The organism is Enterobacter sp. BRE11 (assembly GCF_031844285.1).
Taxonomy (GTDB): Bacteria; Pseudomonadota; Gammaproteobacteria; order Enterobacterales; family Enterobacteriaceae; genus Pantoea.
The window spans coordinates 228034-285266 of the sequence record NZ_JAUZUX010000003.1 but is presented as its reverse complement, the minus strand read 5'-3'; the positions used below and the strand labels follow the sequence as shown (position 1 = coordinate 285266).

The 57233-nt window shown below is 51.4% G+C and carries 53 protein-coding genes, 1 tRNA gene and 1 pseudogene (2 of these 55 only partly in view); 31 read left to right on the top strand and 24 right to left on the bottom strand.

Features of this window, described 5'->3' with window-relative positions:
* Positions 1-442 carry the 3' portion of a GMC family oxidoreductase gene (locus Q9R34_RS05130; protein ID WP_485892629.1) on the top strand. Its footprint begins 1328 nt before the window's first position, so 442 of the gene's 1770 nt are visible here — the last part of the coding sequence; its start codon lies beyond the left edge, outside the window; the stop codon is at positions 440-442.
* A 4-nt stretch (positions 443-446) separates the two neighbouring features.
* Positions 447-1703, top strand: a complete 1257-nt coding sequence (locus Q9R34_RS05125) for a c-type cytochrome (protein ID WP_485892628.1) — start codon at positions 447-449, stop codon at positions 1701-1703.
* Between the two features lie 256 nt (positions 1704-1959).
* Here Q9R34_RS05125 and Q9R34_RS05120 read toward each other — a convergent pair whose 3' ends face one another.
* The 3 genes from Q9R34_RS05120 to Q9R34_RS05110 all read right to left on the bottom strand — a co-directional run bounded on the left by Q9R34_RS05120 (position 1960) and on the right by Q9R34_RS05110 (position 3870).
* Positions 1960-2637: a MarC family NAAT transporter gene (locus Q9R34_RS05120; RefSeq protein ID WP_485892626.1), complete on the bottom strand. Its 678-nt coding sequence runs from the start codon at positions 2635-2637 to the stop codon at positions 1960-1962.
* 23 nt (positions 2638-2660) lie between these two features.
* Positions 2661-3296 (bottom strand): hypothetical protein, encoded by a 636-nt coding sequence (locus tag Q9R34_RS05115; RefSeq protein ID WP_033749355.1) that lies wholly within the window; start codon positions 3294-3296, stop codon positions 2661-2663.
* 94 nt (positions 3297-3390) lie between these two features.
* On the bottom strand, positions 3391-3870 hold the full coding sequence (locus Q9R34_RS05110; protein WP_485892625.1) for a carboxymuconolactone decarboxylase family protein: 480 nt from the start codon (positions 3868-3870) through the stop codon (positions 3391-3393).
* 108 nt (positions 3871-3978) lie between these two features.
* Here Q9R34_RS05110 and pdxR (Q9R34_RS05105) point away from each other — a divergent pair, with 108 nt between their 5' ends.
* The 3 genes from pdxR (Q9R34_RS05105) (at position 3979) to Q9R34_RS05095 (ending at position 6343) form a co-directional block, all read left to right on the top strand.
* Positions 3979-5370: a MocR-like pyridoxine biosynthesis transcription factor PdxR gene (gene pdxR, locus Q9R34_RS05105; RefSeq protein ID WP_485892640.1), complete on the top strand. Its 1392-nt coding sequence runs from the start codon at positions 3979-3981 to the stop codon at positions 5368-5370.
* Positions 5371-5775: 405 nt separating this feature from the next.
* Positions 5776-6126, top strand: coding sequence for a hypothetical protein (locus tag Q9R34_RS05100; RefSeq protein ID WP_485892624.1), 351 nt, complete (start codon positions 5776-5778; stop codon positions 6124-6126).
* Positions 6104-6343, top strand: a complete 240-nt coding sequence (locus Q9R34_RS05095) for a hypothetical protein (RefSeq protein ID WP_485892623.1) — start codon at positions 6104-6106, stop codon at positions 6341-6343. The genes Q9R34_RS05100 and Q9R34_RS05095 overlap by 23 nt, the downstream gene beginning before the upstream one ends.
* A 257-nt stretch (positions 6344-6600) precedes the next feature.
* Here the strand turns inward: Q9R34_RS05095 and Q9R34_RS05090 are convergent, their stop codons facing one another.
* The 3 genes from Q9R34_RS05090 to Q9R34_RS05080 form a co-directional block, all read right to left on the bottom strand.
* A complete protein-coding gene (locus Q9R34_RS05090) occupies positions 6601-7122 on the bottom strand; it encodes a YjjA family protein (RefSeq protein ID WP_485892622.1) in 522 nt (173 codons plus the stop codon).
* Positions 7123-7305: 183 nt separating this feature from the next.
* The gene (locus Q9R34_RS05085; RefSeq protein ID WP_485892621.1) at positions 7306-7785 is read right to left on the bottom strand and encodes an Hcp family type VI secretion system effector; all 480 of its coding nucleotides are present in this window, start codon (positions 7783-7785) and stop codon (positions 7306-7308) included.
* 250 nt (positions 7786-8035) lie between these two features.
* Positions 8036-8737 (bottom strand): hypothetical protein, encoded by a 702-nt coding sequence (locus Q9R34_RS05080; protein ID WP_485892620.1) that lies wholly within the window; start codon positions 8735-8737, stop codon positions 8036-8038.
* A 624-nt stretch (positions 8738-9361) separates the two neighbouring features.
* Between Q9R34_RS05080 and Q9R34_RS05075 the strand changes: the two genes are divergently transcribed.
* The 9 genes from Q9R34_RS05075 to pglZ all read left to right on the top strand — a co-directional run bounded on the left by Q9R34_RS05075 (position 9362) and on the right by pglZ (position 26800).
* Positions 9362-9446 (top strand) — tRNA-Leu (locus Q9R34_RS05075).
* Between the two features lie 198 nt (positions 9447-9644).
* On the top strand, positions 9645-10904 hold the full coding sequence (locus tag Q9R34_RS05070) for a tyrosine-type recombinase/integrase (RefSeq protein WP_164474336.1): 1260 nt from the start codon (positions 9645-9647) through the stop codon (positions 10902-10904).
* 125 nt (positions 10905-11029) lie between these two features.
* Positions 11030-11791 (top strand): hypothetical protein, encoded by a 762-nt coding sequence (locus Q9R34_RS05065; RefSeq protein ID WP_164474335.1) that lies wholly within the window; start codon positions 11030-11032, stop codon positions 11789-11791.
* Positions 11792-11795: 4 nt separating this feature from the next.
* Positions 11796-12338 carry a BREX protein BrxB domain-containing protein gene (locus Q9R34_RS05060; RefSeq protein ID WP_045345931.1) on the top strand — a complete coding sequence of 181 codons (543 nt, stop codon included), beginning with the start codon at positions 11796-11798 and terminating at the stop codon, positions 12336-12338.
* A 14-nt stretch (positions 12339-12352) separates the two neighbouring features.
* Complete coding sequence (gene brxC / locus Q9R34_RS05055) at positions 12353-15826, top strand: BREX system P-loop protein BrxC (RefSeq protein WP_164474334.1); 3474 nt, start codon at positions 12353-12355, stop codon at positions 15824-15826.
* Between the two features lie 95 nt (positions 15827-15921).
* Positions 15922-19365, top strand: coding sequence for an Eco57I restriction-modification methylase domain-containing protein (locus Q9R34_RS05050; protein ID WP_164474333.1), 3444 nt, complete (start codon positions 15922-15924; stop codon positions 19363-19365).
* A gap of 131 nt (positions 19366-19496) precedes the next feature.
* Positions 19497-22964 carry an Eco57I restriction-modification methylase domain-containing protein gene (locus Q9R34_RS05045; protein WP_485892618.1) on the top strand — a complete coding sequence of 1156 codons (3468 nt, stop codon included), beginning with the start codon at positions 19497-19499 and terminating at the stop codon, positions 22962-22964.
* Positions 22961-24760 (top strand): DUF262 domain-containing protein, encoded by a 1800-nt coding sequence (locus Q9R34_RS05040; protein WP_164474331.1) that lies wholly within the window; start codon positions 22961-22963, stop codon positions 24758-24760. Before Q9R34_RS05045 ends, Q9R34_RS05040 begins: the two co-directional genes overlap by 4 nt.
* Before the next feature lie 3 nt (positions 24761-24763).
* Entirely contained in the window at positions 24764-26800 is a 2037-nt protein-coding gene (gene pglZ / locus Q9R34_RS05035) for a BREX-1 system phosphatase PglZ type B (protein ID WP_485892617.1), read from the top strand.
* A 67-nt stretch (positions 26801-26867) separates the two neighbouring features.
* On the opposite strand, the gene Q9R34_RS05030 is transcribed toward pglZ, so the two are convergent.
* The 7 genes and pseudogenes from Q9R34_RS05030 to Q9R34_RS05000 form a co-directional block, all read right to left on the bottom strand.
* Positions 26868-28682 carry a DEAD/DEAH box helicase family protein gene (locus tag Q9R34_RS05030; protein ID WP_485892616.1) on the bottom strand — a complete coding sequence of 605 codons (1815 nt, stop codon included), beginning with the start codon at positions 28680-28682 and terminating at the stop codon, positions 26868-26870.
* Positions 28683-28763: 81 nt separating this feature from the next.
* On the bottom strand, positions 28764-30761 hold the full coding sequence (locus Q9R34_RS05025; RefSeq protein WP_164474328.1) for a DEAD/DEAH box helicase family protein: 1998 nt from the start codon (positions 30759-30761) through the stop codon (positions 28764-28766).
* 603 nt (positions 30762-31364) lie between these two features.
* Positions 31365-31628 (bottom strand): hypothetical protein, encoded by a 264-nt coding sequence (locus Q9R34_RS05020; protein ID WP_242696941.1) that lies wholly within the window; start codon positions 31626-31628, stop codon positions 31365-31367.
* A 368-nt stretch (positions 31629-31996) separates the two neighbouring features.
* Positions 31997-32059 (bottom strand): annotated as a pseudogene (locus Q9R34_RS05015) (putative zinc ribbon protein); the annotation flags it as partial.
* A 113-nt stretch (positions 32060-32172) separates the two neighbouring features.
* Positions 32173-32295 (bottom strand): zinc-ribbon domain-containing protein, encoded by a 123-nt coding sequence (locus Q9R34_RS05010; RefSeq protein ID WP_242696939.1) that lies wholly within the window; start codon positions 32293-32295, stop codon positions 32173-32175.
* A gap of 717 nt (positions 32296-33012) precedes the next feature.
* Complete coding sequence (locus tag Q9R34_RS05005; RefSeq protein ID WP_164474327.1) at positions 33013-33222, bottom strand: helix-turn-helix transcriptional regulator; 210 nt, start codon at positions 33220-33222, stop codon at positions 33013-33015.
* 107 nt (positions 33223-33329) lie between these two features.
* On the bottom strand, positions 33330-33908 hold the full coding sequence (locus Q9R34_RS05000; protein WP_485892614.1) for a YagK/YfjJ domain-containing protein: 579 nt from the start codon (positions 33906-33908) through the stop codon (positions 33330-33332).
* A gap of 420 nt (positions 33909-34328) precedes the next feature.
* On the opposite strand from Q9R34_RS05000, the gene Q9R34_RS04995 reads away from it, so the two are divergent.
* Positions 34329-35246 carry a hypothetical protein gene (locus Q9R34_RS04995; protein WP_485892613.1) on the top strand — a complete coding sequence of 306 codons (918 nt, stop codon included), beginning with the start codon at positions 34329-34331 and terminating at the stop codon, positions 35244-35246.
* Between the two features lie 430 nt (positions 35247-35676).
* Here Q9R34_RS04995 and Q9R34_RS04990 read toward each other — a convergent pair whose 3' ends face one another.
* Positions 35677-36204, bottom strand: a complete 528-nt coding sequence (locus Q9R34_RS04990; RefSeq protein ID WP_232675458.1) for a hypothetical protein — start codon at positions 36202-36204, stop codon at positions 35677-35679.
* Positions 36205-36424: 220 nt separating this feature from the next.
* Here Q9R34_RS04990 and Q9R34_RS04985 point away from each other — a divergent pair, with 220 nt between their 5' ends.
* From Q9R34_RS04985 to Q9R34_RS04940, 10 genes are all read left to right on the top strand, one after another.
* Positions 36425-37300, top strand: a complete 876-nt coding sequence (locus tag Q9R34_RS04985) for a GTPase family protein (protein WP_164474326.1) — start codon at positions 36425-36427, stop codon at positions 37298-37300.
* A 243-nt stretch (positions 37301-37543) separates the two neighbouring features.
* Entirely contained in the window at positions 37544-38260 is a 717-nt protein-coding gene (locus Q9R34_RS04980) for a helix-turn-helix transcriptional regulator (RefSeq protein WP_032689717.1), read from the top strand.
* Positions 38261-38262: 2 nt separating this feature from the next.
* On the top strand, positions 38263-38748 hold the full coding sequence (locus Q9R34_RS04975) for a hypothetical protein (RefSeq protein WP_485892612.1): 486 nt from the start codon (positions 38263-38265) through the stop codon (positions 38746-38748).
* A 71-nt stretch (positions 38749-38819) separates the two neighbouring features.
* Complete coding sequence (locus Q9R34_RS04970) at positions 38820-39293, top strand: hypothetical protein (protein ID WP_164474324.1); 474 nt, start codon at positions 38820-38822, stop codon at positions 39291-39293.
* A 120-nt stretch (positions 39294-39413) separates the two neighbouring features.
* Positions 39414-40235: a DUF932 domain-containing protein gene (locus tag Q9R34_RS04965; protein WP_485892610.1), complete on the top strand. Its 822-nt coding sequence runs from the start codon at positions 39414-39416 to the stop codon at positions 40233-40235.
* A gap of 30 nt (positions 40236-40265) precedes the next feature.
* Positions 40266-40706, top strand: coding sequence for an antirestriction protein (locus Q9R34_RS04960; protein WP_485892609.1), 441 nt, complete (start codon positions 40266-40268; stop codon positions 40704-40706).
* Positions 40707-40718: 12 nt separating this feature from the next.
* A complete protein-coding gene (radC, locus tag Q9R34_RS04955; protein WP_164474321.1) occupies positions 40719-41261 on the top strand; it encodes a RadC family protein in 543 nt (180 codons plus the stop codon).
* Between the two features lie 10 nt (positions 41262-41271).
* The gene (locus Q9R34_RS04950; RefSeq protein WP_164474320.1) at positions 41272-41613 is read left to right on the top strand and encodes a type IV toxin-antitoxin system YeeU family antitoxin; all 342 of its coding nucleotides are present in this window, start codon (positions 41272-41274) and stop codon (positions 41611-41613) included.
* 20 nt (positions 41614-41633) lie between these two features.
* Positions 41634-41975 (top strand): TA system toxin CbtA family protein, encoded by a 342-nt coding sequence (locus tag Q9R34_RS04945; protein ID WP_485892608.1) that lies wholly within the window; start codon positions 41634-41636, stop codon positions 41973-41975.
* Positions 41976-42233: 258 nt separating this feature from the next.
* The gene (locus Q9R34_RS04940) at positions 42234-43241 is read left to right on the top strand and encodes a restriction endonuclease (protein WP_000528271.1); all 1008 of its coding nucleotides are present in this window, start codon (positions 42234-42236) and stop codon (positions 43239-43241) included.
* 429 nt (positions 43242-43670) lie between these two features.
* Here the strand turns inward: Q9R34_RS04940 and Q9R34_RS04935 are convergent, their stop codons facing one another.
* Positions 43671-44105, bottom strand: a complete 435-nt coding sequence (locus Q9R34_RS04935) for a Shiga toxin A subunit (protein ID WP_485892607.1) — start codon at positions 44103-44105, stop codon at positions 43671-43673.
* A gap of 558 nt (positions 44106-44663) precedes the next feature.
* Here Q9R34_RS04935 and symE point away from each other — a divergent pair.
* A complete protein-coding gene (gene symE, locus Q9R34_RS04930) occupies positions 44664-44996 on the top strand; it encodes an endoribonuclease SymE (protein WP_485892605.1) in 333 nt (110 codons plus the stop codon).
* A gap of 42 nt (positions 44997-45038) precedes the next feature.
* Here symE and Q9R34_RS04925 read toward each other — a convergent pair whose 3' ends face one another.
* Both Q9R34_RS04925 and Q9R34_RS04920 read right to left on the bottom strand, forming a co-directional pair.
* Positions 45039-45632, bottom strand: a complete 594-nt coding sequence (locus tag Q9R34_RS04925; protein ID WP_485892604.1) for a class I SAM-dependent methyltransferase — start codon at positions 45630-45632, stop codon at positions 45039-45041.
* Entirely contained in the window at positions 45629-46642 is a 1014-nt protein-coding gene (locus Q9R34_RS04920) for an HNH endonuclease (RefSeq protein ID WP_485892603.1), read from the bottom strand. The genes Q9R34_RS04925 and Q9R34_RS04920 overlap by 4 nt, the downstream gene beginning before the upstream one ends.
* Positions 46643-46882: 240 nt before the next feature.
* Here Q9R34_RS04920 and Q9R34_RS04915 point away from each other — a divergent pair, with 240 nt between their 5' ends.
* Positions 46883-47899, top strand: coding sequence for an isopenicillin N synthase family dioxygenase (locus Q9R34_RS04915; RefSeq protein ID WP_485892601.1), 1017 nt, complete (start codon positions 46883-46885; stop codon positions 47897-47899).
* Between the two features lie 107 nt (positions 47900-48006).
* Here the strand turns inward: Q9R34_RS04915 and Q9R34_RS04910 are convergent, their stop codons facing one another.
* Positions 48007-48216, bottom strand: coding sequence for a hypothetical protein (locus Q9R34_RS04910; protein ID WP_485892600.1), 210 nt, complete (start codon positions 48214-48216; stop codon positions 48007-48009).
* A gap of 180 nt (positions 48217-48396) precedes the next feature.
* Between Q9R34_RS04910 and Q9R34_RS04905 the strand changes: the two genes are divergently transcribed.
* Both Q9R34_RS04905 and Q9R34_RS04900 read left to right on the top strand, forming a co-directional pair.
* Positions 48397-49134 carry a CDP-diacylglycerol diphosphatase gene (locus tag Q9R34_RS04905; RefSeq protein WP_485892598.1) on the top strand — a complete coding sequence of 246 codons (738 nt, stop codon included), beginning with the start codon at positions 48397-48399 and terminating at the stop codon, positions 49132-49134.
* A gap of 180 nt (positions 49135-49314) precedes the next feature.
* Positions 49315-49824, top strand: a complete 510-nt coding sequence (locus Q9R34_RS04900) for an RcnB family protein (RefSeq protein WP_485892597.1) — start codon at positions 49315-49317, stop codon at positions 49822-49824.
* 96 nt (positions 49825-49920) lie between these two features.
* On the opposite strand, the gene Q9R34_RS04895 is transcribed toward Q9R34_RS04900, so the two are convergent.
* The 4 genes from Q9R34_RS04895 to Q9R34_RS04880 all read right to left on the bottom strand — a co-directional run bounded on the left by Q9R34_RS04895 (position 49921) and on the right by Q9R34_RS04880 (position 53538).
* Entirely contained in the window at positions 49921-51033 is a 1113-nt protein-coding gene (locus Q9R34_RS04895) for an NAD(P)/FAD-dependent oxidoreductase (protein WP_485892596.1), read from the bottom strand.
* Between the two features lie 37 nt (positions 51034-51070).
* A complete protein-coding gene (locus tag Q9R34_RS04890) occupies positions 51071-51832 on the bottom strand; it encodes an amino acid ABC transporter ATP-binding protein (protein ID WP_485892595.1) in 762 nt (253 codons plus the stop codon).
* Between the two features lie 8 nt (positions 51833-51840).
* Complete coding sequence (locus Q9R34_RS04885; protein ID WP_434124381.1) at positions 51841-52653, bottom strand: amino acid ABC transporter permease; 813 nt, start codon at positions 52651-52653, stop codon at positions 51841-51843.
* Between the two features lie 72 nt (positions 52654-52725).
* Positions 52726-53538: an ABC transporter substrate-binding protein gene (locus tag Q9R34_RS04880; RefSeq protein ID WP_485892594.1), complete on the bottom strand. Its 813-nt coding sequence runs from the start codon at positions 53536-53538 to the stop codon at positions 52726-52728.
* A 195-nt stretch (positions 53539-53733) separates the two neighbouring features.
* Between Q9R34_RS04880 and Q9R34_RS04875 the strand changes: the two genes are divergently transcribed.
* Positions 53734-54834 (top strand): LacI family DNA-binding transcriptional regulator, encoded by a 1101-nt coding sequence (locus tag Q9R34_RS04875; protein ID WP_434124385.1) that lies wholly within the window; start codon positions 53734-53736, stop codon positions 54832-54834.
* On the opposite strand, the gene pdxR (Q9R34_RS04870) is transcribed toward Q9R34_RS04875, so the two are convergent.
* Complete coding sequence (gene pdxR, locus Q9R34_RS04870; protein ID WP_434124387.1) at positions 54798-56267, bottom strand: MocR-like pyridoxine biosynthesis transcription factor PdxR; 1470 nt, start codon at positions 56265-56267, stop codon at positions 54798-54800. The genes Q9R34_RS04875 and pdxR (Q9R34_RS04870) overlap by 37 nt on opposite strands.
* A gap of 87 nt (positions 56268-56354) precedes the next feature.
* Here pdxR (Q9R34_RS04870) and Q9R34_RS04865 point away from each other — a divergent pair, with 87 nt between their 5' ends.
* Positions 56355-57068, top strand: coding sequence for a GNAT family N-acetyltransferase (locus tag Q9R34_RS04865; RefSeq protein WP_485892593.1), 714 nt, complete (start codon positions 56355-56357; stop codon positions 57066-57068).
* A gap of 1 nt (position 57069) precedes the next feature.
* Here the strand turns inward: Q9R34_RS04865 and opgB are convergent, their stop codons facing one another.
* Positions 57070-57233, bottom strand: the 3' portion of a protein-coding gene (gene opgB, locus Q9R34_RS04860; RefSeq protein WP_434124390.1) for a phosphatidylglycerol--membrane-oligosaccharide glycerophosphotransferase. 2128 nt of this gene lie beyond the right edge of the window; only the last 164 of its 2292 coding nucleotides appear in the window; its start codon lies beyond the right edge, outside the window — the gene reads right to left on this strand; its stop codon occupies positions 57070-57072.

Genomic DNA, 57233 nt, shown 5'->3' with positions numbered 1-57233 from the left:
CCGCGATGTCTATCTGGACCTCGATCCGAACTACACCGACCACCGCGGCCAGCCGCTGCTGCGCATGACCTTTAACTGGAAACAGAACGAGCTCAAGCTGCAGCAGTACCTGAAGGGCATCGTCGGCAATATCGGCAAAGAGCTGAACCCGGACAGCATGAGCATGAGCTTCCTGCCGATGGACGCCAACTTCGACCTGACCAAGTACGTCTCCACCCACAACGTGGGCGGCGCGGTGATGGGCGACAACCCGAAGACCTCGGCGCTGAACAAGTATCTGCAGAGCTGGGACGTGCATAACGTGTTTGTACCGGGCGGCAACGCTTTCCCGCAGAACTTCCAGGCGAACCCGACCGATACCATCGGCGCGATTACCCTGATGGCGGCGCAGGCGATCAAGGAACAGTATCTGAAGAACCCCGGTCCACTGGTACAGGCATAAGCATATGAAACTGAAATCATTGTTACTCGCCAACGCCGTGCTGCTGGGATGCATGGCGAGTCAGGCGCATGCGGAAGATGAGGCCCAGCTGATCAAGAAGGGTGAATACCTGTCGCGCCTCGGCGACTGTATGGCCTGTCACTCCGTTGCGGGCAAGCCAGACTACGCTGGCGGACTGGCGATTGAGTCGAACCTTGGCACCATCTATTCGACCAACATCACGCCGGACAAAGAGCACGGTATCGGCAACTACAGCGAGCAGCAGTTCTCCGACGCGGTGCGCAAAGGCGTGCTGCCGGACGGCTCGCGCCTCTATCCGGCGATGCCGTACCCGGACTACGCCAAAATCAGCGATGAAGATATGCACGCGCTCTATGTCTACTTCATGAAGGGCGTACAGCCGAGCGCCGAGCAGCCGCCGGAGACCAGCCTGAGCTTTCCGTTCAGCCAGCGCTGGGGCATGCGCTTCTGGAACTGGGCGTTCACCAGCGACAAGCCGTTCCAGCCGATCGGCGGTGCCTCTGAAGAGATTAACCGCGGCGCCTATATCGTCGAGAGCCTCGGCCACTGCGGCAGCTGCCACACGCCGCGCGGCCTCGGCATGAACGAGAAGGCGCTGGACAGCGGCGATGAGAAGTTCCTGGCGGGCGGCAGCCTGAATAACTGGGACGTGCCGTCGCTGCGCGGTCTGCCGCGCTGGAGCGAGCAGGAGATCGTCGATTACCTGCAGACTGGCCGTAACGATAAGGCAGCGGTAGGCGGCGAGATGAAGTCGGTGATTGAGCACAGCAGCTCGCATATGACCGACGCCGATCTCAAAGCGATCGCGGCCTACCTGAAGTTCCTTGGCGGCAATCCGCCGCTGCAGGCCTACAACGTGCAGGCGCAGCAGCAGACCGAAGCGAAGCTGACGGCGGCGAAGAACCTGAGCGAAGGCGAGCGTCTTTACATCGACAACTGCGGCGCCTGCCACTTTGTTACCGGCAAGGGCGCGCCGGGGATTTTCCCGGAGCTGGATCAGGCAACCATCGTTAACGCCAAGGATCCGACCGGGCTGATCCACACTATCCTGGAAGGCGCGCAGCAGCCCTCTACCGAGAAGGCGCCGTCGACGCTGGCGATGCCAGGCTTCGGCAAGCGTCTGAGTGACGACGAAGTGGCGCAGCTCGCGACCTTTATCCGTCAGGGCTGGAGCAACAATGCGCCAGCGGTGAGCAAGGATCAGGTTGCGGATGTGCGGAAGTCGCTGAAGCACGACTAAAGGGCACAGCGTCTTCTTTCAGACGGCTGAGAAGTAAGAGAAGGGCGCCGCGGCGCCCTTTTTTGTTGGCTGTTATGTGCAGACGCAGGTGACAAGGCCCGATCGCAAAGGCGCTTTACGCATCCTTGCCCGCTCGGCCCGCGACATCCCTGTCGCGGGACGCTTTGCTCTTCGGGCCATGTCACCCGCGTTTCAAGTTTGTTAGCTGCCTGATAGAACATATTGACCGCCTGATGTGCGCTCTTCGACATCGGCCTTAATGGAAGTTATGTCCCACTTCCAGCACGCCGTTAATCACAAACTGCACGCCCATACAGACCAGCAAAAAGCCCATCAGGCGCGAAATCGCCTCGATGCCGCCTTTCCCCACCAGCTTCATAATGCTGCCGGAACTGCGCAGCGCGACCCACAGGATCAGCGCCACCAGCAGAAAGGTGAGCGGCGGCGCGGCGGTAATCACCCACGCGGGAAAATCGACGCCGCTTTTCACCGTGGAGGCGGTGCTGATGATCATCGCGATGGTGCCGGGACCGGCGGTGCTCGGTATCGCCAGCGGCACAAAGGCGATATTGACCGGCTCCTGATGCGTGCTGCTGTTATCCAGCTCATCCTGCTTGTGCTGCGCCTCCACCGAGTGGCCGACCGGCTGCGCGGGAAAGAGCATGCGAAAGCCGATAAAGGCGACGATCAGCCCGCCCGCAATGCGCAGGCCGGGGATCGAGATGCCAAAGGTGTTGAGCACCGCGTTGCCCGCGTACCAGGCCACCATCATAATGGCGAATACATAGATGGAGGCCTGCAGCGCCTGACGGTTGCGCTCGCTGAAGTTCATCTCGCCCGCCAGCCCCAGGAACAGCGCCACGGTGGTGAGCGGGTTGGCGAGCGGCAGCAGCACGATTAGCCCTAATCCCACCGCTTCTAATAACGCCTGCATATGCGTCCTCTTCCGTCGCGGGATTAGTGTTTAGGCCGTTCCATCGCTTCCAGCAGCTCCGGGAAAAAATCTTCCAGCAGCTCGGGCGTCATCAGCTCCGGATAGCGCATCAGGTGCTCGCGGATGCGTTCGCTCAACTCCGGGATCAGGCTCTGCGCGGCGGCGAGCGCGGTGATCTTCTTCTGCTTCACCAGGCGCAGCACGTCATCCGGCAGGCTGTCTTCGTCATCTTCCTCTTCCACCTCTTCCAGCGCGTCGAGATCGTCGAACATATCGAGCAGCGCCTCGATCTGCGGCGTGCGCGACACATACTGTTCCGGCTTCTCCTCCTCCAGATAGCGCAGCAGCGCGCGCACCGGCGAGCCGTCCGGCGTGGCGGGCGGCGAGGAGGTAAACCACTCCAGCATCAGGTGGGTGCTGACGCGATGAACGTGATAGCCGTTATCCACCAGTTCGTCGGCGAGGATATCGGCGGTATCGTGCTCAAGCAGGCAGATATGGGTGCGATTTGGGGTGAACTGTTCCAGCCACTGATAAATCTCTTCAATTACCGCATCGTCGTACTGAAAGTTTTTGCTCAGATAGCTGCCGTCCGGCTGGTGCACGGTCGCGAAAATGAGATCGGGATCGAAGTAAATCGCAATATTGATGCCTTTCATGCGTGCTGTCCTTTGTAGTGCAAAACGTCACTATAGCTTCAGGGCGCGCAGAAAAACATGGGGCAACCAGCAGCCTGCGCTGCTGGCGTTAAAATTAATGCAGTTCAGCGCGGTCCAGCCCGTAGGCGCTGTCGAGCGCGCCCGGCGCCATCTGCGACAGGATCTGCAGGCGGTTCCAGCTGTTGATCAGCGCGATGGCAAAGGCCAGCTCGCTGATCTCCACCTCGGAGAAGTGCTCGCGCAGCTCGCCGTAGAGCGCCTCGCTCACGCCCTGTTCGCCGAGGCGCGTCAGGGCTTCGGTCAGCGCCAGCGCCGCCTTCTCCCGCGCATTAAACAGCGGCGACTCGCGCCAGATGGCGACGTGATGCAGACGCAGCTCGCGCTCGCCGTCCAGCTTCGCCTCCTTCACGTGCATATCAAGGCAGAACGCGCAGTGATTAAGCTGCGAGGCGCGGACATCTATCAGATGCCTGAGCGTGGCGTCCAGCGAGGTTTTGCGTAGCGCCAGTGAGACCTCGCCCAGGGCATTTGCCAGCGCCGGGACGGTTTTGAAGTGGTTAATGCGTAACGTCATGAGGGTTTCCTCCTGCAGAACGGTAATGGAGAGCGGTTAAAAACTGGAGGCATCATAGCCTTCTATGTCAGAGTAAAAAGGGCCATAAAACGTGAAAACAGGCAGGACATCGCGGTGGGATACAAAGAGATTTACGCGCGCTATCGTCAGCAGATCCAGGCGGGTGTGCTGAAGCCGGGCGACCGCGTGCCGGCGATCCGCGTGCTGGCCAGCGAGCTGCGCGTGGCGCGCAAAACGGTGGAGGCCGCCTATGAGATCCTTGTCGGCGAAGGCTACTTCGTCAGCCAGGGCGCGAAGGGCACGCGCGTCAACCCGGCGCTTACGCCTGTCACCAGAGAGGAGCCAGCGTGGCAGCCAGAGGAGAGCGACCTGCCGCTGCGCATTGAGCAGCGGGAGAGCAAGGGCGAGATGCGGCTCGGCGTTCCGTCGCTGGACGCCTTTCCGCTGAAGAAGTGGCTGCTGATTTCCGGCAAAGCGGTGCGCAGCCTGCGGCCGGATGAGATGCTGATGCCGCCGGTGATGGGCTATACGCCGCTGCGCGAGGCGATCGCCAGCTACCTCAACATCTCGCGCGGGCTCGACTGTCAGCCGGAGCAGATCTTTATCACCAGCGGCTATCGCGCCAACCTGCGGCTGATCCTGGCGGTGCTGGCGCAGGCGGGCGACAAGGTGCTGTTTGAGGATCCCGGCTACTTCTTCGGGCAGAAGCTGCTGAAGCGGATCGCGCCCAACCTGCACTACGTGCCGGTCGATCGCGACGGGATCAACATCGATCATCTGCTGCGCTACCACGCCGACGCGCGCTTTGCGGTGGTGACGCCGACGTATCAGAGCCCGCTGGCGGTAACGCTGTCGCTGCCGCGCAAGCATCAGCTGCTGGCGTGGGCGCAGGAGAACGCGAGCTGGATTATCGAGGATGACTATGACGGGGAGTTTCACTACACGCGCAAGGTGATCCCGGCGCTAAAAAGCCTCGATACGCACGACCGGGTGATCTACACCGGCACCTTCAGTAAAACTATTATGCCCGCGATGCGCATCGGCTATCTGGTGATGCCCAAAACGACGCTGGCGAGCTTTCGCGAGCTGGGCGAGATTCTGGAGAACGGCCTGCCGCTGCTGCCGCAGAAAATCCTCGCGCAGTTCCTTAGCGAAGGGCACTTCTACCGCCATATCAAAAGGATGCGCATTCTCTACCAGCAGCGGCGGCGCATGATGCTCGACGCGCTGCAGGCGTGCTTCCCGGATCTGTTTGAGTATCAGCTCAGCGACGGCGGCATGCATATCGTCGCCTTTCTGCGGCGCGGCATTCAGGATGTGGCGCTGGCGGAGGTGTGGCAGCGACATCAGCTGCGCGTGCTGCCGCTCTCCGGCTGGTATATGCAGACGCAGAAGCGCTACGGGCTGGTGATTGGCTATACCAGTATTCGATCCTGTGAGCAGGCGCTGGCGCTGCTGCAGGGGGTGGAGGAGGAGACGAGAAGGGTAGCAGGGCGTTAGGGCTGTGAAGGAATAAGCAGTAGCCAGGCGCCAGCAGCCGAATTATTAACGGTGACTTACTGGCTCCTTTAATTCAAATACCCCAGCAAAGCGACTTCTCCGCGCTGTACTATCTGTGTTTAAAAGTCGCTGTGAAAAAATAGTGACGATTAACATTGTTTTTTCATGCGTGGAAAATAATGTGATTCACACCTCATTATTATGTGATTTTATAAAGTTAATTAATCCAATTTGGAATATTTGCGAAATTACCGAGGGTTTTTTTGAGGAAAACCTATTTATTTCAGATAAATACTGCGCCTTTTTAAATGCCTGCGTTTTATTTTACCATATGGCTATCTGTGAGTACGATAATCACGCAGCGCTGCTTACCTTCATGATGGATAATTATCAGGAGATTCGAATATGGAACTTTTGAATAAAGCACAGCTTGTTAACGTTGCGGGTGCCAACGGGGGGGGTAAATATGAGTCCTTCAACAACCCTAACAATTATACCGGCCATATAAGCTATGGCGGACAAGGTGGTGGGTTTGTAGGAACCAATTCTTGTGGGTTAGATTTGGGTTCTGTTCTTCATGATAATCCTTGTGCAGTTGGAATTATCGCTGGCGCCCTTTCTGGTGCACCCTCAGTGCCCAATGCAATAAAAAATGGGCTAACAGGGGCCGTGACAGGTCAGTGTTTTTCAAACGGCAATGGCAATGGCAACGGTGGCGGTTCGGGGCATAATTATGGCGCACAATGCACCTGGTAAAGAAAAAAGAATCAAATCTGCTTGCACCCTTCCAGGGATTCTTACAGCAGGTGTGATCCTGACTTCAGTTGATATTTTCCCTCAAGATGGCTGGTTGGCCTGGTTGCCGCCGGGAATAGCAAGATTCTTAGTGGTTTTGTATTGTTTCTATGGGGGAATATCAATTTTTAAGGATCTGACTCTTTATTTTATGAGTGGATCGCGTGAAGAGAAATAACATCTGTCTACAGGCCCGCTTTAACGGGCCTTTTTTATACCCAATGCCGCCGCCAGCACCCACCGCGCGCCCTGCATATGGCTGGCGCGCAGCTGGTTAGCGATGTGACAGTAACTAAGACTCTCGCATCCGACTTCGCTGCGGATAGCATGAGACAACAACCCCAGCAATATGGATGATGCAGAACCCGGATTACGGGCAATGGCTGACAGCGGGAGAGAGGCGCGAGGGACAGCTCGCGCCGGTACAGCGGCGGATTACATGCCGATGTATTTTTTGCCCTGCTTCAGCACGACATCGCAGGCTTTGGTTTTCAGCTTCTCGCCCATCGGCGAGTTGCTCAGGCTTTGCAGGTTCAGCTGCTGGCCGTTGCCGGTGTTAAGCAGGCCGGCGATGCCCTGCTGGTAGTCGGTGTTCTGCGTCTGCGCCGTCTGGGTGCTGAGGCCGAGCTTGTCCAGCACCTGCTCTTTTACCGACTTCACGTTGTTATCCACCACGTTGTGCTGCACGCAGTATTGCATCACGCCTGCGGCGTTGGTCATGCTGTTGGCGCTGACCGCCTTGTCGCCGCCGTTCAGCAGGCCCGTCAGCGAGCCGAGCGACAGCCCGCCGTTCTGCGCGGTGCTGTTGGTCGCGCTGGTGTTGCTGTTGTTCTGCTGGCTGAGCTGCGACGCCGCGCTGCTCAGCTGATCCTGCCAGCTTGCCGCTGATGCGCTACCTGCCAGCAGCAGCGCGCTGAACCCCATCCCCAAAATTGTGCCTAGCGTGGTTTTATTCATTTTACCCTCGTTAATGTTCAACCTGCGCGCGATGCGTTGCTGCGCCAGTGTTGCTAAGAGGAACATGGGGTGAGAAAGTTCCGAGTGCGGGAGGGAAGAAGGGGGGGAATCGGAGGATTCTGTAGGGGGAGGGTTGGGGCTGTCGCAGCATAGCCGGGACAGTGATGAAGGTGTCGCAGCTATTCATGCTCTGACCAGATTATTCCAGGTGTCGCGATAAATAATATTACCCTCGGTATATTTCCAGGTAATCGACTCGTAACGCAGTTCAATATTTTCAAGATGCGTACTGGCCTGTCCGCCAGGGCGTAAAACGGGTGAGATAGTGGTTATCTTTACGTTATCCAGTACGATATTGAAATATTCACTCTCAACACCAGCATCGATGATGCGGTACATTCTTATCATAGCTTTCTTTAAGGTGCGGCCTTCACAGAGCGCACGAAAAAGGACGGGGGTCGTTTGATCAAATTCCTTTTGTATTACTACGGGTGAATGCACTCGGGTAGCAGTGAGCTTTCCCCAGTGTGGGTCGACAGGAATGGTGACGTTATGGGATAGGGATTTCAGTTCTATGGAGCCGGTGCGAGAGGGTATCAAGCAGCCACCGACCACAGGAGATCCGTTTTCATCAGTGAGCCACAGGTGAGCGGGTGTTGACATAGTGAAGTCCTTTTTGTCGAAAAAGCCAGCAAAGCGATTAAATGCATATCAAAGCAAATTTACTTAACTGGCGGCCACAGAAAATACGCTAAGCAAACCATAGCAATCCAAAAAGCTATGGTAAGAGAAATCATATAATCAGGAAAAAAGTTAACAGCGAAAAAAAAGAATATTATTGTCGTGATGCCAGGAAACCATGACCAGAATGTGAGCTGCATTTCAACTTTTAGCAGCCGCTTTAAAAAATTAATCATGGAAACCTCACCAGCTTGTAAATAATATCCGCAACTTCATCATCAGATAACCATTGCTGCCGCAAAGCCCCCGCATTTAAAAATCTATCCTCAATAAGAAAGAACATCATCTCAAGCTCAAGGATATAGAGGGCCTGGTAATAATCTGGGTGCAATATTTTCAAACGGTTTGCGCTCTCTGCAGCTTCCTGAACGATACCGTAGACGCCTGTAATCGATGCTGCTGCCCCCAACGTGCTTCCAGCAAAGCGGCTAAGCGGCAGACTGACATTTAGTGACATGCATACAGTCATGGCAACACCAGTTGCAAGTGCTCTGCTGGTTAATGTACTCGTTGCGATATGTATATTAAATTGCATCAGCATGCGCTTAATATTTTGTAGTTGTCGAGAGTCACGGCCGTCAAAAACAACTTCAAAATAGGCCTCAAGCATTTCTGTGAATATTTCTTTTTTCTTGAGGAGGTGATAGATACCTGCAAAAAAGCGTTGGTCTTCAACCTTCTGCTCTGTGCACTTATCATAGAAATCCGTTGTAAAACATGAGCCATAATTTATCAGGCGTGTCATTCCTGCGTCAATTTTGCCAACCTGTTCTTCAACAGCATCACGGACACCCGCGACGGCCCGATCTAATGCTTTGGCCGAGAGGATGTTATTATCCTGCATTTCCTTAAATATTCTTTCGCTATGATACATCCTTTATCCCTTTACTTAATGCTACTGGCCTATATTTCAGGCGCGCGCAATTTATTCTGCTTCAAGATTACGCAAAATGAGCATGGGAAGATCATAAATAAAGAAATAAAATCGTTGTGAAAAAGGATGGCTTGTAAGAGTGCTTTTGTCTTTCTGTTGTCGTAAAGTTGTTTCATTGTGGATTTTATTTTTATAAGTAAAACCTTCCTGTAATTAATGTGGACGCTCGGGGGAGGGGAAGTATTCAATTAAGTAAAGCAGTAATGAGAAAGCCGGGGTAAAGTTATCCAGATGCCATGGCAATGCTTCTGGCTAACAATGGAAGAGAGTGCTTCGCGAAAAGGGATATCAATAGTGCAAGTTTTTATGTGTGGCGCCATCATGCCTGCTGAGATAAGAGGGCATGGCTTCCTTGCCTGTACTGTTAGTCCGCGTTTCGCTTTTTTGAAAAGGCGTTGTAAGCACCTGCTCATAGCGTCACGCATTTAGACGAGACTCCAATCTTTTGAACGCCTTACTGGTAGGTGATGTTTTTTTCAGCGTTTAGCGTGAAGGGTTGGTGATTCCGGTTGCGCGACTGGTGGGTAAGGGTATAATCCTCAGCGTTTTCCGCATCCCTTCCGTGCCGGAGTGGCGAAATCGGTAGACGCAGTTGATTCAAAATCAACCGTAGAAATACGTGCCGGTTCGAGTCCGGCCTTCGGCACCATCGGAACATCAATAGACGTCAACGGACGTCTTTTTTTGTGCCTGAAATCCAGTATCCGCAAGGCTTTCCTCGCTTTTTCACTCAACCTAAGTCAACCTGATTCAATCTACATCAACTTACTGATGCGGGTACAACTGCGGGTATATCCCGGTTCGATAATGTTTGTACCCACACAGAACCCTTGAAAGGATACTCATCATGGCTCTGAGTGATGTGAAGGTTCGTTCGGCTAAACCTGAAGCAAAAGCCTATAAGCTTACTGACGGTGAAGGCATGGTGTTGCTGGTTCACCCTAACGGTTCCAAATACTGGCGGCTGCGTTATCGTTTTGGCGGTAAGGAGAAGATGTTGGCGATTGGGAAATACCCTGAAGTCTCGCTGGCGGATGCCAGGGCACGCAGGGAAGAGGCCCGTAAGCTATTAGCTAATGGCGTCGATCCCAGTGAAAACAAGAAAGCCGTTAAGGTAGAGCAGGAGCAAGAGGCGATAACTTTTGAAGTGGTTGCCAGAGACTGGCATGCCAGCAATCAAAAGTGGTCTGCATCGCATAGCGCTCGTGTATTGAAAAGCCTTGAAGATAATCTCTTTGCTGCCATTGGGAAGCGGAACATTGCAGAGCTTAAGACTCGGGATCTTCTTGTACCCATTAAAGCGGTGGAGTTGTCCGGGCGTCTCGAAGTTGCGGCTCGTTTGCAACAGCGAACTACCGCGATTATGCGGTTTGCCGTTCAGAGCGGCTTAATCGACTACAATCCTGCGCAAGAGATTGCCGGTGCGGTTGCTACGGCGAAAAGACAGCATCGTGCGGCTTTGGATCTTGAACGTATTCCTGAATTACTTCACCGCATCGATCACTACTCTGGCAGACCATTAACCCGACTGGCTGTCGAGCTCACGTTGTTAGTTTTCATCCGTTCAAGCGAACTACGTTTTGCTCGCTGGTCAGAAGTGGATTTTGAAACGGCCATGTGGACGATTCCAGGTGAGCGTGAACCGCTGGAAGGTGTTAAACATTCTCAGCGTGGTTCGAAGATGCGGACTCCACATCTTGTTCCTTTGTCGCGGCAGGCTCTGGCTATTTTGGAAAAGATCAAAAGCATGAATGGGAACCTTGACCTGATCTTCGTAGGAGATCACGATCCGCGTAAACCCATGAGTGAGAACACGGTGAACAAGGCTCTACGAGTGATGGGCTATGACACGAAAACGGAAGTCTGTGGGCATGGTTTCAGGACCATGGCTTGTAGTTCACTGATAGAATCGGGGTTGTGGTCGAGGGATGCAGTAGAACGGCAGATGAGCCATCAGGAACGTAACTCTGTGCGTGCGGCTTACATCCATAAGGCGGAACATCTTGGGGAGCGTAGGTTGATGTTACAGTGGTGGGCGGATTATCTGGATAGAAATCGTGAAAGTAGGGTTAGCCCATTCGACTTTGGTAACCATTTATTCAGTTAAATCAAGATAGTTGCAGATAATGGCTTTACATGTTTATGAACAATATACTTGAGTGCTAAAGCAGAACGAAAGCAGTTTTTTTATCAAAAATGGCTTTTAGTACTCGGATTTGAGGAGGTATCCTGATGAACCATGAGCAGTTAGTTCAGTATGGATTCAAGTTTGGAAAAAATGGACCTCATGCAGCGCGTTGCATGATGATCGAAGAATTGAAGATATTGCTCCAGGCACGGCCTGAGAACACCTTACAAGAAGAATATAGGGTAAGCATTGTGGATGACAATATTCTTCATAAACCCAGTTCTAGTGCCAGGAAACTAACTTATCGGCACATGGTTGGTCTTTATGGGATGTCTCCGCACATACCTTTGTTCAAATTTTTTCGTCAACTTTGGGAGCTATCTGAAGAAGCTCAGCCTCTACTCGCACTGCAATTGGCTATTGCAAGAGATCCACTACTTCGAGAATCTGTTGGGGTCATTACGGCACTTAAGCTTGGGCAAATCTTACCCAGAAGCGTTATGGAAGAACACCTAGCAAAAGACGATCCAGATCGATTTAGTCAGGCATCAATTCAGTCATTTGCTCGAAACATTAGTGGCACATGGACTCAATCAGGTTATCTTTCGGGTAAGGTTAAAAAACAACGTACTGACCCAAAAGTAACGTATGTGAACGTGGTTTTTGCTCTACTTCTTGGGTACTTCCAGGGGCTTTCAGGTAAACGTTTGTTTGATAGCTTTTGGATGAAACTATTACCAGTTGATGAAACAACTTTGTACGAGCTTGCATATAGAGCAACTTTGCGCGGCCTGATTAATTTCAAACAAGCCAGTGAGGTCGTTGAAGTGTCTTTTGCACCTCTGAATCTCCTAGTTAAGGAATAACGTGATGTCTGACAGATTGTCAAAATTACTGAAAAGTTTTTCCAGTCACATTAGTGTGCCATGGGGTAACAATATCTCAGCTGAAGAGAAAGCTATCTTTGTCGTATATGACAAAGAGGATGAGCTTAAGCTTCGTGCTCGCATGACTGAATTTGAGCATGCATGCATCGAAAGCGAGCACCCATGGCTGTTGTTGGACTTGACCAATGAGTTCCCCTACTGGATGGCCAGACAGGACTACAAAGAGGCTTATTTCGAAGATCCAGAGTATCTGGAAGGAAGCTATGACTATTTTGCTGAAGAGCTTGTGTCGAAACTCCATGAGCAGATTAATGCGCACCAAACACCTGAATCTGTAGTGGCTCTTATGGGATGTGGGACCATGTTCGGCTTTGTATCAGTCTCCGCTTTAGTTAAATCTTTAACGACTCAAGTACAGGGACGCTTGGTGGTATTTTTCCCCGGAGAATATCATGAGAATAACTACAAACTGCTCGATGCCAAAGATGGCTGGGGATATCAAGCCACTGCGATCACCATAGCTTAACTAGGTAAAGAAAAATGCTAAACCGCGAAATTTATAAACTTGACCCTCTGGAAAGCAAATTGGCCAACAACGGTGTGGCTGAGGTAAAAGATGATCTCTCCAAAGGGGCTCTTGAAACATTAGATTATGAGCTGCGGACGTTTGTCTGTAGCGGGGCTTATGCCAAAGGCATGGCTGATATTCTTAGCAACTACTTACGAAACGTTAAAAGTTCTGGTGAACAACCTGCAGTTTGGATTTCAGGCTTTTTCGGTTCTGGGAAATCGCATCTAGCTAAAATGCTCAGAACCCTTTGGGTGAATCAGAAAATGGAGAGCGGAGCAGATGCTCGCTCATTGGTTGAGTTACCCGATGATGTACGACAATATTTTGACGAACTTTCAACATTGGGAAGTCGACTGGGAGGACTTCATGCCGCGTCAGGAACTTTGGGGGCGGGAGCAGAAGACAAAGTTCGATTAGCCTTGTTGGCGATCATTTTCAAATCAGCTGGGTTGTCTGAGCAATATCATCTTGCCCAATTTGAACTTTGGTTAAGATCTGAAGGGGTGCTTGAGCAAGTAAAAGCTTACATCCAACAGCATGCCAAAGGTAAAGAAGGCGAAGACCTTTGGAAGAAAGAACTGCGCAATCTCCATGTTTCACCAGTCATGGCGAATGCGCTGTTACATGCTTTACCATCTCTTGGAAGTGATGCTAAAGAAGTACGAGATATGCTGCGTGCGCAATATAAAATTGTTGATGATGTATCAAATACGGAAATGGTTCAGTCGATTGTTGATGCATTGTCAAATGAAGGCGAAATGCCCTTAACTTTGGTTGTTCTTGACGAGGTTCAGCAGTATATCGCTGATGATCCAGATCGTGCTCATCTTGTGCAAGAGACCGTTGAAACATGCTGTAAAGCTGGTGCACTTAAGTCGAAATTGCTTTTCGTCGCCACAGGGCAAAGCGCCTTATCCGGGTTGCAAAACCTGCAACGCCTTATGGGGCGTTTCCAGATTTCTGTTCAGCTTGAGGATACTGATGTCGATGCGGTAATCCGGAAAGTTATTCTCCAGAAGAAAGAAACTGCCAGAGCTGAGATCGAATCCGTGGTACATCATAACCTCGGTGAGATTAATCGTCATATGAGTGGTTCTGTTATTGAAGCTCATAAAGACGATGAAAAATGGATGGTTGCAGACTATCCGTTACTGCCAGTGCGTCGTCGTTTCTGGGAGCGAGTCCTTCCTGCGCTGGATAAAACCGGAACCGGATCCCAACTACGAAATCAGTTACGTGTAGTGCATGAGGCCACAAAATCTACGGCGCTTAAACCGTTGGGTTCAGTTGTCCCTGCCGATTTTATCTATGAACAAATTGCAATCAACCTGCTACAAACGGGTGTTATTGGCAAAGAGATCTACGAAAAGATAGCTCGCTTCAAGGCTGGGGACGAAGATGAAGTCCTCCAGGGTAGAGTGCTTTCGTTGATACTACTCATTAGTAAACTACCAACAGATATCAATCACGGTATTGCCTCAACGGAAGCTTTCCTCGCTGATTTGCTTCTGGAACATTTAAGTGATGGTAAGCATGAACTGAGAGCAAAATTGCCACATTTAATTCAACAACTGGTTGATGACGGCGACTTACTGCCAATGAATACTAGTGCAGGTGTTGAATACAGGTTGCAAACGCTTGAAAGCCAGCAGTGGCATGATACTTTCAAACAACAACAAAATGATCTACGCGGTAACCCACAGCGTTTAGAAACGTTCCGCAGCCTCGAAATAAAAAACCGTGTTAACACTGCCCTAGGGTTTGGTAGCGTGAATCAAGGGGTCAGTAACGAACCCCGTAAGATCACCGTGTGTTTCGATCAGGATCTTCCTGCCGATGCTAAAAAAAATCTCTATGCTCATGTACTTGAATGTAAAGAAAAAGTTTTCGAGGATGCAGTGCGTAGTGCGAACCCTGATGACGCCACTATTTTCATTCATGTTCCATCCATTCGCCGTAATGAGCTACTGAGCGCAATTGTCGATTTTAAAGCGGCGGAAACAACTCTGGAAGTGAGTGGGATACCCTCTACGGATGCGGGTAAAGACGCTCGCGCTGCAATGGAGCACCGGAAGTATGAAGCTGAGCGCACCAAGAAACTGATTCTTAAAGAAATTATTGATGGTATCCAGGTACAAATGGCTGGTGGGAGCGAAGTACTTGGCGACACGCTAGTTGAGCAGTTCCAGAATGCAGGTAAGAAAGCATGTGAACGGCTCTATACAGAGTTTAAGCAAGCAGATCAAAGAGGTTGGGATAAGGTATTTGAGCGTGCAAGTAAATTCGCTGATGCCAATGCTCTGGAAGCTGTAGGCCATAATGATGAAGTGGAAAAGCACCCTGTCTGTGTCGCCATTAAACGCTATATCGGTGTTGCAAAAACTGGGGGAGAGATACGAGAAAACTTTATGTCTGCTCCTTTCGGCTGGCCGAAAGATACCGTTGACGGCGCTCTTTTTACCATGTTGGCTGCTGGTGTATTGAAAGCAAGCGACTCTCAGGAAAAATCAGTCGATGCGAAAAGTTTGGAGCGCAGCAAAGTCTCTCAAACCAACTTTCGGCCTGAAACCGTTAGCTTGACGCCGCGACAGTTGGCGGGCATTAGAAGTTTGATCCATGCGCTTGGTTTGAACTGTACCAATGGTGAAGAACAATCCAAATTAAGAGATGCGATAGAAACTGCTAAGCAATTGGCTCGTAAAGCGGGAGGCGACGCTCCACTACCATTACCACCAAAAGCAGAATTACTTGTTGAAGTTGAGAGACTTTCTGGTAATGAACAGCTAATGGCTGCCTTCGAACGACATCGCGATATTATCGATGAAGTGGAGCGTTGGAAAGGGCTTGCTGAAAAAGTGTTCGTCAGACAAGCTCGCTGGGGCGAACTAAAATCGGCGCTTAAGTATTGCCAAAATTTAGTTGGTTTTGACGAGCTCATGAACGAGGTGCATGCGATTGAGCAAAACCGAAGTCTGTTAGCCGATCCTGATCCAGTACAGCCGTTGCTGAAGCAGGTAATTGAAAGAATTCGCGTTGCGATTTTGAAAAAGTACGAAGATTTTCAAACTGAATATAACGAATGTCTAAAGGAATTGCATGAAGATGCAATCTGGAGCCAGCTTTCTACAGAGCAGCAGGAGCAATTGCTGACAAAGCATCATCTGGACAACCTGGAAATGTCACCATTATCTGATAACGACAGAGTACTCGATTGTATTGAAAATACCTCGTTAGAACAGTGGAGTGATAAAACCTCTGCTTTGGCAGGCCGTTTTAGCCGTATGCGGCAGGATGCGGTTGATATGTTGGTGCCTAAAGCAAAAATCGTACTTTTACCAAAATCAGTCATTGAAACAGAGGCTGAACTCGATTCCTGGTTGGCAAAAGTTAGACAAGAAGTTATGTCCGCTTTAGCTGAAAATCGTCCTGCATCGTTGAAATAACCTCTCATCACTCCTGAAGTTCAGACAACCTTGTCTGGGCTTCAGGTGCGAGTCTATATGCAAAATTAGAAGTAACCTCAATTTAAGAGTACTACATGCGACAGTCACTGGATAAAACGCTTAGAAATCAGCTGGAAAAAGTTGTTGTCAGGGCCCGAGAACTGATAGAAAAAGCTGCATCAGAAGCATTAATACGTTTAGGAGTGGAAACCGCGGACGCTCCGGCATACCTGAATGATAATGAGCGTAAGCTGCGTAATCGCCTGCGTGCCCATGCCCGCCAGTTGGGGGACAAGCTGCAGGCCAATGGTGTGCAGGGAACTGAACGCCTGCGGGCGGAGGTCAGTTATGAGCACTGGCATCGTATGTTGTTTGCCCGCTTTTTGGAGCAAAACAATCTGCTGATGCTGGATAAATATCTTGCTGTCACGTTGAGCGACTGTCAGGAATACGCTGAAGAAGAAGGTTGTAAAGATGGCTGGGAACTGGCCGGCAAGCTTGCTCAGAGAATGCTGCCTCAGGTATTTAGGGTCGATTCCCCCATATTTGAGCTGCAAATTCCCATCGACCGCATTCGTGAATTAGAGGATTTGATTCTGACACTTCCTGGTGTGGTATTTCAGGCACAAGATAGCCTGGGATGGTGTTACCAGTTCTGGCAAAGCAAACGTAAAGACGAAGTAAATGCGGCGGGTATTCCGATTGGTGCGGATGAGTTAAGCCCGGTCACACAGCTGTTTACCGAACCTTATATGGTGAGTTTCCTGCTGGATAACAGCCTGGGAGCGTGGTGGGCGAAAAAACAGCTGACGGATGCGGATTTACGCTCGGCCAGTGATGAGAAAACCTTGCGTCAGGCTGCCGCTATCGAGGGTGTGCCGCTGGAATATCTGCGTTTTGTTAAAACCAGCGATGAGCAGGGTGAGTTGTGGCAAGCTGCCGGTGGCTGGTTTGATGGCTGGCCACAGGAAGTTCGTGCACTGAAAGCGCTGGATCCGTGCTGTGGTTCAGGGCATTTTCTGGTTGCATTATTCCTGATGCTGGTGCCAATGCGTATGCAGCTTGAAGGACTTGATGCCAGAAGCGCTGTAGATAAGGTGCTTGCTGATAACCTTTATGGCCTTGAACTAGACAGCCGTTGTGTGGAGATTGCAGCCTTTGCTCTGGCGCTGGAGGCCTGGCGTTATCCCAATGCCGGTGGTTATCGTACCCTGCCTGCACTAAATATTGCCTGCTCAGGGCTGGATGTCAGCGCAGCTACCCAGGAATGGCTGGCGCTTGCTAAACACAATCCGGATATTAGCGAGGCACTTAATTGGTTTACCCGAACCTTCAAAGATGCCCCGGTGCTGGGCAGCCTGATTGACGTCAATACGGCTTATTACGAAGGAAAAACTGAAGGCAAAGATTCCCCCTGGCAGGTTCTCCTGGATGCGAAAGCTGCAACCGACGATGAAGCAAAAACAGCCGAGGTGACCGCTCAGGGTCTGGCAGTAGCAGCTAAATTGTTGTCTGAAAGTTATCATCTGGTAGCAACCAATGTGCCTTATCTGGCCCGTGGCAAGCAGTGCGATGTACTGCGTGGCTTCAGTGATAGTCATTTCACGGAAGCAAAGGCCGACCTGGCGACAGTGTTCCTGGAACGGTGTATTAATTTCTGTCCAACTGGCGGCACTTCAACAGTCGTCTTACCGCAAAACTGGCTTTTCCTGACGAGTTATAAGAAGTTTCGTGAAAAGCTGCTGACGGAAGATACTTGGAATCTGGTAGCGCGTTTAGGGGCAAGAGCGTTTGAAACTATTTCCGGTGAAGTGGTTCAGGCGATTTTGATCACTCTTACTAAGGGTATTGCGCCTCAAGGCTCATTACTGCATGGAGTTGATGTATCTGCAGCTAAAACCGCTACGGAGAAAGCCGAGAAATTGTTGGTTGAGCCGTTGAAGAGTGTTGAACAAATTAAGTTATTGAATAATCCCGATATGCAGATAACTTTAGATATTCAAAATTTTTCCTCATTAGTCAATACTTATGCAATCCCATATAAAGGGTTAGGTACAGGGGATGACCCAAGATATAGAAAAAAATTTTGGGAAGTGTTTAATACATCAAATAATTGGATCCTTTATCGCTCAGCACCAGAAAAAAGAAATACCTGGGGAAACGGCTCATCTGATCTTTTGAAGTGGGATGGGGGAGCTGGTGAGCTGAGTAAAAGCCCTACGGCATACCTCAGAAACGTTGAACAATGGGAGAGTGCAGGAATATTGTTTGGTATGATGGCAGACCTGCCATGCACTATTTATAGTGGTAGTGCGTGGGATACTACGTGTTGTGCCGTAATACCTAAGAAAGAAGCTTACTTCCTTCCGCTTTATTGTTTCGCAATTAGCGAACAGTTTACATACCAATTAAGGTTATTTAATCAAAAAGTTAGTGTTGAGGTTAACCACTTTGGGCAGGTGCCAGTCGATATTGAATACTGGCGCAAGGTAGCCGATGAAAAATATCCTAACGGGCTTCCTAAGCCCTACACTAACGAGCCTACACAATGGATCTTCCATGGCCATCCCTGCGGCTCTGTTATCTGGGATGAAGAAAAAAAATGGACTGCTATCGCTGATAAGCGAACTGATGAGACAGTACTACAAGTTGCGGTCGCTCGCCTTTTGGGGTACCGGTGGCCAGCAGAGCTGGATGACAAAATGGAACTGGCTGATGAGATGCTTCACTGGCTTGGTAAATCTGATGAATTGCTTAAACTCGTGGATGATGATGGCATAGTCTGCCTGCCAGCACTTCGTGGTGAAAAAGCCGCGGCTTCTCGTCTGGAAGCCATGCTTCAGGCTGCCTATGAAGAGGGCTGGTCCTCCAGTGTGCTCAGTGAGCTGCTTGCCAGTGTTGGCAGTAAGAGCCTTGAAACCTGGCTGCGGGATAAATTCTTTGAACAACATTGCAAACTCTTCCAGCACCGCCCGTTTATCTGGCAAATCTGGGATGGTCTTAAAGATGGATTCTCAGTACTGGTTAACTACCATAAGCTCAATTACCAGGGTTTAGAACGCCTGATTTATACCTATCTTGGGGACTGGATCCGTACTCAGGAGCATGGTTTCAAAGAAGGCATTGATGGTGCGGAAAGTCGTTTGATGGCGGCTAAAAACCTCAAAGACTCGCTGGAAGCCATCCTTAAAGGAGATGCCATCACCGGCAAGAGTGGTCTCGACATTTTTGTGCGCTGGAAACCGTTACACGAACAGCCTATGGGCTGGAACCCGGATTTAAATGATGGTGTGCGCCTTAATATTCGTCCGTTTATGCAGGCACCGGATGTGGATAAGAAGGGGGCCGGTGTTTTACGCACTAAGCCCAATATTAAGTGGGGTAAAGACCGTGGCAACGACGTTGAATCGGCCCCCTGGTATTATCTGGGCCTGCAGTATGGTGAAAAAGAGGGGGCACGTATCAATGACCACCATATCAGTCTTGTAGATAAGCAAGCTGCCAGAGACGAATATGAAAATAAGGAAAATCACGGATGATTAAATCAGTATTCAACTATCTGGTGTCAACCTTGTTGGATAGTAAAGCCGGGGTTGTATATGCCATCCTCGGATCCATGATCTGAACCGAAATGCATTATTAATAATAAAACTTCATTTAAGAGTACTACATGCGACAGTCACTGGATAAAACGCTTAGAAATCAGCTGGAAAAAGTTGTTGTCAGGGCCCGAGAACTGATAGAAAAAGCTGCATCAGAAGCATTAATACGTTTAGGGGTAGAAACGGCGGAAGCTCCGGCATACCTAAATGATAATGAGCGAAAACTGCGTAATCGCCTGCGTGCCCATGCCCGTCAGTTGGGGGACAAGCTGCAGGCTAATGGTGTGCAGAGTATTGAACACCTGCGAGCAGAAGTCAGTTATGAGCACTGGCATCGTATGTTATTTGCCCGCTTTTTGGAGCAAAACAATCTGCTGATGCTGGATAAATATCTTGCTGTAACGCTGGCAGACTGCCAGGAATATGCCCAAGAAGAAAGTTGCAAAGATGGCTGGGAACTGGCTGGGAAGTTAGCTCAGAAAATGTTACCCCAGGTATTTCGAATTGACTCTCCTGTGTTTGAGCTGCAGATGCCTGTCGACCACATCCGCGAGTTAGAAGATTTAATTCTGACCCTGCCAGGAGACGTATTTCAGGCACAGGACAGCCTGGGGTGGTGTTACCAGTTCTGGCAAAGCAAACGTAAAAAGGAAGTAAATGCGGCGGGTATTCCGATTGGTGCGGATGAGTTAAGTCCGGTCACACAGCTGTTTACCGAACCTTATATGGTGAGTTTCCTGCTGGATAACAGCCTGGGTGCCTGGTGGGCGAAAAAACAGCTGACGGATGCGGATTTACGCTCGGCCAGTGATGAGAAAACCTTGCGTCAGGCTGCCGCTATCGAGGGTGTGCCGCTGAAATATCTGCGTTTTGTTAAAACCAGCGATGAGCAGGGCGAGTTGTGGCAAGCCGCCGGCGGCTGGTTTGATGGCTGGCCGCAGGAAATCAGCTCCCTGAAGACTCTGGACCCGTGCTGTGGTTCAGGGCATTTTCTGGTTGCATTATTCCTGATGCTGGTGCCAATGCGTATGCAGCTTGAAGGGCTTGATGCCAAAACCGCTGTAGATAAGGTATTTTCTGAGAATCTACATGGTCTTGAGCTTGACAGCCGTTGTGTGGAGATTGCAGCCTTTGCACTGGCGCTGGAGGCCTGGCGCTATCCGGGAGCTGGCGGCTATCGTAGTCTGCCAGCCCTGAATATTGCCTGCTCCGGGCTGGATGTCAGCGCTGCCACTCAGGAATGGCAGGCCCTGGCTAAACACAATCCAGATATTAGTGAGGCCCTCAAATGGTTCACTCGAACCTTCGAAGACGCCCCCGTACTGGGCAGCCTGATTGACGTCAACACGGCATATTACGAAGGAAAAGCTGAAGGCAAGTCTGCGCCTTGGCAGGTACTCTTGGATGCGAAAGCTGTTGTAACCGACGATGAAGCAAAAACAGCCCAGGTGGCCGCCCAGGGGCTGGCAGTGGCTGCTAAATTACTGTCTGAAAGTTATAATCTGGTAGTGACAAACGTACCTTATCTGGCACGTGGTAAGCAGTGTGAGGCGTTGAAAGATTTTTGTGAAAACTATTTTCCGGAAGCAAAAGCCGACCTGGCAACGGTATTCCTGGAGCGTGGTATGGATTTCAGTCCAATTGGCGGCACTTCAACAATCGTTTTACCGCAAAACTGGCTTTTCCTGACCAGCTATACTGACTTCCGTAAAAAGCTTCTAATTCATGAAAACTGGAACTTAGTAACTCGTTTGGGAGAGAAAGGTTTTGACTCTTCGGCTGCAGCAGGCGCATTTGTTGCGATGGTAATTCTTACTAAAGGTAAAGCACCTAATGGAGCGTTATTAAGGTATCAAGATATCTCGGCACCTAAAACCGCTACAGAAAAAGCTTCGCAATTATTGATAGAGCCGTTAAGAGAGCTTGTTCAGACTAAGCAGTTGGATAATCCAGATTTTAGAATTGGATTTGTTGAGAAAAGTTCAGAAAAACACATATCTGAAATAGCTGAGTGTTATCAAGGTTTGGTGACTGGCGATATTGAACGCTTTACTAAAAAACTATGGGAAATATCTTCTGGTAATAATGATTGGCTACCATTTCGTAGGAGCAATAACACAGGTGAGTATTACGGTGATGTTTCAGAGGCTATTTTTTGGCAAAATGGCCAAGGTCAACTTAGCAAGTATGCGGCATTAACCAGAAGTCAACTGCATGACATGCATGAAAGTGGTAATCGTGCATGGGGTAAATATGGAATCGCTATTAATAGAATGCGTGATCTCAAAGTAGTTGCGTACTGCGGGGAGCATTTTGATAATAACGTTGCAGTAGTATATCCAACTGACAAACATGAATTGGTTTCATTGTTAACATTTTTTTCATCAGATGATTTTGCAATCTCAATAAGGGAATTAGATCAAGCGCTAAAAGTAACTAATAAAACTTTACTCAAAGTGCCATTCGATTCTTGCTACTGGAATAAGCTGGCCAAAGAGAAATACCCTAACGGTCTTCCTAAGCCATATACCAATGATCCTACCCAGTGGATTTTCCATGGACACCCTTGCGGTTCAGTTGCTTGGAACGAAGGGAAAAAATGGACCGTAATTGCAGATAAGCGTACCGATGAAACCGTTCTACAAGTTGCGGTTGCTCGTTTGCTTGGTTACCGATGGCCAGCGGAGCTGGATGAGAAAATGGAGCTGGCTGATGAGATGCTTTACTGGCTTGGTAAATCTGATGATTTACTTAAATTAGTAGATGATGACGGCATTGTCTGCCTGCCTGCACTTCGCGGAGAAAAAGCCGCGGCTTCTCGCCTGGAAGGCATGCTGCAGGCTGCCTACGAAGAGGACTGGTCATCCAGTGTTCTCAGTGATCTGCTTGCCAGTGTTGGTAGTAAGAGCCTTGAAACTTGGTTGCGGGATAAATTCTTTGAACAACATTGCAAACTTTTCCAGCACCGCCCGTTTATCTGGCAAATCTGGGATGGTCTTAAAGATGGATTCTCAGTACTGGTCAACTACCATAAGCTCAATTACCAGGGTTTAGAACGCCTGATTTATACCTATCTTGGGGACTGGATCCGTACTCAGGAGCATGGTTTCAAAGAAGGCATTGATGGTGCGGAAAGTCGTTTGATGGCGGCTAAAAACCTCAAAGACTCGCTGGAAGCCATCCTTAAAGGAGATGCCATCACCGGCAAGAGTGGTCTCGACATTTTTGTGCGCTGGAAACCGTTACACGAACAGCCTATGGGCTGGAACCCGGATTTAAATGATGGTGTGCGCCTTAATATTCGTCCGTTTATGCAGGCACCGGATGTGGATAAGAAGGGGGCCGGTGTTTTACGCACTAAGCCCAATATTAAGTGGGGTAAAGATCGCGGCAACGACGTTGAATCGGCCCCCTGGTATTATCTGGGCCTGCAGTATGGTGAAAAAGAGGGGGCGCGTATCAATGACCACCATATCAGTCTTGCAGATAAACAAGCTGTCAGAGACGAACATGCAAATAAGGAAAATCACGGATGATTAAATCAGTATTTAACTATCCGGTGTCAACCTTGTTGGATATTGAAGCCGGGGTGGTGTATGCCATCCCACGCTACCAACGGGAATACACCTGGGGTAAATGGCAATGGGATGCTTTGTTTGAAGATCTGTTAGAAAACGACCTTAATTACTATTTGGGGTCGATTATCTGTATCAATCAAAGTACAGACACGCTGGCTCTGCAGCAGTTAGAGTTAGTGGATGGCCAACAGCGAATGACCACATTGTCATTATTGTTAGCTGCCATTTATGCAAGCTACAACCAGTTAGGCATTGAACTTGAGATGGAACAGCAGATAGAGCTGTATAACCTGAAGCATAAATTGGTGCTAAAAAAGAATGCGGACCAGCCCCGGTTAGTACCTCAGGTGCAAAATGCCAACCAGCAGGATTACCTGGCGGTGTTGAAAGAGGCAGGTATTCTTAAAGAGGCTGAGTGGGTTTCCAATGCAGGTAATCGTCGGGTATTTCGTGCCTATCGACATTTTTTAATGCGTATTGAACAGTATGTCAGTGAGAGCGAAACCCCATTGCAGGCACTGAATGCGCTACTTGATAAAGTCAATGCATCTACTCTGGTAAAAATAGAGGTGGCAAGTCATTCAGATGCTTACACCCTGTTTGAGTCACTTAACAATCGTGGTGTGCCTCTTACCGCGATTGATTTAATGAAAAACAAGCTACTGGCGAAGATCGAACAGATTGAGCCGGGCAGTATTGATAAGTCTTTTATCAGCTGGACCAAAGTGATGGAAGCCCTGGGGGATGATTATGGGGTACAAGAGCGTTTTTTCCGTCAGTACTACAATGCGTTCAAGCCTGAGTTAAAAGATATCGTCAATGTACCAGTAGCGACGAAATCTAATCTTATTCAAATTTTCGAAAAATTGATTGCTCATGATCCGCATCAATTCCTACAAGCTATGCGTAGTCATTCTGACTGGTATGCGCAGATTGTAGGGAATTGCGAAGTTCCGGATGAACCTAAACTAACAAAACTGCTTAAAAGTCTGGATAGAATTCAAGGAGCTCCTTCTTATCTCTTATTGCTAATGTTGTTTGCCAGACGACAGAACTTAGCATTGAGCATTGAGCATATTGAAAAAGTGGTCACTTTGCTGATCAACTTCTTTGTCCGTAGGAACACTACTGATGTGCCTGCTACTCGGGATTTAAACCGCATATTTATGGAGTTAACTGAAATTCTGCAAAGCTGCCACGGTGAGCAGGTTGTCAGTGCTATTGCTAATACCCTAGGGGCTGTCAGTACCTCTGATGAGCATTTCCGCCAAGCACTTAGTGGCGGTCTATACGAAGAAAATAGCTGGGTCTGCCGCTTTATCCTGTGTGCTCTTGAAGAAAGCATGATGACCAAGGAGAACCAAGTAGACCTATGGGCAGTGGAAGGCAAGCAATATGTGTGGACCATTGAGCATGTTTTCCCACAAGGATTAAACATCCCTAATTCTTGGGTAGATATGATAGCGGATGGCGATAAAACGTTGGCGGAGCAATATCGTCAAAGCCATGTGCACAAACTTGGTAACTTGACTATTTCGGGATACAACAGTTCTTTAGGGAATAAGAGTTTTTTGGAAAAACGTGATCGTACGACCCGGGATAAACGTCCTGTAGGCTACAACAATGGTTTGTATCTAAACCAGGAGCTGGCTGTTGCTGATAATTGGTCAATAGCGCAAATTGAGCAAAGAACAGCCGCGATGGTAGATAAGGCTATTACTCTGTTTAGTTTACCGGGTGTCGTCGGGAGATAACGAATGCAAGTAATTGATAAATTGATAGAGCAGCTACGAGGTTGTGCAAATTTTAATCCTGCAGTGCAAGAGGCCCCTGCAGCGGTTCTATGGACAGATGAAGCTTGCCAATGGCAAAGTGCTATGCCTTTGATTAAACAATTCATTCCCGAGCTGCTCGAGCTTGGTGAATATCAACCAGAGCAGCGGATTGGTCCGGCTATTTGGTTAAAGTGTGCCATTGCTGGGGTGTTGGAAGAGGTTATGTTACCTGAAGGTCGCACACCAATTATCTATCTTCCTAAAATTGGGCGAAAAGCGTTACGCGCTATCGAAGATTGTCCGGACTATTTACGACCTCTAGCTGAATTGCAATATCGCGGATGTTGGTGGGCCTATAATACGGCAGGTCGTGACTGGAGTATAAGTTCTTTTCTGACAAACCCACGCGTTGGGCTTGAATTAGACGTAGCAAAAGATAAAAACACATTAGAAATTATCCCCCAAATCTTGAAGGATCTTTTAGAATCCCGTATTGAAGACCTACAAGGAAAGCGGTTAGAGGCTAAAGATTTTCAATCATTAGTATTTAATGATCCTATTAAAGATCTACTTGGGTGGCTGAATAATCCCGAAGATAAGCGTAAGCAGTGGGACGACAATAAATGGTCGCTTTTCAGTAATACTTGCTCAAGTCAGTTTGGTTATGAACCAACAGATGCTAATTATTCTCAAATGCTCGCATCCCTTTTATCTGCCCAGGGGGCGTGGCAAGAAGTGTGGCAGCGCTTTGAAGATACCGCACATAACCTATCAGGATTAATCCTTGTCCTTCGTGATGTAACCCCTGATTTAGCTGCTGATTTAAGTCATTATCCTATTGAAAATACTCGCGATGAAAAAAGCCTTGCCGATGCGCTTGCTGGCCTTCCTCAACTTGATGTAAACAAAGTTAGAGGAACTATCTGTTCACTATATCAACAGAATAAAGAGCGCGAAAGCTGGCTTTGGTATCGATTAGGGGAATCTAAATACCTCGAGATTTTGGCCCATCTGGCAAAAGTCGCTGAATTGACCCAGCAAGTGTTCAATCATCAGTCACCGGAAGAGATGGCAGAGCTATATCAGGAGTGCTTCTGGCAAGTCGATGCTGCAGCGTTGCAGGCCATGGCATTGACAAAAGAACCGGGCCAACAGGAATTAGTCGCAAATGTATTAAAACTAATATATTCCCCTTGGTTGAACGAGGTATCGCTCAACTTCCAACAGTTGGTTAAAAGAAAAGGATATCCCGGGAATACTGAAATTAAGGAGGCGACAGCTACTTACCAGGTTAAAGGGATGGTAGTGTTTTTTGTAGATGGTTTGCGTTTTGATTGCGCTAAAGTATTAGAGCGTAAGCTTACTGCGCGTCATTTGATTGTCGATACCAAAACACAATGGAGTGCTCTGCCATCTTTAACTGATACAGCGAAAGCTGCGGTTACTCCTGTTGCTGCACTTTTGAACGGTGCTTATGACACTCAGGATTTTAAGCCTTCAGTAGTGGCAACGGGTAGTGAGTTTAATAGCTATCAATTAAAAAAAGCATTGGCACAACAGGGGTGGCAATACCTGGAAGGATTGGATACTGGTGAGCCTAATGGCTTAGCGTGGCTACAAACAGGTGACCTGGATAACCTGGGACATCAGCAGCAAAGAAAATTACCTCTTGGTATTGATGATGTTCTTGAAGAAATAGCTGATAGGGTAAGCTATTTGTTTGAAGCAGGATGGAAGCAAATCCGTATTGTCACGGATCATGGTTGGTTATGGCTTCCAGATCAATTACCTAAAGCAGATCTTGAAAAACCATTGGTTCGTAAGTACTTATCAAGATGTGCTATTCTCAAGGATAATGCCAGTACGAATTTGCCTCAGATAGAGTGGTATTGGAATTCCTCAGTGTCACTTGCCATGGCTCCAGGCATCAGTGCATTTACTGCGGGAGATTACTACAATCATGGTGGCCTAAGTTTGCAAGAATGCCTGACACCTGTAATTAAAGTTACTAAGGACTAGAATTTTATTACTTAAAATAAGTTTCATCGAATATTTTCTAAAAGCCGCTTATAACGGCGGCTTTTAGCTATTTGAACACGCTGGAATTGCGGATGCGAGATAGCTGTTTTGTGGTTACTTTTTTTTGTTCTGTCACTCCACTAGAGTAGTTTCCGCGCTGATATAGCACCATAACCGTATCGTCATATTCACAACCTAAGGCTTCACTAATTTCCCGCATATCCTCTTGGTCCATGGCACGTTTGTAAGCATCTTTTTGTTTAGAAAGATTATAAATACTGAATACACACGCAACTATGAGTTTGTCAGCAGTGGTCTCTCCGCCACCAGGGTTAACAATTAAGTTGAATTCTACATCTTCACCCAGCTCCAGGCGTGAATTAAAATCCAGCACTCTGCTCTTCGCACAGCTCGGCGAGAAGTCATTATAGGTGACTCCATTTACCCACTGAGCTTTTATCCAGTTCCTATCATCACCTCTCATTGCACGACCAGCTTTAGGATAGGGCGCTCCTTCATTCAGGAATTCGTCACGAATTAATTTGATTGCCTCAAGCAGCTGTGGATCGTTGGTATAGGCGCTGAAATTAGCTTCGGGCTCAGATAATTTTCCAGGAATGACTAGGTAGCTTTGAGTTAGGAATGTTTCCGAATCATCACGTTTTTTGGTGATTACAGTTTCAGTAAAAGGGGTGATAAACATTCCTCGGTCAAAGCCTCTGACTTGATATTTCGCACAAATATCTTCAAATGAATACCGTAACCCATCGAAATCATTCAATTCATCGCTGGCCTCGAGATGATCAAGTAATTCTGAATACGCTCGAACAGCTTCCAGGTTTGTAAAATGTTTCGCCTGAGTATTCTGGTGGTATCCACATGCTCTGCCAACGTTAGCTTGCACCACTGCGGCTATATTGGCAATAGAGCTATCCCATGTGTTTATTAGCGTGTTTTTCATTTCTTGGCCAAAGTTAATACCAGCGCGAAATCCAGCCACAGTTATAGCGATTATCTTTTCGTCAAACATTGCTGCTGTTTCGTACGCTCGTTTGAAATCATCGATAGATGAGAGTTCGTGATCGTCAACGCCAATAAGCTTTTGACCTATGATTAAGATTTGCTCCTCATCTACACCTTGATTAATCAGTACTTGTTTGGCTGTGTTTGCTTGACTTGATGGAACCCTAATCAGTGACCAGCCTACGCCCTGATGTTCTTTAAACTGGCGTATAAAGCGCTTTTGTAGCAGTGAATCTTCACAAAAATCGCGCTGATCATCATCAAGTTTGACCAGCTGGTTACTGCGATGCATTTGTCGAATGCCATGATATTCATCGCTAGCTTTGTGAAATACCAAAGACGTATTGAAGCTGTGACGTAGAATGGAATCTTCACTAGCTGAGTAGAGTGAGCTAAATGGAGTTGCGGAAATAAATACAACTTTACAGTCTACATTATCTTGTTCCAGGTAATTAAATACCTTTTCATAGCGAACACTATCAATGCCAGAACCATAGTGACACTCATCGATGATGATGAGCTTAGGTGGTTGGCGCTTAAAATCCGATTTAAGCGCATTATCTATATTTGTGAAGTTACTAACAACGACATTTTTGCAGGGTGCAAGGTCACGCTTTGCTTGCTCTTGAAGTGCCAGATCTGCCATTGTCACAAGATATAAAGTATCTTTTAAGTATTTCCGGTTAGCCAATAATTCATCGGGTAAAGATAGTCTCTGAAGGCAGGCAAGGGCAAGAGCGACACCTGATTTTCCTGACTGCATTTCCGCAACAAGGATCACTGCTTTTGAACCAGAGTTCAATTTAGTAAATGCTTTCTCAGCAGCGTTGCGTTGGTGTTCAAAAGTATTTTCAGCCATTGAGCACTGGACATAATTGCGATACTTATTTGAGCTATTCATATGTCAATATAAAGTTTAGGGGGCATGCAGCCCCTTGTATTAATAAGTAGATTCTACTTTGTCAGAGAAATGGGATTCATCGCTAAGCTCACCTGACTGCTCAGGAAGTTCGTTGTGCTGTTTCTTAGCAAGAGTACGTTCAAGGTCATACTCACCGCGCTTGTAGATAACAAGTAGAGTGTCATCATGCTCAACACTAAAGTAGTCGCACATCTCCCAAACATCTTCAAGAGTCATAATTTTCTTTGCGACATTTCGGCGAGAAATGTTGTAAACGCTAAAAATGGTTGCTACCACAAACTTATCTTCAGATAACTCTCCGGAACCAGGTGCTACAACGCGGTTAAACTCTAAATATTCCCCATTATCAATTTGTTGGGTGTGGGTTTTAGTTTTTTCTTTTTGGGTTCCGTCAGCGCGTGCCTTCTCAGGGTTATTGTAACTATCCCCATTGACCCAATGTGCCTTGATCCAGTTCTTGCCTTTACCTCGCATAGCTCGATTACCTTTGACGCTTGGCGCACCTTTAATCGTGAACTCTTTGCGAATAATATCGATCGCCTGAAGAAGATACTTATCTTTGGTGTACTCGGTGAACTCTGCATCATCGTCAAGAAGTTTTGCGGGTACAGCAATGTAGCTATCAGTTTTATACGTTTCAACATCACCGATTGGGCGACGACGTTTGTATTTGATAGTTAACCCAACATCCAAACCGTTGACATGGTATTCCTGGCACACATCTTCAAAAAATTCTTTTAACCCTTCGAAATCAGACGCTGCTTGGTCAGAGCAGGTGTTTTCAAGATGGTCAAGGATACAAGCATAAGCCTCAGCTGCATTTAAGTTAGTGAAATGAGTTGAAGAGTTGTTTTCATGGTAACCACACGCCCTGCCAATGTTGGCTTGCACCACTGCGGCAACACTGGCAACTGTACTATCCCACGTCGAGATGAGATTATTTTTCATCATCGCACCGAAGTTGATACCAGCTCGAGCTCCAGCAACAGTAATAGCGATTAGTTTTTCTTCGAACAACTGAGCATCATCAAACTCCTTTTTGAATTGCTCAATGCTGCAATGTTCATCTTCTGGTACCCCAGCTAATGAATTACCAATAATGTAAACTGCATTCTCATCGATGCCTTGCGATATGAGAAACTGCTTAGCTTCCATCGCCAAACCAGCGGGCACCCTTACGAGTGACCATCCCATACCTTTATGACTCAGAAATTGTTGAACAAACTCATCGCGTTGAACGGACTTGCAAAGGAAGTTACGACTTTCATCCTCAAGGCCTTTGACCTTACTATTCATTAGCATCTCTCGGACGCCGTAGTATTCATCGCTAGTTTTGTGGAATACCAGACGGGTGTTAAAGTCTCGACGCAAGATTGAGTCTTTTAAGGCCGCTTCAGCAACATTTCGGGCTTGAGTTAATAGTTCTGCATCATTATCATTCTTGGCTTCTTGTTGAAGTTCTAGAGCTTCTTGATATTCAGTCTCTGCTCCATAGAGAGCACCGAAGGGGGTGGCAGAGATGAAGACGACTTTACAACTATCGTTCTCTTGTTCCAGGTAGTCGAAGATCCTACTGTATCGAACAGCAGTGACATTTGAGCCATAGTGACATTCATCAATAATAATTAGCTTAGGTGGATTGCCTTTAAATTCATTTTCCAATGCCTTTTCGAAGTTCACAAAATTACTGACGACAACATTCTTGGCAAGCTTGAGGTCTTCTTCAGCTTGTTCTTTGAGGGCGGTATCAGGCATTGTAACCAGGTAAAGTGTGTCTTTTAGCTGCTTACGATTGCAAATATCTGTCTCGGAGAGACTTAATCGCTGTAAGCAACACAGGGCTAGCGAAATGCCTGATTTACCTGCTTGCATTTCGGCGGCTGTCACTACTGCTCGCACATTGCCAGTTAAAGCATCAAATACTTTGGTAGCTGCTGTTACTTGGTGCTGATGTAGCGCTTCGCTCTGAAGAATAGAAAGTACTAGTTGTCGATGTTTTTGTGCTTGTGCGTTCAACTTTACATCCTGAATTTGTTTACGTTATTAATATTCGTAAGTGGTGTTTAGTTATCATGCGATAGAGTTCTATGTAACCAAACACTACGCAGATGCAAATGTTGACAGCTCTACACACCGACTTTCCTGAATAAAGTTAGGTCTGGAAGCTTAGGGAACAGGTTTTTTGTTCTTATGGATGCCATTATGAGCGTTTTTTCTAGCTATTAAAGTGTAATATCTTCGTTTTGTTAAGCCTGTTGATGACCCATGCAACAGCGTGATTCTTTGATTCGTCGATTTGCCCCTCCCTCCTAACATGCATAGCTGAGCTTTATGCATAAAGCGATGTGGTGGACGCCCCTCCCTAAGGTTGTCACTGGCTGCAAACCCTGCAAACCCTGCAAACTCTGCAAGCGCAGGCGGCATCACCAAAGCCCAAATGGGCCGTCATAAAAGTTACAGTAGGGAGTACAAAGTGGTGCTGGAAAATGCTGCTGGCGGCATACTTGCGACCCAGGCGCTACCATACCTGACCGTACTTCTTTGATGCTTGTGCAAATCATTTGAACGTCCTGATTATAGTTCCCAATAGAGTCCCCCACACAAGTTAATGAGAATGTGTTAGCCCGTCCCCGTTTTTGCTATCGCTACGGGTTGACACATCGCCTGAACCTGTTTTTGTAACTGGTTAAATGGCGCAATATAAACGTCTTTACCCGGTCGATTAACGATAATCGGCGTTATGTTCGTGACACCATTGCGATCAGTACCCGTCACAGTCAGCCATGCGTCACGTATGATCTCGCTTATTGCCTGCTGAGCATTCTCAATATGTTGTACGTTGCTTATAGCCCCCAGTATAACAAGATTCATCAACAGCAGCATTTTGCATTCTGGTGCACTGACAGACTCCCACAACCAGTGTAGTACTGTGGGAGGCGAATGACGGCGTGCCTACTGACACAGGCGCGAATATTCGCCTGTGCGCAGCCAGCACTCAGTATGAAAACGCAGAATCAATGACCGGTATTCACTCATGACTTCACGATACGGAAATTTCAGCGTAAAGCTGAATGCCGCCAGTCGCGGGTAATGGTCAACAGCCTGTTGCAGAAATGCACGCGTGCTGACGGCATCCGTGCTGATAGCATCAGAAGCCCGTGTGTAAGAATGATTCACAATGCAAACCTCTTCGGGTTAAATCAGGGGGGACACCGCCTCTACGGCAGTATCTTGTTCATAAGAATGAGGAACTATCTGGTACTGCAGCAGTAGTTTCTCTGCCAGTTAGCTTCTTCGATGCTGTAGATACCGGTCTGGCACCGGTAACATTGCTTCCCCCCTGATAATGGTCACCGCACTACACACAGTACGAGAACAGCGTCATTACCGTAGCATCCATTCCGTTGAGCATATTGCGCAGCTTCCTCTACCAGGCCTCAGCCTTCACTTCCGGGGCAAGATGGGCAAAGTTCATCAGCACATCCCAGGCCACGGCCCGCGTATCGTGTTCAAACCACGCCGGGTCGCTAAAAGTGCCGGCATGCAACACCAGACAACATCAGCAGGAGGCAAAACTCCATATCTGCCCCGGTACACTCATGACCTCACCGGCGATCACAAAGTGACCTTCACGGTCATTTGCTGGGTAACATTTCAGTAGGCGCATACCGTTAACTCAAGAATCTTATGTTGAGCATCAGAGCACACCCGGCTGTACTCACCGGTCCGGTAGGTCAGGCAGTAGCGTTCTCCGTGGCAATCGCTGTCGCAGCCGTAATAGTGCCAAACAGCCACGGAAACCAACGGACATCCTATACATAATGTTGCATTTGCCGGATATGACAGGTCTCTGTCACAACGGGCTTTACATATGGGCAGTACTGCTCGCCGTAGCTCTTCGTGAGATCTTCTGCACCGTATTCAAACCACGGCCGTTTTGTGTCGTATTAAGGATTGAATTGCAGCGCACTGCCACACAGGGACTGCTGTAATGGCCATACTGATACTGCTGTGTCGTTCTTGCACCGGTCAGGCGACAATTACCGTCGAGTACGATAGAAGATTTGGCAAACATATTTGGGCCCCTTACCGCCAGACGATGCGTAGACGTCAGCCGTCCCTGTTCGGGTAGTCTGGCAGGTTTATCAAGTTAGGTCGTTTGAAGGGGAGCTACTGGTAATAGCTGGTGACTTCAGGTGAGCTGTGTCAGGGAAAACTGGTAAGCGAAGGGGCTTACGACAATAAAATTCAGAGAGAGTTGAGCGTATCAAACGCCTCGTGAGTCCGCAATACGTTGCAGTAGCCAGTCTTCGACTTCACTCTGTCGCCAGCGGGAGCTGCGGCCCAGCTTAATTGGCTTCGGGAATAGACCATCTTTAATCAGCTTATAGAACCATTTATCCGTCAGCCCCGTTAGCTTCGTGATGAACCGCATATCCACCAGTTGGTCATCGATTAAAGAAATATGTTTTGTCATGATGCTGTCTTCCATTGTGGGATTATCCTGAGCTGGTGGTTGATCGCTCGTTACCACCAGCCCTTCCACATCAATGGATTGATACGTAAAAAAGTGCAGAACGTAAGTTACAATGTGCGAGGACGCCCCAGTCCACTGGGTGGCGGTACCTCACTGGCTCCATAGTGATAGTGACCGTGCTTTTGCTCTTCTTTGGCAAGGTAGCTGATGATGTAGCGCAGGTTATCGATGGCTTCGGTATCATCGTAGTTCACCGGCTTATCAATACTGACGTCATAAGTAGGTTTGTATTCGCAGCGGTTGTAATACCCTTCTCGTTGCGTGATTTTCCGCCATATTGTTCCGACTCTCTCAGCTATTGGGTAGGTAGCCTGATTAAGGTGCCTGTCGAGATAGAACACGATATGGGCATGGCAGCCGTGGTCTATAGAGTTCTCGAGTACCCAGAAATACCCTGCCAGATTTGTGTGTTGCACGGTGCGTTCAACCAGCATGCGCACCTCTTGCTCGGTTTCACTCCATGAATGACGTTTATAACGCTCTGTACCTTTCTGATAGAACAGGTCGAGTCTGAGTGCCTGTATTCGCGAGTATCGGTTCAGTAGCTGATTCAGGTGGTTATTGATCAGAGACAGTAGAAACCAGTTCATCGTGTATCTAGGGTTAAAAGGGTAAGGTGTGTGCATTGATTTATCCTTTGTCAGATGGAGTGCAAAGGATTGGGATGAGATGTAATTTTTAAGAGAAGCGGGGATACGGCAGATACAAGGAACTGTGTATCAAGGGGATGACAGGCAGGGTTAATGCTTGGGGGAAGGAGCTGTGAACAGGGTGGTATAGAAACAGGGAGTACCCCTTAATTATACTAAAAACCCAAATGTTCATATCTGCTGTTGAACGATTCTAATGAGGTGAACAGAGGAGATTCATAGAGTAAAAACCACAGGAATAACGCAGTAAAATGTCAGAGTATTATCACAATAAAATCAGCAAGATATCAGTTAAAAATCAGTCATTCTTCAGGTCTGTGACCCGACTCCACCAACCAAAAAGGTGCTAATGCTAATCTATTTTTGGGAGTCAGAAAGAAGCAGAGGGAAGAGACGATGTTGCATTACGATATGATCCGCTACGAGATAATGTACCTAAAAACGTTAAATAGGATTTTCAACACAGATCACTCGTTACTGTGCAGTACTTATGATACGCCGGATGATTTTCGACGCTTGATCTCTCAGATTCTTGAACGGCATTTTCATGGCGATCAGGACAGAATCAAAATTGCGCGGAAAACACTTAAAGAATGGGCTGACCTGCAACTGATTGATAAAGATTATTTTGATTGTTTCAAAGGTACACCTAGAGCATCGTGGTTTGCTCACCATTACATTTTTGAATACCCAGTAAAATCTGCAGGGTTGACGCTTGGTGGGTTGGGGAATGACGTCGGTTGTTCTAGTGATTTTAATTCTCTTTTAATGGGCGATAATATCTTCACCAATATTGATTTCTCTAATTTGAATATAGATTTGGACGATATTGATTGGGACTTGATAACAAATCCACAGTCTACTGCTTCGAAAAAACCGAAACGTGTTTTCTCCCGATTTTATCTGAACGCGAGAGCAAGTACCGATGTGTACAATCCCACTCCGGTAACTGAGCGTGAACTGATCAATGGTGTGATGAGGTACATTGATGAAGCTCCATGCTCACTTGGAGATAAGATCTCTTATTTCAGAAAACTGCATGAGCGTTGGCTTGAGCAATATGATTTTTTTCTGACAGATTTTGACTGGATGTCACGAGATGATGAAACTCAGTTAGTATATCTCTGGGATTATCTCAAAGGAAAAGGACGAATAGCGGGCTATCTTCGCCCTTATAATACGTCTATGCGTTATGACATGATTATTGCGGCTATAGATGTGTGGAATGTCCAACCTGAAGAGAAGCTGGAGTTTATTGAGAAGATGAAACATGCCTGGCAAGCGGCGAAATCTTATCGGCGATCTGCTAAATAGCGTTGTGATCTCAGTGGTTTCTTCGTCTGATTTCTCAGTGCTGTTATGAATCTGAGTCGACCCTTTGAGTCGATCCAGGGTCCTCTCATTATCTCCTCCTTGTCCCATTACATACAGAGCACATAGTCGAGGTATGAAAATTTGAATGTTTACTTCTGGCTCGAAGCGTATAAGCTAGCTGATCTGAAGGTCCGTTATAAGCGAAGCGAGGAGCGGACTTTTGTCTATTTATGAAGAGAGAATGAGATAGTAGATCGTCTGAAAGCAGAGGAAATAAGCCCAGAGCGTGGCGGCGAACTAACTCATAGAGTGGTCATGAATACGAACAGTCGCCTGAATAAGTGGGGCTACTTGGACTAATTATCGGCTATGGTCAAGTGATATCCCGGCTATCAACCGGGAATTGATTTATGCTTTCGCACCTACATTATCAACGTTCGTAAGTTGTCCCGTTTGGGCGCATGTACATACCATCACTCAGATAAACGTCTTCGCCATCCTCAACACATAGGTCAGAATAAATATCGACCATGCTAGGTTCGACAATATTCGTCGAAATTTCATGAGCATCGAAGAGCTCAAAGAAGCGAGTGACCCATTCCTCGTTGACTTCATCTTGTATAGTTTTGCCGTGATCTATAGTAATGGAAAACATGGAGATGCAATTATTCTGAAAGCGGTCTACTTTTTTCTCAGGTTGAAGATGATTTTCTTGGGCTAACGTCTCAGCGACCGAAAAAAGGAGCTTCTGGTTTACTGGCAGCTTGTATCCGATAGTCAAACCACCCCCAGTGCGAATTCTCTCTTCAGGCCTCGTTGGTGTCTGCACTTCAAAAGAATTACCATCATCATTTTGAGCTAAAAAGCGGACGAAAACCGTGTCTCCACGGACTAACATCCAATCTTTTCCATGTTTTGGTTTCATTGCTTTAACTATCTGCGGTTGTAATGCTGACATGCTCATGGTGTTAGATACCGAAAAGAAAAACATGAAAGAGATTATACCGACGAGAGTGTTTTTTTATAGCTCCGCTACTCTTGGCGAGCATCACAGAAAATGACGCTTCAAGCCAACGAATCTACAATTCCAAATAATTTCAGACAGATATTATCTCCGTGAATCCCCGCCTTCCAGACTGGATCGCGAGGTTTTTAATTTTTCACGCTGAGACTACTGTATGAATAAACCTGATGGCCTTCAGGCCCTTGAACAACCGCTCGCGTCGCTTCCGCGCACGCTTCGCCAGCTTATTCTTGAACGTATCCAGAACCTGACCCATTACGAGCCGGTGATTGGCATCATGGGCAAAAGTGGTGCTGGTAAATCATCTATTTGCAACGAACTTTTCCGGGGCGAGGTGTCCCCGGTGAGTGACGTGAACTCCTGTACTCGCGACGTACTGCGCTTCCGATTGCGCAGCGGTCGTCACAGTCTGGTGATTGTCGATTTACCGGGGGTAGGTGAAAACGGGCGGCGGGATCAAGAATACCGTGCCCTGTACCGTCGAATCCTGCCGGAGTTGGACCTAGTGCTGTGGGTCATTAAGGCCGATGATCGGGCACTAACCGTGGACGAGCAGTTCTGGCACGGTGTAATGCAACCTTACAGGCAAAAGGTACTGTTTGTGATTAACCAGGCCGACAAAATCGAACCCTGTCATGAATGGGATACCCTCACCAGCAAGCCTTCACCGCACCAACTGGAAAATCTTAAAGCGAAGCAGGCAGCGATTATGGCGATGTTTAAACTGCATCATCCGGTCTGTGTGGTGTCCGCCCGCACTGGATGGGGCATTGAGGAGATGGTGGCAGCCATGATGCGCTGTCTGCCTGACCGCGCCACCAGCCCGGTGGTGACACAACTGCAAGGGAGACTCTGCACAGAGCCGGTAAAGTCGCAGGCCCGTGACAGTTTCGGTGACGCAGTGGGCCGGGTTTTTGATACGGTTGAGTCATTGTCATTCCTGCCTGCGCCACTGAAAACGGTGATTCGTACCGTGCGTGATGCGGTGGTGTCGGTCGCACGGGCCGTCTGGGACTGGATATTCTTCTGATATCGCAATTTTCTCTGCGAATGATGAACTGGTTGTTAATGATTTGTTGATTGTGGACACGTCCTTTCCACTGCGTTTTATCATCAATTAAATCAGGCGAAGCATCATTGTCTGTCAGACGAGCGCCCACAAGGCTGGACTGCTCATAAAAAATAGTTCCGATGTTGTCCATACCCTGTCCACTCCTTCCTTTAAAGTAATCAGTATTAATTCAGAGAGTTAACTTCTCAGGAGAAATCTTTCATGACGCTTCAGGAGCGGCGACATGACCGGCTTGCTGTCAGGTTGTCGTTGATTATTAGCCGCCTGGTGTCCGGTGAAACTCTATTTATTCGCAAACTGGCAACTGAATTCGGGGTGTCAGAGCGCACGCTGCGTCGTGACTTTCGGGAACGTCTGATGTATCTCGACCTGGATTACTACCAGGGGCAGTGCAGTCTGCGCTCGGATATTCACAGTACTCGGCAGGAAATAGATATTCTGACCTTTGCTCACCGCACGGGGTTGGCCGGAGTTTTCCCGGGCTTTGACCGGCGCCTGATCAGCAGCCTGCTGGACTGTGATGATCGACCCTGTCTGGTATGGCATCAGGACAGACCTCATCCCCCGGCCGGAAAGCTCTCCTTCTACAGGCTGGTCAGAGCTATTTCGGGATGTCAGCGCATCACCGTTCTGACTGAAGGGGAGCGTCATGAGGCCATCGCACCTTACCGGCTAATCGCGCTTGACGGTTATTGGTATCTTGTCGCTGAACATAACAGGCAATTACGTGTCTTCCGGCTGGATGAGATTCATCTGGTAAGGCCATCGCGGGAAACATTTATTCGTAGTGAGCTTCTCTATCAGCTGTCGGAGGATAAACATTTTATCTCTGCCTTACCTCATTTCCGTTTTATTCAGCAGTCGCTGAATTCATTTTCTCCTTCAGAAAGTCGGGGGCAATCCGGACAAACTGATTAGAGATGGTCCCCACAATTGAATGTAAGGTTAATCTAATAAATAAATTGAAATTATTGTCTTTACTACCAGTCATGTTTTTCCCCTTACTTATCGCAGGTAATGCTCACGCAGCACGTCCTTATTGCGGGTTCCTGCCTGCGGCAGTGAATAATAAAAGTGGGAATATATTCTGGTGTGATGCCCATCGACAGGTCAGAAAACTGTGTACAGCGACGGAAGTAGATTCAATGGGATGGTTTATTGTTGTTCGCTCGAAACCTTCCAGAGATTGTCCGGGGGGAATATGGGGGTGGATCACTCCCAGTAAAGACGATGTGGCAACAGGTTATACCATTACGCCAGGTAAAGAATTCAATCTCACCATGAAGGATATGTGCAGTTCCGATATGAAAGTAACGTTCCGCCCGAATAAAAAGGACCCTCGTTATGACGATCTCGTCGGGATTTATGCCGGGAAAGAAGCGTTTCGCTACAAACAAATAAAATAATCCAACTGTTTTTTCATTACTTTATTGTTTTAAACGACAAAAGCTTTATTACATGATTTGAGGACAACATTATGCGACTGCCTTACGTAATATTTACATTAGCTATGCTGGCTTCTGTATCAACAGCAGAGGCTATTCCCAATATGTGGACGAGTGGTTTTGGGATGGGCGTGACCGAATATATCATTACCAGCCCGGAGAAGGTGGTGTTTAATCTTAACTGTACTGGCAATCCGGATGCGCAGAATATTCTGCAACACGGTGTTGATCTCACCCTGCCTGATGGAACATCAGTAAGTTCTCATGACGACGGGACGGAAATAACGGTCGTCATGGATAAAAGTCAGTATCCGTTACCGTCATTCCTCGGCTGGCGAAACGGTGACAATGCCTGGGTGTCATTTATTGACGCGCTGAGCCAGGCTGGGAATTTTGATGTTTACGTCAACGATAAAAAAGTCGGCACCTTCAGTCCGGGGCTGAAGAATACGCAGAAAGAATTGTCTGACCTCAGTGGCTGCAGAACCACCCATTACAGCGATTAATCCTTCACATTTCAGTCCTCTACAGCCCGCAACATACCAACACCAGATAGCAACAGGCCATGCTCCTTCGGGAACATGGCCTTTTTTGTTTTTATTTCATTATCAGATAAGGAGTCACCCATGCGATTAGCCAGCCGTTTTGGCCGTATAAACCAGATACGCCGTGACCGGCCTCTGACCCACGAAGAGCTGATGAGCCATGTTCTCAGCGTGTTCGGGAGTGACAAGCATGAATCTCGTTCAGACCGTTATACCTACATCCCGACCATCACCATCCTCGAAAGTCTGCAGCGTGAAGGCTTTGAGCCGTTCTTTGCCTGCCAGACAAAGGTTCGCGACCAGAGCAAGCGGGAGCTCACCAAACACATGCTGCGCCTGCGTCGTGCCGGGCAACTGACCGGGCATCAGGTGCCGGAAATCATTTTGCTCAACAGCCATGACGGCTCCTCGAGCTACCAGATGCTGCCGGGGCTGTTTCGTGGCGTCTGTACCAACGGTCTGGTCTGCGGTCAGTCATTCGGCGAAGTGCGTGTACCACATAAAGGTAATGTTGTTGAGAAGGTAATTGAGGGGGCTTACGAAATACTCGGCGTGTTTGACCGGGTGGATGATAAACGCGATGCAATGCAGTCGCTGGCGCTGCCAGCACCGGCCCGTCACGCGCTGGCAAATGCCGCACTGAAGTATCGATTTGGTGAGGAACACCAGCCGGTCACGGTATCGCAGTTGTTGACCCCGCGTCGTCGGGAGGACTACAGCGATGACCTGTGGACCGTCTATCAGCGGGTACAGGAGAACCTAATGAAAGGTGGTCTGTCAGGGCGAACCGCACAGGGGAAAAGCAACCGCACCCGTGCTATTACCGGTATTGATGGTGACGTGAAGCTCAATCGCGCCCTGTGGGTTATGGCAGAAAACATGCTCGCGTTTTTCGAGCGTTAAACAACCGTTCCGGCATAAGGAGATAATTTAATGGAGACACACAACCCTGAGTCCGCTGAGCAGGCAGCAATTACTGCCTCGGTGGTCCCTGACGAGCTACGCATCGGCTTCTGGCCGCAGCACTTTGGCTCCATCCCACAATGGATAACCCTTGAGCCCCAAATCTTCGGCTGGATGGATCGCCTGTGCGCTGATTACAGCGGCGGCGTCTGGAGCTTTTACACACTCAACAATAGCGGCACATTTATGGCTCCGGAGCCTGACGGTGAGAAATGGACGTTGTTCAACCCGATGAATGGCAACGGCGCGGAACTTACTGGAGAAGCGGCAGGGATAGTCGCCTGCCTGATGGCATTCAGCCACCACGCTTGCCGCACCGAGTGTGACGCGATGACTGAACACTATTATCGCTTACGCAACTACGCGCTGAACCATCCAGAGTGCAGCGCCATTATGCATCTCATCGACTGAGGGATACCGAACATGAATACCGCATTATCCCCGCTGTCAACGCAGCCTGAACTCTTTCCACTGGCGATTATGGCCCAGCATGGTTATTTGCTCCCCGCGACCTCCGGATTGACACCCTATGCCCAACGCACCATTCGTCGTGCCATCAACCTGTTGGAAAAATATCTGCGCCAGCCCGGCATGTCATTTACCTCAAGCACGGCTGCCCGTGACTGGCTTCGGTTGCATCTGGCAGGGCAAGAACGGGAGGTGTTTATGGTGCTCTATCTCGATAATCAGCACCGTTTACTAGAGAGCGAAACGCTATTTGCCGGTTCGGTTAACCATGTCCAGGTCCATCCTCGAGAGGTAGTGAAGTCAGCGCTTCGCTTCAATGCTGCCGCTGTCGTGCTGGCGCATAACCATCCATCCGGTGATCCGGAGCCCAGCCAATGCGATCGCAACATTACGGGCAGGCTTAAAGAAGCCCTGGCACTGGTTGATGTGAACATACTCGATCATCTGGTTGTCGGTTCAGATGGCATTGTGTCGTTTGCAGAGCGAGGCTGGATATGAGGGTACTTCAATGAAATCTACTGACTCAGAGAACGATTCATTTCTCCAGTGGGGGCTGAATCGTAATGTGACGCCTTGCTTTGGCGCTCGTCTGGTACAGGAGGGATACCGGCTGCACTATCTGGTTGACCGGGCCAGCATTACCGGTGAATTCAGTAACGCAGAATCTTTGAAGTTGGATGAAGTATTCCCACATTTTATAAGCCAGATGGAGTCGATGTTGACTACTGGTGAAATGAATTCTCGTCAGGCCCACTGTGTCACCCTGTACCACAATGGTTTCACCTGCGAAGCCGATACACTTGGCAGTTGCGGCTATGTATACATCGCCGTTTACCCCACTCAACGTTAACTACTTTCACAAGAGCAAATATGAAAACTTTACCTGCAACAACTCCGCAGGCGGCGACGCTATGTCTGTCGCCTGTGGCAGTCTGGCAAATGCTGATTGCACGCCTGCTGGAACAGCATTATGGCCTGACACTCAACGACACACCATTCAGTGATGAAACGGTAATTCAGGAACATATCGATGCCGGTATATCTTTGGCCGATGCCGTTAATTTTCTGGTGGAAAAGTACGGGCTGGTTCGTATTGATCGCAGGGGATTCAACTGGCAAGAACAGTCCCCATATCTGCGGGCAGTCGATATTCTGCGGGCGCGACAGGCAACTGGTTTATTGAAAAGAAATCGTATTAACGCGGCACGGTGAACATCGGGAATAGCCTTCCTGATTCACACTGCAGCTTTCCTTACTTATTTACTCATTCCAAAAAGCACCTGCCGATGCTGGTTGGTGCTTTTACTTATATGGACGAAATATCATGCCAATTGAAGCTGTAATTTTAACTGGGCACATTATCGCAAGTACAATCCGGGAATTCTGGGCCGTCGTTGTTGATGGTTTTGACGCATGCGACGAACAAGCTTATGATCCAGCTTAATTTCTTTTCCTCATGAAGGGACTGGTATGGGCAACAGAATGTGGATGATTCGTGGCGATGGCGGCAAGCTCTATGACGATTTTCGCGATAAGCAAATTGTAGGCATCGGTTGGTCTCAGCTGGCTCCATTAGTCAAACCCGGCCTGTCCCGAGCCCAGTTACTCGCCTTATACCAGGAGGCAGATCCCTTAACAAAGCTGGGAACAGCCCGTTCTGGTGCATCGCAGGTCTGGCGTTTTGTGAATGAGATCCAAAAGGGTGATTGGGTTATTACTTATTCGCCAGCCAATCGTACTTATCTGCTAGGTAAGGTTACATCTGATTTCCAGTACCACCCTGAATGGGTAGAAGAGGGGATGGGAATCGCTCGACAGGTTAAATGGAATACTGAAGAAATCGATCGCGATCGATTGTCTGTTGCTACCAAAAACACATTGGGCTCCACGCTGACGGTTTTCCAGCTTCCAGAATATGCTCTAGAAGAGCTTTTGCAGGATAAGAAACCCACTGCAGATGTAATTACTCAGAATCCAATTGTGATAGATGAAGATGAGGTCGTTTCTGATCCGCTCCGCGATATGGAAATGCTGGCGTTCGAGGGTATCAAAGACCGCATCAACTCTCTTGATTGGGACGAGATGCAAAATCTGGTTGCCGGAGTTTTACGCAGTATGGGCTATAAAACGCAGGTGTCACCAGCGGGAGCCGATCGGGGTAAAGATATCATTGCTTCACCTGATGGATTCGGCTTTGAAAATCCACGTATTATCGTTGAGGTAAAGCACCGCAGGGAACAGATGGGAAGCCAACAGATACGCAGCTTTATCGGCGGTCGCCATAAAGACGATCGCGGGCTTTATGTCAGTACAGGGGGTTTTACGAAAGATGCTCGATATGAAGCCGACCGTTCGACGATACCACTGACGCTCTGGACACTTGATGATCTCGTCCGTGCGCTTATTGAGAACTACGAGCAAGTTGATATCGAGACTAAACTTTTGGTGCCTCTGAAGAAAACTTTCCTACCTGCCTGAATCTTGCTTTGATAGCCATATCGGTGTTCTACTGATATGGCTTTATACCCACTCGAAATGTCTATTTTTTGTACGGATTTTCACTTGTGGGTACAAGTGCGGGTATAACTATTTACCCCTGTTTATAAACAACATTGATATCAGTCTATTAGGTGTTTAATTCGAGTCCGGCCTTCGCACCGTTTATCCTGAAGGATGTCGCTCTAAGGCACCTTGTTTAAGCTTTTGACAATATCAATTCTTACCTCAAAATGTTAATTCAATAAATGCCAAAACTGACTAGATCAATCGGTCACTGAGGATGATGAAGCTGAAAAATAAAAGTATGTCTTAATCAGCCAGAGATTGGCACAATCAGGCAATACGACGATAAATCAGCGAAATAGTTTAATGAAAAATAGCCCGTTAAGTACAACGGGCTTTCAATGTTCAAAACTCCCGAGATAGCGTTATATAGCCGTTATATTTCACCGAGCACTCATCATCGTTTACGAATGCCGAAGAGATAAATTCATCACGCTTATTTTCCCTGTCCGTAAATATGTATTTAGCCGTTACGGTCAGCACATGACCATTACGATATATGTCGTAATAATCTTTCTCAGCAAGCTCTGGATTTTTCTTGCTGTCAGCAATAGCAAGCTTCCGGGCAAACAGTTCAGATACTGGTTTAATGCTTAATATTTCAACAGCAGTTTTATTATACTGAATTGTGGTCAGGTCGATACCGAGATCGTTTTTAATACTTGCGAGAAACATTCCTTCAACAAAATGTCCCGGAGCTGCGCATTCACTACCTGGCAGATCCGCTGCATGGCTTAACGATGGCATAAATGCTATAGCTAGTAATGCCTTTTTAATCATTGTACAACCTCCAGCGTTGCCCCTATATCTTTGCTTACGAGTAACCGCGCAGCATGACCCATAATGATACAGCCTTCCGATGCGGATCCAGGGACGCTATGAATTATAAACCTCCTGAATGTACACGCCATTCGGCTGTCAGAATTGACCAGAATCAAATGATGGCGATTATATGCACAGTAAATGAATAACAATTAAGACCGTCCTGCCGCTGAGATATGTTGAAAGCCAGGGTGAATAGATCGATGAGCCTGCGTGACATGGCCGTGAGCAGCGAAGAGAGGATTTTACTCAATGTGAGATTTTTAATATAGATAGTTTGAAATAAAATCTATGATTTAGTTGGTGACATTCCCCGAATGCTTTTTATTCTTTTATTCAAAATGAATTGTTCGTTTATATATTGAAATCGTTTCAGCAGCACAATTATTTAACCTGTTTCAATCTGGACTTATTCCCATTTCTCTGATGATATATACAGGTATTTAGCGCGGCGCGGATGTGCTGCAACACCTCCGCGCCGCTAATCACAACTACTATTGAAAAGGAATAGTAATCATGACTAACGCGCATTCTATTGCACAACCGACCGAACCAGAAGTCTTCCCATCAAATAATCGCCAAATAACCGTTGGCTATGCGAGTCGCTATCCGGATTATCGTCGAACGCCCGCCATCACCATGAAAGGGCAGTGGCTGGAAGCTGCAGGTTTTACCACTGGCACGATGGTTGAGGTGAAGATAATGAAAGGCTGCATTGTGCTTACCGCCCAGCAGCAAGAGACTGAACTCATGCAGTCGCTGCGTCAGGCGTGCAAGCTATCAGCGCGGAAACAAAAGCAGGTACTGGAATTTATCAAAGTTATCGCCGGTAAACAAAAAGCTGCCTGAATAGTAAACCGCTCCTGATACAGCATCGGGGGCGGTTAAATATCAAATACCCGTTTTCCCAACTAACACATTCACCCACCGGTCACTCCGCTCCCTTCGCCGATCCTCACTTATCCACTCCTGCATCACCCTCAGCTCATCAATCCTGTTCTCCCTCAACATCCCTGCAATCTCCCCCTCGCGCATATCCGTAAACGCCCGACCATTATTCTCCCTCTCACCCTGACCATGCTTAAAAGACGCATATAGCACGCCGCCAGCCTTCAACGCCTTCCCCAGCCGCCTGAACACCTCTGGCAGTTCCGCGCGCGATACATGCAGCAGCGAGGCGCAGCACCAGATCCCGTCATAGCGCGCAACCGCATCCAGCTCCTGAAACCGCATCACCTTAACCGGCAGGCCGCTATGCTGACTTGCCAGCTCAGCCAGTTCCGGCGAGGCATCGAACGCCTCTACCTGAAATCCCTGTTCAGCAAAGGCTTTGGCATCGCGTCCTGAACCACAACCCGCATCCAGAACAGATCCATGCGCAGGGAGCAGGGCAGTGAAGCGATCGCGGATCTCGGCCATATCAACCGCGACCGTGCTCTCGAAGAACTGCTGCGCATTGCGCTGATAGTAGCGTTGCGTACTCAAAATAAGGCGTCTCCACAAGCCTGAGGCTGCCAGATATGGAACAACACGCTGCGCGCCGCCTGCCAGCCTGATGCCAGAAAGCTGCGCCGCGTCGCTTCACTATTGCCGGTCTGCTGAATCAGCGTCTCGCGCAGCGGCAGATGGCTGTTAATAAAATACTCGTTGCGCTTGTGCAACCGTTCCAGCAGCGACTGCGACGGGATATGGGCGAACTTGCCTTCCTTACCGCGATTACAGCTCTGACACGCCAGCACCAGATTCCAGACGCCGTTGAGGTTCGGCACCTGGTCACGCGCCGCCCAGGGAATAAAGTGATCGACATCGGTGAGATCCGCGTGGCCGCGCTCAAGGCTGACCGGCCGATAGCAGTAGAAGCAGCGTCCTTTCTGGTAGCCGTTCAGGCTGTTGCGACAGCTGGTGATATCGACGCGTCGCTCGCGCTGGCGCGTAAACAGAACCTGCTGCTCGCTGTCATATTCCACCGCCACCAGGTTACGTGACACGCCCATCGACCAGGCCTGTTCGACCAGCCGCCAGCGCGCATCGGTCTCATGGATGAGGTTCTGAAACTGCTGGGTCTCGGTCAGCTTAAAGAACGCCTCGGTAAGCCGGATACCTTTTTGCGTTTTACGTTCATCAAGAAAAAAGCGCACGTCAATCTCCGCGCGGTTCACGTTGTGAAAGGCATCAATCACGTTAGCGAAGCCGCGCTTAACGGTAACCGCCAGCAGCGCCTCTTCAGTGATTTCGCCCTGATTGAACTGCATGCATGCGTCGAGGAACTGGCTGCTTTTTGTGGTGATCTGCTTTGGCGCCTGCTCGAGATGACGGCACAGATGCTGGCTAAACGGACGCGCCAGCGCGTCCAGAGAGATGAGATCGTTGCCCTGCGTATGCAGATCGTACAGCGCATGCGCCAGCGCGAATTTGTAGGATGCGACGTTGTTGCCGAACAGAATGACGCCTCGCCAGTAGTTCTCCAGCGTGGGATCGGCCTGATAAAAAAGCATGTTGCCTTGTCCTGAACGAAGCCGATTTGCGAGCTGGCTTCCAGATTAACGAAACAAGTAACAGCTTTGCATAACAGGGGAAGAAATGCATCCCGGACCCGATCCCTAATCCCATTCCCGCATACCCTTTCCCCAACTTCTTCTAAAAACCCCTTGCGATAACATATAGCGCTTCACTATTTCCCGATGCGTTTTATTAGTGCGAGGGTAAATCCGGGCATCCTATCTGGAAAACGCACAATGACCTGGACAAGCTTACCGGTGCTGGATCTGGCGCAACTCGCCGGCAGCGAAACCGAACAAACCGACTTTTTAACCCGCCTGCGCGAAAGCGCGCGCGACGTGGGCTTTTTCTACCTCATCAACCACGGCATCAATCCGCAGCTGCAGCAGAACGTGCAGAGCATTACGCGCGCCTTTTTCGATCTGCCGCAGGAAGAGAAGCTGCGCGTCTCGATGATCCACTCGCCGCACTTCCGCGGCTATAACCTGGCGGGCGTAGAGTACACCCGCGAGCAGCGGGACCAGCGCGAGCAGTTCGATATCGGCGCGGATCGCGAGCCGCTGCTGCTGCAGCCGGACGATGCGGCGTGGAAGCGTCTGCAGGGGCCGAACCTCTGGCCGGAGGCGCTGCCGCAGCTGCGTCCGGTGATCAACGCCTGGCAGCAGGAGATGACAGCCGTGGCGCTGCGCCTGCTGCGCGCCTTCGCCCGTTCGCTGTCGCTGCCGGAGGACGCCTTCGACGCGCTCTATGGCCGCTATCCCAACGAGCACGTCAAGCTGATCCGCTATCCCGGACAGAGCGCCGAGGAGAGCCAGCAGGGCGTCGGCGCGCATAAAGACTCCGGCTTTCTCACCTTCCTGCTGCAGGACGAGCAGCGCGGGCTACAGGTGGAGGTGACGCCGGGCAACTGGGTCGATGCCGCGCCGAAGCCGGGCGCGTTCGTGGTGAATATCGGTGAGCTGCTGGAGCTGGCGACCAACGGCTATCTGCGCGCCACCGTGCACCGCGTGCTCTCGCCGCCAGCAGGGCAGGAGCGCATCTCCATCGCCTTTTTCCTCGGCGCGCAGCTCGACACTCAGGTGCCGATCTACCAGCTGCCCGACGCGCTGGCGGCGGAAGCGCGGGGGCCGACCAGCGATCCCGCCAATCCGCTCATCCGCGACGTGGGCTGGAACTACCTCAAAGGACGTTTACGCTCGCACCGCGATGTGGCGCAGCGCTATTACGGCGATTATCTCAAGACACTTTCATAAGGGGACTGCATGAAAAAGAAGATAATCCGTAATGCTGATGCGGTAAGGCGGGGCAGGGCCGCGCGCCTCATCCCGCTACGGCGTCCGCCATGATTTACCGCTGCCTTTTAATGACGCGGGATCCTGACCGGCGGCGTCTCTGTCCAGTCAGGCCGCTCGCCAGACATCACCGCCCGCTGCTGCGAGGGCGTCATCGACTGGAAAATATCCGGCATCGCGCGCCGGGTGTTATCCGGCGCTCTGCTCGCCGAATCGTTATCGTAACTACAGGCGGATAAGCCGCAGGCAATCAGCGTCGACACAAGAAGCTTTTTCATCAATCCTTTTCCCCAAATGACAATCAGGAAGCTGCCGAAGAGCGAAAGGGCAGTCGCCGCTCCGATCGGCGCGTCGTTTGGCATAATTTCTCGCTAATATTATCAGGACGCGCCACGCGAAACGTAGCGCCACCCACAACTACGGCTGACGCTATGCAATTACGGTTTTTTCGAGGATGGATGCTCGCAGCCCTGGCGCTTTTGCTGGGCGGATGCGCGCGCTCCGACGCGCTACGGATGGTGACGCAGGATCTCTGCATGCCCCACTACCACCTTCGGCGCGATCCGGCGCCCTGCCAGCAGATCTATCAGCCGCAGAGCGAAGCGCAGGGCTTCAGCGTCCTGCAGAACCCGCGCTACCCCTACCATTTTATCCTGGTGCCAAACCTGGCGATGTCCGGTATCGAGAGCATCGCGCTGTCGCGCCAGGGCCGCACCGACTACTTCGGCTACGCCTGGCTGATGCGCTACCGCCTGATGGTGGCGTATGGCGCCGAAGTTCCTGAGGACAGGCTGGGCATGGCGATTAACTCTGCGTATGGACGCAGCCAGAATCAGCTGCATATTCATCTCACCTGCCTGCGCGAAGATGTGCGCCGCCAGCTGCAGGCGGAGCGACCTTATATTGATGAGCAGTGGCGGCCCTTGCACGATCGCCTGCTGAACCATACCTACTATGCCCGCCGCGTGATGCAGCCCGCGGCGATGGGCATCTATCCCATCGCCTCGGTGGCGCGTCACTTTCAGCTGTCGCCGCCGCAGCTGGCGGAGTATGGCGTGGCGTTGATACCCACGACCTTCTCGGGAGAGAAGGGATTTATCCTGCTGACCACGCGGCGCGGCTGGGATAAGGGCAACCGCGCCTCGGTGGAGTCTTTGCTGGATAAACGCTGCGAGATACTTTCGCCTGGGCATTAAGCCTGAAAGTAAAAAGACAGGGCGTAGTCGCGCCAGCAGAAACGTGCTTTGGTGTGAGGGGGTATCCCGATAGAGAACGGTTATTCGCACCTTTCCTGCCCTGCTACGGAACTGTCAGGCTGTACAGATTGTCTTTATCCTGATCTACTCTTAACAAAATCAATCAACGTGGAAAACATTATGCGCAGGACTCAGAACGCACTCTTTTTAGCGGGACTACTGTTTGGCTCGCTGAGCCTTGTTCCCGCCGCACAGGCTGAAGGCGACGCCACCGATACCGTTCCGCCGCCGCCGCAGGTTCAGCAGCAGGCGCCTGCCGATGCGCAGCCGCAGCAGGGCGACACCCCCGACAGCAGCGGCCAGCCGCCGCTGGGACCAAACGCCGAAGAGCCGGAAACGGGCAGCACGCCGTCTCCCGCGCCGGATGCGAACGCCGGCAGCCCGCAGGCGCAGTCAAACTACGATCTCAACCGCATCATCATCGACTACAAAGATTACAAAATCGGCGACAACGTGCCGCAGCAGTATCTCGACAAATCCTACAACATCGTTGAGTGGCAGAAGCGTAACCTGCCCGCGCCGGAAACCGGCAGCCACTGGACCTATATCGGCGGCAACTATCTGCTGATTACCAATGACGTGGGTAAAATCCTGAAAGCGGAGTCGGGCGATATCTACTATCGCGGCTAAGCGCGCGAGCCGTGCTCGCAGGTGAGAATGCCCGAGCCTTCTCACCCGCTTACAGGCACTCTCTACAGCCTAAAGCCGGTCACGCGACCGGCTTTTTTATGCGAACCGTTCCGGCCGGAAGCTCGCCAGCATCGGCTGCTTCTCGCCGGTCACTATCTCCTCCGCCAGCAGTTCGCCCGCAATCAGTGCCAGTGTGGCGCCAGAGTGGGTAAAGGCGACAAAGCAGCCGGGCACGCTCTTCAGCTCGCCGAACACCGGCTCGCCGTCGCCGGGGATCGGTTTTAACCCCAGCTTCCAGCTGGCGGCACGCAGCGGCTCGCCTTTCACTAACTGGCTCGCTTCGGCGGCGAGCTGCGCTACCACGCTCTCGTCAATGGCGTAGCTGCCATCGGCCTGCTGCTGAATATCCTCTTCATACCAGTCGTGATCCAGCGCGAAGGTGTGGCCCGGATTGGGGCGCATTGCCGCGCGCGGCGTGTTCAGCACCGCCTTCAGCCCGTGCGCGCCCGGCTCGGTGATCACCAGCATCGACACGGGGGAGCCATTGGGGATGGTGACGCCGAGCGGCGCGACCACGTCGGGCGTTGCCGGGCCGCAGGCGACCAGCACCGCGTCGGCGCGCAGCTGGTCCCCGCTCGCCAGCCTGACGCCGCTGGCGCGCGAGCCGTCGCGCAGCACCGCGCATTTTCCGGCGTGCTCGACGATCTCGCCGCCCAGCGCGCGCAGCTGCTGCGCCAGATACGCCACCAGGTGCGGCAAACTGACCCAGCCTTCGCCAGGATTAAAGATCGCCTCCTGCGCCAGCGCCGCGCCCTCGACCTGCGCGTCGGCCTGCGCCAGGCTGCTGCGCGTCACCAGCTGCGAGTCGTAGCCGTGCGCCTTCTCATAGGCATGGCGCGCGCGCGTGCCGCTCTGGTCATCCGCCGCCCAGAACAGGCCGCCGTCGAAGCGCAGCCAGTCGCGCGTCGGATCGGCGGCGAACAGCGTGCGGTAGCGGTCGATGCCCGCCATGCGCAGCGCGTGATAGGGCAGCGAGCGCTCGCCCGCCGAGTTGAGCCAGGAGAGCGAACGGCCGGAGGCGCCGGAGCAGAGCGCCGCCTCGGTCACCAGCGTGACCGCCGCGCCGCGCTTTGCCAGATGCAGCGCGCTGGAGACGCCCAGCACGCCGCCGCCCAGTACCACTACGCGGCGCAGATCTTCTAATGCCATAATTCAGTTCCTTGTTCAGTTCGAAAAGGGGAAGCGCCTACAGCACTTCCGACAGAAAACGTTGCAGGCGCGGCGACTGCGGCGCGTCAAACAGCTGGGCAGGCGGGCCCGCTTCGACAATTTCGCCTTCGTCCATAAACACTACCTGATCGGCGACCTTGCGCGCGAAGCCCATCTCATGGGTCACCACCACCATGGTCATGCCGCGCCGACAGAGATCGGCCATCAGCGTCAGCACCCCTTTCACCAGCTCGGGATCGAGCGCTGAGGTCGCCTCGTCAAACAGCATCACCTCGGGATCCATCGCCAGCGCGCGGGCGATCGCCACGCGCTGCTGCTGGCCGCCGGAGAGATCGCGCGGACGGTGATCGGCGCGCTGGCCTAAGCCCACCTCCTCAAGCCGCTGGCGCGCAATCGCCATCGCCTGCGCCTTTGGCAGGCCTTTCACCTTCCAGGGTGCCAGCGCCACGTTCTCCAGAGCGCTGTGGTCGGGAAAGAGGTTGAAGTGCTGGAACACCATGCCGATGCGCAGCCGCAGGGCGTCGGGCTTGTCCTGCAGCACCGAGCGTCCCGCCAGCAGCACGTCACCCGATTTGGGCTCATGCAGGCGGTTGATGCCGCGCAGCAGCGTCGATTTGCCGGAGCCGGACGGCCCGATAATGCAGGTGGTGCTGCCGGGCGCGATACGCAGCGACACGCCGCGCAGCACGTCGATCGGCCCATAGGAGAGCGACAGTTCGCGCAGCTCCAGGCTCGACCCTTTCCAGCCTGCCGCGGCGGGCGGCTCGCTCAGTTTCATTGCAACGCTCATGATTGCCCCCGATTGCCGGTTAAGGGTTGTGCGGTCAGCGCGCCCGCGGGGCGCTTTTGCACTTCTTCGACCTCTTTCAGGCCGCTCTGCGGCGCGGTGAGGCGTCGGCGGCCGGTGCGATAGCGCACGTCGATCACGTTCACCGCGTGAGTCAGCGGCACGGTGATGATCAGGTAGAACAGCCCGGCCAGCATCAGCGGCGACAGGTTGCCGCTCAGCACCGCCGCGTCCTGACCGACGCGGAACAGCTCGCGCTGGCCGGTCATCAGGCCGAGCAGGTAGACCAGCGAGGAGTCTTTGATAATGGCGATAAACTGGTTAACGATGGCGGGCAGCACGCGGCGGATGCCCTGCGGGATCACTACCTGGCGCATGGCGCGGCTGTAGCTCATGCCGAGCGCGCGGCACGCCTCCATCTGTCCGCGCTCAACGCTCTGGATCCCGGCGCGAAAAATCTCGCCCATATAGGCGCTGGCGATCAGGCTGAGGGCGAAGATGCCGAGCGGATAGGGTGTCGGGCCAAACAGCTGATAGCTGAAGCGCGCCAGGCCCTGGCCAATCAGCAGGATGGTCAGAATCGACGGCAGGCCGCGAAACAGATCGGTGTAGATGCGCGCCGGCAGCCGCAGCCAGCGCGACGGCGAAATGCCCATCAGCGCCAGCAGCAGGCCGAACAGGGTGCCGAGCAGCGTCGAGGCGATCGAGATGATCAGGGTGTTGACCAGCCCGGTCGCCAGCAGCTGCGGCAGCACCTCCTTCATTGAGGCGAAGTCAAAGAAGGTGCGGGAAAGCATTGTCAGAAGATCCATCGCCGTACTCCACGGGTACGCGTGACGGGCGCGCCGTCACTAAGAAGAAGCTGAACGCTTAGCGCTCACGCACTACTGGCCGCCAGGCAGATACTGCTCTGGCATCGGCGAGCCGGGAAACCACTTCTGATAGAGCTGCTTCCAGGTGCCGTCCTGCATGGCGGCCTTGATGGCGCTGTCGAGCGCGGCCTTGAACGCCGGTTTGTTTTTGGCGAAGGCGACGCCCGCCGGGGCGTCGAAAGACGGAATATCGGCGGCGGAGATCAGCTTGAAGCGCGCGGCGTAGCTTTTGGCGGCTTCGTAGTCGAGGAAGACCGCATCCAGCGTGCCGTTGTTGAGCGCCGAGACGGCGGCGTTATTGTCGGGAAAGCGCACCAGGTCGGTCTGGGTGAAGTGCTGTGCCGCGTAGCTCTCCTGCAGCGTGCCCTGAATCACTCCCAGGCGGCGCTTCGCCAGCGTCTCGACGTTCTTCACGCCGCTGTCGCTGCGCGTCAGCACCGTCAGGTAGCCCGCCAGATAGCCGGTGGAGAAGTCCACGGTCTTCTCGCGCGCCGGGGTAATGCCGATGGCGGCGACGGCGGCGTCAAACTGACCGTTGGCGACGGCGGGCAGGATGGCGGAGAAATCCTGTCCGACGAAATCGACCTGATCGATGCCCATGCGGTGCGCCACGTTTTTAAAGAACTCCACGTCGAAGCCGGTGAACTGGCCGCTGGCGTCGGTGAAGGTATAGGGTTTGGAGTCGCCCACGCTGGCGATGCGCAGGTGGCCAGGCTCCAGCAGGCCGTAAGGGTTGTCGCTGCTGGCCGCCAGCGTACTGAAGGAGAACGAACAGAGTGCGATTGCGGCGCCGCACAGGGCGCTCAGGTGAATTGGCGATTTCATAGCTCATCCGTTTTTGCAGGTTAAACATCAGAGACGGTCGAGCCGGTAATAATCGTGTTTTGAGACCGGTCTCAACACAGGTGACGACAAGAGAACAGTTGTTGTGAGACCGGTCTCAAGGCGATACAATGAGTTTAAGCACAGCCTTTTTTCGACGTCAATCTCTCTGTCATCAACCTGTGATTCGAATTAATTATGACCAACCAGAAAGCACGCATTAAAGCGCCCACCGTCGCCGACGTCGCCCGGGCGGCCAGCGTATCGAAAGCGCAGGCGGCCAGGGCGCTCGGCGGCTACGGCGCCGTCAGTGAAGAGGTGCAGACGCGCGTTAACCAGGCGGCGGCAGCGCTGGGCTACCGGCCCAACGAGGTGGCGCGCACCATGAACACCGGCCGCTCCAACACCATCGGCGTGATTGTCGGCGATATCGAAAACCCGCACTTCGGGCTGGCGCTGCGCGGCATGGCTGACGTGGCGCGCCAGGCGGGCTTTCATCTGCTGCTGGGCAACAGCGACGAGAAGCTGCAGGCTGAACAGGATGCGGTGCGCGTGATGCTGGAGAAGCGGGTCGACGGCATCATCGTCGCGCCCAGCCACTCGGCGCGCGAAAAAAATGGTCATCTGCTGCAGGTGCTGGAAGAGGGACGCGCGCTCCGGCTGTTCGATCGTGCGGTCGTCGGCCTCGATGTCGAGGCGATCTGCTGCGATTTCACCGCCGTGGCGCGGGAGGCGACGCAGCGGCTGCTGGCGGCCGGGCACGAGCGCATCGCCTATATCACCAGCATGGAGCTGGATGGCGCCTGGCGCGACGCCGCAGATTTTGGCCTGACGCCGGTGGCGCAGCGCGTCGGTGGTATCATCGACGCCTTTGCCGCGGCCGGTCGGGACTACGATACCTCGCTGATCCAGGCGAACGCCGGCGACGACGCGGAGATTGCGCGCATCGTCGCGTCGCTGTGGCAGCGTGCTGCGCCGCCGACCGCGATTATCGCCTCGGACAGCCTGGTGGCCATGTCGCTGCTGCGCGCCGTGGCGCAGCGCGGTCTGCGCATCCCGCAGGATCTCTCCTTCATCATGTACGACAACTTCCCCTGGAGCGAAATCGTCGCGCCGCCGCTGACGGTAGTGGCGCAGCCGGTCTACGAGATGGGGCGCGAGGCGGCGCGCCGCCTGATTGCCGATATTCGCGGCGAGCGCGTCGGCCCGCTGCCCGCTTTCGGCGCCGAGCTTATCCTGCGGCACTCTATCGCCGCGCCCGCTCAGTCGCTGACGCGCGGCGCCCGCGCCAGCAGCTGACCAATCTGCCGCACGCCCGCCCTAAGCTGCGCGCCGCTGGTATTGCCGTAGCCCAGCACCAGCCCGCGCCGCGGACTCTCCTCCGCGCAGTAGCTGGAGAGCGCGGCGGGCGCGTAGCCCGCCTGCCACAGCTGCGCCGCCAGCGCGACGTCGTCAATCTCGTCCGCCAGCCGCAGCACCAGATGCATGCCGCACTCGCCGCCCAGCAGCGCAACCTGCTCGCCCAGCGTCTCCTGCAGCGCCTGCCGCAGCGTCTGCTGCCGCTGCCGGTAAAGCCGACGCATCTTGCTGAGATGCCGCGTGAAGTCGCCGCTGGCGATAAAGGCGGCCAGCGCCTGCTGCTCAAGGCGATTGCCGCCGCGCAGCAGCTCGTGCAGCGCCGGACGCAGCGACGATGTCAGCGTTGCAGGCAGCACCATAAAACCCAGCCGCAGCGCTGGAAACAGCGTCTTGCTGAAGGAGCCGATATAGATCACCGGCGCGCCAGGCGTCATCCCCTGCATTGCGCCGATCGGCTCACCGACGTAGCGAAAATCGCCGTCGTAGTCATCCTCGATAATCCACGCCTGATGCGCCTGCGCCTGGGCGAGCAGCGCCAGCCTGCGCGCCGCGCTCATCACCGCGCCGGTCGGATACTGGTGGGTCGGCGAGCAGAAGATCAGGCGCGGCGGGGCGCTCTGCCACAGCCGATCGTCGGGCGCTAATCCCTGTTCGTCCACCGCCACCGCCTGCACGCGCAGGTTGCCCGCGAGCATGGCCGCTTTCGCGCCGCGATAGCCGGGATCTTCTACCCAGCCGGTATCGCCGGGGTTGCTGAGCAGGGTGACGCAGAGCGACAGCGCCTGCTGCGCGCCCTCGGTCATCACGATTTGCTGCGGCTGGCAGCGCACGCCGCGCGTCAGGCTGAGATGCTGCGCCAGCGCTTCACGCAGCGCCATCTCGCCCAGCGGATCGCCATAGCCCAGCAGCCGCTGCGGCGTGTCGTTCAGCACGCGATTCAGGGCGCGACGCCAGGCGGCGAAGGGAAAGTGCGTCAGCGCGGGCACCCCGGCGCGCAGCGGCATCTCTGCGCGGCTGTAGCGATGGCCGGATCGCAGCATCGCCACGCGCTCGGCCACCGGCGCCTGGCTGCTGATGTCGGCGGCGGCCGGTGCGGGCAGCGCAATCGGGCTGACGCGGCTGCCCCGGCGATCGCTAACCAGGTAGCCTTCCGCCTGCAGCTGCGCCCAGGCGTTTATCACCGTATTGCGCGACACCTGCAGATCCTGCGCCAGCTGGCGCGTCGCGGGCAGGCGCGTGCCCGCCGGCAGCTGGCCTGCGAGAATGGCGCGCTTTACGCGCTGGCAGAGCTGCTGCTGCAGGGTTTCGCCGCCGCGCAGCGCGAGCGGGGCGGCGAGCAGCCTGGCGGGTGAGGTCGAACGGGCGTCGGGCATGTGTGGATCCATCATTCTCTCTGGTCGTGGCGCTTTTTAGCCTACCAGAAAAGCGGCACGCTCAGGTGACCAAAACAAGGAGATGCTATGTCACACACCACCAATGAATATGGCCAGTCGGTTGGCCAGCCGCTAACGGACTGGCAGCCGCGCCCGCTGCCGCAGCGCGAAACGCTGGAGGGGCGCTACTGTCGTCTTGAGCCGTTAAGCGTGGCGCAGCACGGCGACGCGCTGCGCGCCGCTTATGCGCTGGCGCCGGATGGCCGCGACTGGACCTATCTGTTCGCCGGTCCCTTTGCCGACGAGGCGGAGTGGCTCCGCTATGCGCAGCAGATGGAAAGCAGCCGCGATCCGCTGCACTTCGCGGTGATCGATCTGGAGAGTGGGCGGGCGGTGGGCACGCTGGCGCTGATGCGCATCGCGCCCGAGCACGGCGTCATTGAGGTCGGGCACGTCGCCTTTTCGCCGCTGCTGAAGCGCACGCGCCAGGCGACCGAGGCGCACTTTCTGCTGATGCGCTACGCCTTCGAACAGCTCGGCTACCGCCGCTACGAGTGGAAGTGTGACAGCCTGAACGCGCCGTCGCGCCGCGCCGCTGCCCGGCTCGGTTTTCAGTATGAGGGGGCGTTCCGTCAGGCGATCGTCTATCGCGGCCGCACGCGCGATACCCACTGGTTCTCGATCGTCGACAGCGAATGGCCGCAGGTGAAGCAGGGTTTCACGCGCTGGCTGGCGGCGGATAACTTCGGGGCCGAAGGGCAGCAGCGCGAAACGCTGGAGGCGCTGCGCCAGCGCCCCTGAGCTAGCTCTGCGGCACGATGCGGATATCCACCATGCCGATACCCAGCCGACGCGGATCCTGGCCGGTAATATTGCCCACATTGCTCTGCTGCGGCTCCGGCGGCGCGATGGTCAGCGTATGCTCGCCCGCCGGATTGGTGAAGTGCAGGGTGGTGGTGGAGAGAT

Bases quoted from the DNA above. Each gene is read 5' to 3' on its own strand.
- Q9R34_RS05125 (WP_485892628.1), top strand. From the start codon at position 447: ATGAAACTGAAATCATTGTTACTCGCCAACGCCGTGCTGCTGGGATGC.
- Q9R34_RS05120 (WP_485892626.1), bottom strand. From the start codon at position 2,637: ATGCAGGCGTTATTAGAAGCGGTGGGATTAGGGCTAATCGTGCTGCTG.
- Q9R34_RS05115 (WP_033749355.1), bottom strand. From the start codon at position 3,296: ATGAAAGGCATCAATATTGCGATTTACTTCGATCCCGATCTCATTTTC.
- Q9R34_RS05110 (WP_485892625.1), bottom strand. From the start codon at position 3,870: ATGACGTTACGCATTAACCACTTCAAAACCGTCCCGGCGCTGGCAAAT.
- Q9R34_RS05100 (WP_485892624.1), top strand. From the start codon at position 5,776: ATGGAACTTTTGAATAAAGCACAGCTTGTTAACGTTGCGGGTGCCAAC.
- Q9R34_RS05095 (WP_485892623.1), top strand. From the start codon at position 6,104: ATGGCGCACAATGCACCTGGTAAAGAAAAAAGAATCAAATCTGCTTGC.
- Q9R34_RS05090 (WP_485892622.1), bottom strand. From the start codon at position 7,122: ATGAATAAAACCACGCTAGGCACAATTTTGGGGATGGGGTTCAGCGCG.
- Q9R34_RS05085 (WP_485892621.1), bottom strand. From the start codon at position 7,785: ATGTCAACACCCGCTCACCTGTGGCTCACTGATGAAAACGGATCTCCT.
- Q9R34_RS05080 (WP_485892620.1), bottom strand. From the start codon at position 8,737: ATGTATCATAGCGAAAGAATATTTAAGGAAATGCAGGATAATAACATC.
- Q9R34_RS05070 (WP_164474336.1), top strand. From the start codon at position 9,645: ATGGCTCTGAGTGATGTGAAGGTTCGTTCGGCTAAACCTGAAGCAAAA.
- Q9R34_RS05065 (WP_164474335.1), top strand. From the start codon at position 11,030: ATGAACCATGAGCAGTTAGTTCAGTATGGATTCAAGTTTGGAAAAAAT.
- Q9R34_RS05060 (WP_045345931.1), top strand. From the start codon at position 11,796: ATGTCTGACAGATTGTCAAAATTACTGAAAAGTTTTTCCAGTCACATT.
- brxC (WP_164474334.1), top strand. From the start codon at position 12,353: ATGCTAAACCGCGAAATTTATAAACTTGACCCTCTGGAAAGCAAATTG.
- Q9R34_RS05050 (WP_164474333.1), top strand. From the start codon at position 15,922: ATGCGACAGTCACTGGATAAAACGCTTAGAAATCAGCTGGAAAAAGTT.
- Q9R34_RS05045 (WP_485892618.1), top strand. From the start codon at position 19,497: ATGCGACAGTCACTGGATAAAACGCTTAGAAATCAGCTGGAAAAAGTT.
- Q9R34_RS05040 (WP_164474331.1), top strand. From the start codon at position 22,961: ATGATTAAATCAGTATTTAACTATCCGGTGTCAACCTTGTTGGATATT.
- pglZ (WP_485892617.1), top strand. From the start codon at position 24,764: ATGCAAGTAATTGATAAATTGATAGAGCAGCTACGAGGTTGTGCAAAT.
- Q9R34_RS05030 (WP_485892616.1), bottom strand. From the start codon at position 28,682: ATGGCTGAAAATACTTTTGAACACCAACGCAACGCTGCTGAGAAAGCA.
- Q9R34_RS05020 (WP_242696941.1), bottom strand. From the start codon at position 31,628: ATGCTGCTGTTGATGAATCTTGTTATACTGGGGGCTATAAGCAACGTA.
- Q9R34_RS05005 (WP_164474327.1), bottom strand. From the start codon at position 33,222: ATGACAAAACATATTTCTTTAATCGATGACCAACTGGTGGATATGCGG.
- Q9R34_RS05000 (WP_485892614.1), bottom strand. From the start codon at position 33,908: ATGCACACACCTTACCCTTTTAACCCTAGATACACGATGAACTGGTTT.
- Q9R34_RS04995 (WP_485892613.1), top strand. From the start codon at position 34,329: ATGTTGCATTACGATATGATCCGCTACGAGATAATGTACCTAAAAACG.
- Q9R34_RS04990 (WP_232675458.1), bottom strand. From the start codon at position 36,204: ATGTCAGCATTACAACCGCAGATAGTTAAAGCAATGAAACCAAAACAT.
- Q9R34_RS04985 (WP_164474326.1), top strand. From the start codon at position 36,425: ATGAATAAACCTGATGGCCTTCAGGCCCTTGAACAACCGCTCGCGTCG.
- Q9R34_RS04980 (WP_032689717.1), top strand. From the start codon at position 37,544: ATGACGCTTCAGGAGCGGCGACATGACCGGCTTGCTGTCAGGTTGTCG.
- Q9R34_RS04975 (WP_485892612.1), top strand. From the start codon at position 38,263: ATGGTCCCCACAATTGAATGTAAGGTTAATCTAATAAATAAATTGAAA.
- Q9R34_RS04970 (WP_164474324.1), top strand. From the start codon at position 38,820: ATGCGACTGCCTTACGTAATATTTACATTAGCTATGCTGGCTTCTGTA.
- Q9R34_RS04965 (WP_485892610.1), top strand. From the start codon at position 39,414: ATGCGATTAGCCAGCCGTTTTGGCCGTATAAACCAGATACGCCGTGAC.
- Q9R34_RS04960 (WP_485892609.1), top strand. From the start codon at position 40,266: ATGGAGACACACAACCCTGAGTCCGCTGAGCAGGCAGCAATTACTGCC.
- radC (WP_164474321.1), top strand. From the start codon at position 40,719: ATGAATACCGCATTATCCCCGCTGTCAACGCAGCCTGAACTCTTTCCA.
- Q9R34_RS04950 (WP_164474320.1), top strand. From the start codon at position 41,272: ATGAAATCTACTGACTCAGAGAACGATTCATTTCTCCAGTGGGGGCTG.
- Q9R34_RS04945 (WP_485892608.1), top strand. From the start codon at position 41,634: ATGAAAACTTTACCTGCAACAACTCCGCAGGCGGCGACGCTATGTCTG.
- Q9R34_RS04940 (WP_000528271.1), top strand. From the start codon at position 42,234: ATGGGCAACAGAATGTGGATGATTCGTGGCGATGGCGGCAAGCTCTAT.
- Q9R34_RS04935 (WP_485892607.1), bottom strand. From the start codon at position 44,105: ATGATTAAAAAGGCATTACTAGCTATAGCATTTATGCCATCGTTAAGC.
- symE (WP_485892605.1), top strand. From the start codon at position 44,664: ATGACTAACGCGCATTCTATTGCACAACCGACCGAACCAGAAGTCTTC.
- Q9R34_RS04920 (WP_485892603.1), bottom strand. From the start codon at position 46,642: ATGCTTTTTTATCAGGCCGATCCCACGCTGGAGAACTACTGGCGAGGC.
- Q9R34_RS04915 (WP_485892601.1), top strand. From the start codon at position 46,883: ATGACCTGGACAAGCTTACCGGTGCTGGATCTGGCGCAACTCGCCGGC.
- Q9R34_RS04910 (WP_485892600.1), bottom strand. From the start codon at position 48,216: ATGAAAAAGCTTCTTGTGTCGACGCTGATTGCCTGCGGCTTATCCGCC.
- Q9R34_RS04905 (WP_485892598.1), top strand. From the start codon at position 48,397: ATGCTCGCAGCCCTGGCGCTTTTGCTGGGCGGATGCGCGCGCTCCGAC.
- Q9R34_RS04900 (WP_485892597.1), top strand. From the start codon at position 49,315: ATGCGCAGGACTCAGAACGCACTCTTTTTAGCGGGACTACTGTTTGGC.
- Q9R34_RS04895 (WP_485892596.1), bottom strand. From the start codon at position 51,033: ATGGCATTAGAAGATCTGCGCCGCGTAGTGGTACTGGGCGGCGGCGTG.
- Q9R34_RS04890 (WP_485892595.1), bottom strand. From the start codon at position 51,832: ATGAAACTGAGCGAGCCGCCCGCCGCGGCAGGCTGGAAAGGGTCGAGC.
- Q9R34_RS04885 (WP_434124381.1), bottom strand. From the start codon at position 52,653: ATGGATCTTCTGACAATGCTTTCCCGCACCTTCTTTGACTTCGCCTCA.
- Q9R34_RS04880 (WP_485892594.1), bottom strand. From the start codon at position 53,538: ATGAAATCGCCAATTCACCTGAGCGCCCTGTGCGGCGCCGCAATCGCA.
- Q9R34_RS04875 (WP_434124385.1), top strand. From the start codon at position 53,734: ATGACCAACCAGAAAGCACGCATTAAAGCGCCCACCGTCGCCGACGTC.
- pdxR (WP_434124387.1), bottom strand. From the start codon at position 56,267: ATGCCCGACGCCCGTTCGACCTCACCCGCCAGGCTGCTCGCCGCCCCG.
- Q9R34_RS04865 (WP_485892593.1), top strand. From the start codon at position 56,355: ATGTCACACACCACCAATGAATATGGCCAGTCGGTTGGCCAGCCGCTA.